37 protein-coding genes are annotated in these 47,487 nt (G+C 59.5%); 14 read left to right on the top strand and 23 right to left on the bottom strand.

Annotated elements, in window-relative coordinates:
• The coding region (locus GGD57_RS22140; RefSeq protein WP_246713715.1) for a DUF4082 domain-containing protein at positions 1-3,417 on the bottom strand (3,417 nt) is incomplete at its 3' end.
• 546 nt (positions 3,418-3,963) lie between these two features.
• Here GGD57_RS22140 and GGD57_RS22135 point away from each other — a divergent pair.
• Positions 3,964-5,289 carry a polysaccharide biosynthesis/export family protein gene (locus tag GGD57_RS22135; RefSeq protein WP_184472413.1) on the top strand — a complete coding sequence of 442 codons (1,326 nt, stop codon included), beginning with the start codon at positions 3,964-3,966 and terminating at the stop codon, positions 5,287-5,289.
• Positions 5,290-5,398: 109 nt separating this feature from the next.
• Entirely contained in the window at positions 5,399-6,907 is a 1,509-nt protein-coding gene (locus GGD57_RS22130; RefSeq protein ID WP_184472412.1) for an O-antigen translocase, read from the top strand.
• Positions 6,908-6,978: 71 nt separating this feature from the next.
• Here the strand turns inward: GGD57_RS22130 and GGD57_RS22125 are convergent, their stop codons facing one another.
• From GGD57_RS22125 to GGD57_RS22100, 6 genes are read right to left on the bottom strand one after another with little or no spacing between them, the layout of a single operon-like run.
• Positions 6,979-8,196 (bottom strand): DegT/DnrJ/EryC1/StrS family aminotransferase, encoded by a 1,218-nt coding sequence (locus GGD57_RS22125; RefSeq protein WP_184472411.1) that lies wholly within the window; start codon positions 8,194-8,196, stop codon positions 6,979-6,981.
• Positions 8,193-9,164, bottom strand: coding sequence for an NAD-dependent epimerase/dehydratase family protein (locus tag GGD57_RS22120; RefSeq protein WP_184472410.1), 972 nt, complete (start codon positions 9,162-9,164; stop codon positions 8,193-8,195). The genes GGD57_RS22125 and GGD57_RS22120 overlap by 4 nt, the downstream gene beginning before the upstream one ends.
• A complete protein-coding gene (locus tag GGD57_RS22115; RefSeq protein WP_184472409.1) occupies positions 9,161-9,877 on the bottom strand; it encodes an acyltransferase in 717 nt (238 codons plus the stop codon). The genes GGD57_RS22120 and GGD57_RS22115 overlap by 4 nt, the downstream gene beginning before the upstream one ends.
• Entirely contained in the window at positions 9,867-10,970 is a 1,104-nt protein-coding gene (locus GGD57_RS22110; RefSeq protein ID WP_184472408.1) for a DegT/DnrJ/EryC1/StrS family aminotransferase, read from the bottom strand. Before GGD57_RS22110 ends, GGD57_RS22115 begins: the two co-directional genes overlap by 11 nt.
• Positions 10,967-12,004, bottom strand: a complete 1,038-nt coding sequence (locus GGD57_RS22105; protein ID WP_085740194.1) for a Gfo/Idh/MocA family protein — start codon at positions 12,002-12,004, stop codon at positions 10,967-10,969. Before GGD57_RS22105 ends, GGD57_RS22110 begins: the two co-directional genes overlap by 4 nt.
• Entirely contained in the window at positions 12,001-12,507 is a 507-nt protein-coding gene (locus GGD57_RS22100) for an acyltransferase (RefSeq protein ID WP_184472407.1), read from the bottom strand. The genes GGD57_RS22105 and GGD57_RS22100 overlap by 4 nt, the downstream gene beginning before the upstream one ends.
• Before the next feature lie 610 nt (positions 12,508-13,117).
• Between GGD57_RS22100 and GGD57_RS22095 the strand changes: the two genes are divergently transcribed.
• Positions 13,118-13,834, top strand: coding sequence for a LuxR C-terminal-related transcriptional regulator (locus GGD57_RS22095; RefSeq protein WP_432443392.1), 717 nt, complete (start codon positions 13,118-13,120; stop codon positions 13,832-13,834).
• Between the two features lie 209 nt (positions 13,835-14,043).
• Here the strand turns inward: GGD57_RS22095 and GGD57_RS22090 are convergent, their stop codons facing one another.
• The 6 genes from GGD57_RS22090 to GGD57_RS22065 all read right to left on the bottom strand — a co-directional run bounded on the left by GGD57_RS22090 (position 14,044) and on the right by GGD57_RS22065 (position 23,271).
• Positions 14,044-15,870 carry a glycosyltransferase gene (locus GGD57_RS22090; protein WP_184472405.1) on the bottom strand — a complete coding sequence of 609 codons (1,827 nt, stop codon included), beginning with the start codon at positions 15,868-15,870 and terminating at the stop codon, positions 14,044-14,046.
• 4 nt (positions 15,871-15,874) lie between these two features.
• Positions 15,875-16,918 (bottom strand): UDP-glucuronic acid decarboxylase family protein, encoded by a 1,044-nt coding sequence (locus GGD57_RS22085; protein WP_184472404.1) that lies wholly within the window; start codon positions 16,916-16,918, stop codon positions 15,875-15,877.
• Positions 16,919-16,963: 45 nt separating this feature from the next.
• Positions 16,964-18,457 carry a sugar transferase gene (locus tag GGD57_RS22080; protein WP_184472403.1) on the bottom strand — a complete coding sequence of 498 codons (1,494 nt, stop codon included), beginning with the start codon at positions 18,455-18,457 and terminating at the stop codon, positions 16,964-16,966.
• 15 nt (positions 18,458-18,472) lie between these two features.
• On the bottom strand, positions 18,473-19,330 hold the full coding sequence (locus tag GGD57_RS22075; RefSeq protein WP_184472502.1) for a WecB/TagA/CpsF family glycosyltransferase: 858 nt from the start codon (positions 19,328-19,330) through the stop codon (positions 18,473-18,475).
• Positions 19,331-19,825: 495 nt separating this feature from the next.
• Positions 19,826-21,955 (bottom strand): right-handed parallel beta-helix repeat-containing protein, encoded by a 2,130-nt coding sequence (locus GGD57_RS22070; RefSeq protein ID WP_184472402.1) that lies wholly within the window; start codon positions 21,953-21,955, stop codon positions 19,826-19,828.
• Entirely contained in the window at positions 21,952-23,271 is a 1,320-nt protein-coding gene (locus GGD57_RS22065; RefSeq protein ID WP_184472401.1) for an O-antigen ligase family protein, read from the bottom strand. Before GGD57_RS22065 ends, GGD57_RS22070 begins: the two co-directional genes overlap by 4 nt.
• Positions 23,272-23,794: 523 nt before the next feature.
• Between GGD57_RS22065 and GGD57_RS22060 the strand changes: the two genes are divergently transcribed.
• The 6 genes from GGD57_RS22060 to GGD57_RS29415 are packed head-to-tail and all read left to right on the top strand — an operon-like array spanning position 23,795 to position 30,536.
• The gene (locus GGD57_RS22060; protein WP_184472400.1) at positions 23,795-24,745 is read left to right on the top strand and encodes a glycosyltransferase family 2 protein; all 951 of its coding nucleotides are present in this window, start codon (positions 23,795-23,797) and stop codon (positions 24,743-24,745) included.
• Positions 24,742-25,842, top strand: a complete 1,101-nt coding sequence (locus GGD57_RS22055; protein ID WP_184472399.1) for a glycosyltransferase family 4 protein — start codon at positions 24,742-24,744, stop codon at positions 25,840-25,842. The genes GGD57_RS22060 and GGD57_RS22055 overlap by 4 nt, the downstream gene beginning before the upstream one ends.
• Positions 25,836-26,978, top strand: a complete 1,143-nt coding sequence (locus GGD57_RS22050) for a glycosyltransferase family 4 protein (protein ID WP_184472398.1) — start codon at positions 25,836-25,838, stop codon at positions 26,976-26,978. The genes GGD57_RS22055 and GGD57_RS22050 overlap by 7 nt, the downstream gene beginning before the upstream one ends.
• Complete coding sequence (locus GGD57_RS22045) at positions 26,975-29,254, top strand: GumC family protein (RefSeq protein WP_184472397.1); 2,280 nt, start codon at positions 26,975-26,977, stop codon at positions 29,252-29,254. Before GGD57_RS22050 ends, GGD57_RS22045 begins: the two co-directional genes overlap by 4 nt.
• Positions 29,255-29,280: 26 nt before the next feature.
• Positions 29,281-30,351 carry a GDP-L-fucose synthase gene (fcl, locus tag GGD57_RS22040; protein ID WP_184472396.1) on the top strand — a complete coding sequence of 357 codons (1,071 nt, stop codon included), beginning with the start codon at positions 29,281-29,283 and terminating at the stop codon, positions 30,349-30,351.
• A 50-nt stretch (positions 30,352-30,401) separates the two neighbouring features.
• Positions 30,402-30,536 (top strand): hypothetical protein, encoded by a 135-nt coding sequence (locus GGD57_RS29415; protein ID WP_281423768.1) that lies wholly within the window; start codon positions 30,402-30,404, stop codon positions 30,534-30,536.
• Positions 30,537-30,696: 160 nt separating this feature from the next.
• On the opposite strand, the gene GGD57_RS22035 is transcribed toward GGD57_RS29415, so the two are convergent.
• The 3 genes from GGD57_RS22035 to GGD57_RS22025 form a co-directional block, all read right to left on the bottom strand.
• Positions 30,697-31,017 (bottom strand): hypothetical protein, encoded by a 321-nt coding sequence (locus GGD57_RS22035; RefSeq protein ID WP_184472395.1) that lies wholly within the window; start codon positions 31,015-31,017, stop codon positions 30,697-30,699.
• 184 nt (positions 31,018-31,201) lie between these two features.
• The gene (locus GGD57_RS22030) at positions 31,202-31,459 is read right to left on the bottom strand and encodes a hypothetical protein (protein WP_184472394.1); all 258 of its coding nucleotides are present in this window, start codon (positions 31,457-31,459) and stop codon (positions 31,202-31,204) included.
• A gap of 416 nt (positions 31,460-31,875) precedes the next feature.
• Positions 31,876-33,018: a helix-turn-helix transcriptional regulator gene (locus GGD57_RS22025; protein ID WP_184472501.1), complete on the bottom strand. Its 1,143-nt coding sequence runs from the start codon at positions 33,016-33,018 to the stop codon at positions 31,876-31,878.
• A gap of 607 nt (positions 33,019-33,625) precedes the next feature.
• Here GGD57_RS22025 and GGD57_RS22020 point away from each other — a divergent pair.
• Entirely contained in the window at positions 33,626-33,826 is a 201-nt protein-coding gene (locus GGD57_RS22020) for a hypothetical protein (RefSeq protein WP_184472393.1), read from the top strand.
• Positions 33,827-33,964: 138 nt separating this feature from the next.
• On the opposite strand, the gene GGD57_RS22015 is transcribed toward GGD57_RS22020, so the two are convergent.
• The 6 genes from GGD57_RS22015 to GGD57_RS21990 all read right to left on the bottom strand — a co-directional run bounded on the left by GGD57_RS22015 (position 33,965) and on the right by GGD57_RS21990 (position 40,879).
• On the bottom strand, positions 33,965-35,677 hold the full coding sequence (locus tag GGD57_RS22015) for a glycoside hydrolase family 32 protein (protein WP_184472392.1): 1,713 nt from the start codon (positions 35,675-35,677) through the stop codon (positions 33,965-33,967).
• A gap of 4 nt (positions 35,678-35,681) precedes the next feature.
• Complete coding sequence (locus tag GGD57_RS22010) at positions 35,682-36,575, bottom strand: carbohydrate ABC transporter permease (protein ID WP_184472391.1); 894 nt, start codon at positions 36,573-36,575, stop codon at positions 35,682-35,684.
• Positions 36,568-37,500, bottom strand: coding sequence for a carbohydrate ABC transporter permease (locus GGD57_RS22005; protein ID WP_184472390.1), 933 nt, complete (start codon positions 37,498-37,500; stop codon positions 36,568-36,570). Before GGD57_RS22005 ends, GGD57_RS22010 begins: the two co-directional genes overlap by 8 nt.
• A gap of 75 nt (positions 37,501-37,575) precedes the next feature.
• Entirely contained in the window at positions 37,576-38,868 is a 1,293-nt protein-coding gene (locus tag GGD57_RS22000) for an ABC transporter substrate-binding protein (RefSeq protein WP_184472389.1), read from the bottom strand.
• Positions 38,869-38,903: 35 nt separating this feature from the next.
• Entirely contained in the window at positions 38,904-39,908 is a 1,005-nt protein-coding gene (locus GGD57_RS21995; protein ID WP_184472388.1) for a LacI family DNA-binding transcriptional regulator, read from the bottom strand.
• Positions 39,909-40,183: 275 nt separating this feature from the next.
• Entirely contained in the window at positions 40,184-40,879 is a 696-nt protein-coding gene (locus GGD57_RS21990; protein WP_184472387.1) for an NUDIX hydrolase, read from the bottom strand.
• 128 nt (positions 40,880-41,007) lie between these two features.
• Here GGD57_RS21990 and GGD57_RS21985 point away from each other — a divergent pair, with 128 nt between their 5' ends.
• Complete coding sequence (locus GGD57_RS21985; protein ID WP_184472386.1) at positions 41,008-42,042, top strand: SPFH domain-containing protein; 1,035 nt, start codon at positions 41,008-41,010, stop codon at positions 42,040-42,042.
• Positions 42,029-42,967: a sugar kinase gene (locus tag GGD57_RS21980; RefSeq protein WP_184472385.1), complete on the top strand. Its 939-nt coding sequence runs from the start codon at positions 42,029-42,031 to the stop codon at positions 42,965-42,967. Before GGD57_RS21985 ends, GGD57_RS21980 begins: the two co-directional genes overlap by 14 nt.
• Positions 42,968-42,983: 16 nt before the next feature.
• On the opposite strand, the gene GGD57_RS21975 is transcribed toward GGD57_RS21980, so the two are convergent.
• Positions 42,984-44,426, bottom strand: coding sequence for an RtcB family protein (locus GGD57_RS21975; protein WP_184472384.1), 1,443 nt, complete (start codon positions 44,424-44,426; stop codon positions 42,984-42,986).
• A 196-nt stretch (positions 44,427-44,622) separates the two neighbouring features.
• Here GGD57_RS21975 and GGD57_RS21970 point away from each other — a divergent pair, with 196 nt between their 5' ends.
• Together GGD57_RS21970 and GGD57_RS21965 are read left to right on the top strand one after the other, a co-directional pair.
• Entirely contained in the window at positions 44,623-45,132 is a 510-nt protein-coding gene (locus tag GGD57_RS21970) for a GNAT family N-acetyltransferase (RefSeq protein ID WP_184472383.1), read from the top strand.
• A 291-nt stretch (positions 45,133-45,423) separates the two neighbouring features.
• Positions 45,424-46,317, top strand: coding sequence for a protein-L-isoaspartate O-methyltransferase family protein (locus tag GGD57_RS21965; RefSeq protein WP_184472382.1), 894 nt, complete (start codon positions 45,424-45,426; stop codon positions 46,315-46,317).
• Positions 46,318-47,487 lie beyond the last annotated feature (1,170 nt).

The following is a 47,487-nucleotide window of genomic DNA, read 5'->3' as shown; positions in this document are numbered from 1 at the left end:
GTTGCCGCTGGCGGCGATGCCGCCCGAACCATTGGCGACACCGCCTTTCTCGGTGGCGTCACCCGTATCGGCAACCGCCGTCGGCGTCGTGTTGTTCGCATTCGAGGGATTGAACATCACATCGACCCAATAGTTCGTCTGGTCGAAGCTGCTCGTCGGGAACGCGCTATTGCCATAGTTATAGACGCCGTTGCCGCTTGCCGGCGCCGTCAGCGGGCCACTCGTCACATTGGAGAGGAAGTAGTTGGCGGTCGTCGAATAGTTGCCGACATTCGTATGGTAGGATGCCGTATAGGTCTGTCCAGCTGTCAACGTCACCGGACTCGTGAAAGTCGCAGACTGCCAGCCGCTGGCAGTCTCATTGGTGAAGGTGAGGGTCGCAAGCCGCGTACCCGTGCTTGACCAGAGCGATCCCGTATGTGTGCCCGTATCCAGGCTGCTCTTGTAAAAACGGATGCCGCTGACCGTGCCCGCCACGGACGATTGGAATTTGACCCCGAGCTCGACGGCGGCAGAATCGTCGGTGTTGACGACCGCCGGCGTCGCGCCACCGAAGAGAGAGGTAAACGTCGGCCCGGTGACGGTGACGGTGCGCCCCGCCGAAGGTGTCTCGAGATTGATGCTGTCGTCCACCGCCCGCGACCGGATCGTATAGGTCCCTGCAATCGCCGGGGTCCATGAGTAGGTCCAGTTCTCGTCGCCCGTCGCCGGATGCCAGCTCGCACCATTGTCGGTCGAAACTTCGACGCTGGCGACGACCCCGCCGCCCGTATCGGCAGCGGTGCCTGAAATCGTCACGGTTGAATTAGCGGCCACCGTACCTGGCACCGTGATGACGGAGGTCGGAGCAACGGCATCGGTGGAACCGGTCGCGGCGGTAAGCCCGGATTGCAGCGTCCCCGGCTGAATGCCCATGTCGGCGAGCAGATTGACCATCGCCTGCTGGACGCGAGGATCGGTGGGGGTCGCCTCGTTATCGTGATTATCGCTCAGGCCCCATGTCCAATAGACCGTACCGGCGCCGAACACCAGCGCACCGCTGGGGGCGCGATAGAGCGTCAGATTGTGGGTCGCGTTCGCACTGCCGGTAGTGTTTCCGTAGTCGAGCAAGTAGGTGGTGACTGGCAGTGTCGTCGACGACAGCTTCACGAGCCCGGCCGGATCGAAGCCATTGTCAGGCGCTTCATCCCACTCGTAGCCAAGATAATTCTTGGTGAGCGTTGCGGTCTGGCCGGGCTGAAGGTTTGCGACGCTCGTATTGCGCCAGAAGCGCAGATTGGCGTCATCATAGCCAACCGTGATCGCGCCAAGATTGCCGCCCACGTCGTCGACCTTGAACAATTGGCCGGTCAGCGAATTCTCGGGATTGCCGCCGCCGATGGCCGGCGGGCTGAGACGCGGATCGCGGAAGGTGCCCGTCCATTCGTTGGAAGGATCGAGGCTGGTACCGGGAGGTCCCCATGTCTCCTTGTAGGAGATCAGGGTGCGGTAGGGTGTTCCGTCGGCACTATAGGCATTGCCCCAACGGGTACGCCAATAGACCTCGTTACCGCTCCAGAACATCAGGTTGACGCCCGCGTCGCGCGCGGCTTCGACATTGGTTCGCTGCTGTCCCGACCAATATTCGTCGTGCCCGGCATCGATGTAGGTCTTGTGATTGAGCAACAGGCTGCCATAGCGATCGACGTCGATGCCCGACATATAGGAAACGTCGTAACCGTTCTGTTCCAGCCAGTAGATGCCTGCATATTCCGCCCCGAACAGATAGTCCTGGGGGCCGGCATAAGTGCCGACCCCGTCGCGGGTCGCAATCGGCCTGTTGTAACTGAGCGCATAGGCGCGGCCTGCCCCCTGCCCTGTCGCCGGGCCGTTGCCGCCATAGAAGTTTGCGCCACCCCAGCCGTTGTAAGCTTGCCAGGTCTCGTCTGCGGTCTGGAAGACGACGTCGCTGTGACTGGCGTCGTCGCGCACGATGAACGGGATCTGATTTTCGCCGAAGGTGCCGTCCTGACGCACGAGCTTGGCGATATAGACGCCTGAGACGGCATCGCTAGGTACGGCCCAGGACGCCGAGACGGCCCAGTTGCCGGCGTCCACCGTGCCGGTCGCGGCATTGCGCAGCGGATTGGGCTGGGTCTGCAATCCGGTATGCTGTATGGTCGTGACCTTGCGGGCGCCCATGCCGCCATAATAGCCGAGCCGATAGATATCGATCCGATAGTTGGTGGAATTGGTATTGATCTTAAAGTTGATCGTGCTGCCGTTGTCGACGCTGATATCGGTCGCAAACCCTTCGATGTTGGTGCTGCCGGCGCCGCTCAGGCCCCACTCGCTCTCCGGATTGCCCTGCTTCTGGTTTTCCAGCACGATCGCATTGCTCGCCACCGCTGCGGCGGCGGCCAGATCTTGCGTTGCCAACGACCGCTGCGCAGAAATTTGAGGTGGCTTCGTCACCGAGCCGGAAAGAACGGCGATACCCTTGGTGCCGGTTCCCGTTCCCATCTCTCCGCCGCCGGGCAATGATCCGTTTGACATCGCCGAGTTCATCAGGTCTACGGTTGCGCGCCAGCCCGCGAACGAGGATACGTCGCGATCGAGAAGCGGATCGCTGACCGAGGCGCCGATGGCCTTCTTGATCGTCGACACATAGTCCGGCCCGTCGGTAAATTTGGTCCCCGGCAACTGACCGTCCTGCTGAAGCAGGCCGCTGCCATGGGCCCAATCGAGAATCCGCGTGGGGGAGGTATAGTAGCCGCATCCGCACACACCAAAGGGCATGCCAACCGCCAGCGCATTCGGCCCGGCATGATGCGCAGTCAATTGCGCTGACGGCGCCGATTCGAGGATGACGACCTTGCCCGAGTGTGTACGCTCAGCCCCCACGGCAGCAGAATCTTGCCCCGAAACTGTCGGTGCAGGGCTTTGCGGCAAATATGAAGCCAGAGGATCGTCGCCGATGGAGCTCATTCCGCCGTAGCTGCGCGCAAGAGACGATGCGGCTCCGAACGAAACCCTGTCCGCATCCGGCGCGAAATGTGCAAAACCCGGCATATGGCCGGACGGGACAGACACGGCTATATGACCGCTTGGCGCTTCCAATTCGCGGTTGGTTGTGAAAGCGTCAGGCAATGGCGGCGTTGCGACGCTGTTGTCGGCCCGACCGTCCGTGTCGCCGCTCACGCCCGCTGCCTGCCCAACATCATGCTCGTTGAGCGCCGCGTCCTTATCGGCACCGTCGACAAGGGTGCCCTGCTTGTTTCCGTCCGTGGTTGGCACCGCTGCCGCGAGTTGAGCACTATCCCCGTGCTTTTCGGCCGGCTTGCGCGGCCTTTCCTTTCCGCCGAAAGTCAACCATTGGGGAACCAACGAATCCACCAGGAGTGAGCGCGCAGTCCAGCGACGAGCGTTGCGATACATGGGAGGCACCTCTCGCGAGATTGTCAGGATCGAAGCTATGAGGATCGCTCAATATGGAGCACTGAAGTATAGTCCAAAAATAAGCGAGTATATCATACGCCTTTTGCTCTACTCGCGGCATCCTTTTGGAACGGCCTGCCGGATAGGCCCGGAGACGGGACAACCAGTCGCGCACGTGACGGTTCGGGCGACGGCACGGGCCATTGGGATGGCGGCATCTTCGATCCAGCAAGGGCCGATTTCCGCGCCGTGCCCGTTTGCCGTCCTTCGCGGCGAGCGCGCCTATTCCTGCGTGCATAGCCGTTGATTTTTCAGGATAATGCCTCTTTGCCGCGCAGGGATATATGCTTCCGGTCGACGTGGGGTGAAGCACTCGCCCCCACCTCATCAATAGTGATGAGGCAAAGCAAACGGCCTCCACCTTCCTCAAGGCTTCGCCAGACTGCACACTGGTGAGACGGGTTCGGACCTGGTCCGGCGTTCGAACAGCGTTCAAAGTATTGGACCAGCGTTGGGTTAAGGATGGTTTGCAGGCGAGATATGTACATGAATTCATCGCACCGCACGCTCCACCACTTCTTTCGTGCGACAGCTGTCATCGGCGCACTCCTCCTTCTTGCCGGAGCTGCGCCGCCGGCTCTCGCCGACAGCGCGCCCCCGGCTTCACAAACCTTGGCTCCACAGACGAAGATCCGCCTGACGATCGTCCAATGGATGCAGTCCAGGGGCCAATATGAACGATGGGATGCGCTTGGCGGCGAATACACGGTCTCGGATGACGGCACGGTCTTTCTACCGTTTCTTGGACCTCTTTCCGTCGGCAATCGAACAAACGCCGACCTCACAAACGAAATCGGCAAGCGTCTGCAGGAAAAGATCGGTTTGGTTCAGGCGCCGGCGGTCACGATCGAAATCCTCGAATACCCGCCGATCTACGTCGTGGGAGACGTTACCACGCCTGGGCAGTACGGTTTCCGCCCCGGATTGACCGTCCTGCAATCGCTGGCAATGAGCGGCGGGCCGCGTCGCGCCAGAGATGAGCAGCAAACGCATTCGATCCAAATCGTAGGAGAATTGCGTGAAATCGATCACTCGATCCTGCGCAGCACCGCGAGGCTCGCGCGGCTCCAGGCGGAGATGGATGAAGCCAACGAGATTACCTTCGATCAGGCGACCGGCGACGATCGGCAATTTGCTGCCGGAATATACAACGAGGAAAGGATTATCTTTCGGGCTCGCGCCAGTGCGTTGGAGAGGCAGTCGAGGGCGTTCACGGAATTACGCGATCTTTTGATCAAGGAAATGTCGACATTGGAAGAGAAGCTGACGGGTGCCGACGACAATATCAAATCGGTCGAGGACCAACTGGTCAGCGTCAAGTCCCTTGTCCAGAAAGGCCTGACGATCTCGTCCAGGCAGATGGATCTGGAACGTTTGCTGACGACTTACCGCTCCGACAAGCTCGACCTTGTCACCGCCATCATGCGGGGCCGGCAGGCGATCAGCGAGACGACGCGGAACCTCGAGGGACTTTACGACGCACGCCGGAGCGAAGTGGCGACCGAAGCTCAGTCCGAACGGGCAAGTCTCGATCAATACAAGCTAAAGCGCGAAACACTTCAGAAGCTGCTCATCGCAGATCTTGGGAGCAATGACGGCGTCAAGAACCTCGTCGAGGAACTCCCGCTTACCTTTAGCGTGACCCGTCGCAACGCAGGTCAAATCAACCAGTTTCAAGCCGCGGAGACGACGACCCTGGCCCCCGGCGATGTCGTGAGAGTCGTTCAGCCGCATATTTTGGACAATTCGCCTCAGGCCGACTCAAACCCATCTTTCGAGACCCAAGCGCTTGCAGATCGAGCCGGCCAGTGACCCGTGACATGCATGTGTTCTCAACAAAGTTGGAGCGGAGGTTCGGGCGCGGTCAAGGCGCTCACGCCGCCTGCCTCAAAGAATCTAACCTGGCAGCTGGGGTTGAGCGATGACCTTGCGCATGACCCCACCCAGCGGTCAGACTTATACCCAAATCCTCAAGTCGACGATGCTGATGGGCGGTTCTTCGCTGGTCAATGTCGCTCTGAGCATCGTTCGCAACAAGGCGCTCGCCGTTCTTCTCGGTCCTGAAGGCGTGGGGCTTCTCGGCCTTTACGGAGCAATCCTCGATATCGCGCAGGCGATTGCTGGTCTGGGCGTGAGCAGCAGCGGTGTGCGCCGGGTCGCCGAGGCGGCGGGCGCCGGCGACGACGAGAAGATCGCGCGATCGGCGACAGCGCTCAGACGCATATCGCTGGTGCTCGGGTTACTTGGCGGGGTTTTGCTTGCGGCGCTGGCGTTTCCGGTCTCGAAATTCACCTTCGGCGACTACCAGCACGCCGGCGGCATTGTGCTGCTCTCCCTGGCCGTATTCTTTCGGCTTATCGCTGCCGGGCAGGCTGCGTTGATCCAGGGCTTGCGGGGCATTGCAAATCTTGCCCGCATCAATGTGCTTTCAGGGCTGTTCGGCACGATCGTCAGCATCCCGCTGATCTATCTGTTCGGCGAAAAGGCGATCGCACCCTCGCTCGTGGCAATCGCGGCCGTCTCGTTCCTTCCCACCTGGTGGTACAGCAAACAAATATCCACGCGGCCGCCGGCGATGTCGCCGCGCCAGTTCGGCCTGGAAGCAAAAGCTCTGTTCCGGCTCGGTGTCGCTTTTATGGCCAGCGGACTTCTGACCTTCGGCGCGGCCTATGCCATCCGCATTATCGTGCTGAATCAAGGGGGTGTCATCGCGGCGGGATTGTATCAGGCAGCCTGGGCGCTTGGCGGTCTTTACGCCGGTTTCATCCTGCAGGCGATGGGAACGGACTTCTATCCGCGCTTGACCGCCATCGCAAACAACAAGGCCGAGTGCAACCGGCTGGTCAATGAACAGGCGGAAATCAGCATATTGCTGGCCGGCCCCGGTCTGATTGCCACCTTGACCCTGGCGCCACTCGTCATGAGTTTGTTCTATTCCGCGGAGTTTCACGGGGCTGTGGATCTTCTGCGTTGGATCTGCCTTGGGATGATGCTCAGGATCGTCGCTTGGCCGATGGGTTTCATCGTCCTGGCGAAGGGTGCGCAGACGATCTTCTTTTGGACGGAGGTCGCAGCGACGCTGGTGCATGTGGGGCTGGCGTGGCTCTTCGTATCAGAGTTCGGCACGTCAGGGGCCGGCATGGCGTTCTTCGGCCTCTACGTCTGGCACAGCATTCTGATTTACGTGATCGTGCGACGGCTCACCGGCTTTCGCTGGTCGCCTGCCAATCGCAGACACGCGCTTCTCTTCCTGCCTGCATCGGGATTGGTCGTCTCGGCCTTTTTCCTCTTACCGGCGTGGTCGGCGATGGTGATCGGCTGCCTCGCCGTGGTCGTGAGCGGGCTTTACTCGCTGCGCATGCTGGTCGAACTGCTTCCACCGGAGGCGCTGCCCGCAACCGTCAGAGGATGGATCGCGAAATCCGCATAAGGAAAGCGCGCATCAGATGATGCGCGCTTTCCTGATGTCTTATCCACATGCCGCGGTGTGCAGGCATCACTTCATGCAGGTACTGGGTCCTGCTCGGGCTGACGGATGACGCGGCCGGCGGTGGCCTCAGCAAGGGCCTGGCGCAAGGTCTCGACGACCCTGACGATATCAACCTCCGTCATCTGGGCATAAAGCGGCAGGATGATCGTTTGCTGCTGCGCAGATACGCTTCGCGTCAGACTGGTGGCGACGCGATGGCAGCTCTGATTGGCATAGGCGCCTTCCAGGTGAATGTTCATCACGCCGCGCCGCGTCGATATCCCTTGATCGAGCATCGTCTGCATGACTGCCCGCTGATCGATTCCATCGGACAATCTCACGCAGAAGCTCTGCCAGTTGCTGCGAGCCCAGCCAGGCTCGACCGGAATCGACAGACCCGGGATCCTGGACAGTCCCTCGCAATAGTGCGAGGCAAATCGCCGTCGCTGTGCAACCAGCTCCGGCAGCCGCCGCAGCTGGACCCGTCCGACGGCGGCCTGGAGGTCGGTCATACGGTAGTTGTAGCCGAGCTCATCATAGTCCTCGAAGATCACCTGCTTCGAGCCGTGGCGGACAGCGTCGGTGACGCTCATGCCATGCTGACGCCACAGCCGGAATTTTCGGTCATATTCCGGATTCACAGTCGTCAGCATGCCACCGTCACCCGTGGTGACGACCTTGCGGGGATGGAAGGAGAAGCAGGCAATATCACCATGCGGTTTGCCGATCTTTTCCCACCGCCCGTCCCAGAGGATTTCGCTTCCCGATGCACAGGCAGCATCCTCGATAACCGGTATCGAATGGCGCTTGCCGATCTCCACGATCGAACGGAGATCGCAAGGCATGCCGAGCTGATGAACGCACAGGATTGCCTTGGTGCGAGGCGTAATCGCCGTTTCGATTGAGCTGGGGTCGATATTGTAACCGTCAGGCTCGATGTCGACCAAGACGGGCACCGCATTGCAGTATCGAACGGCGTTCGCCGTTGCGATGAACGAATGGCTGACCGTGATGACTTCGTCACCGGAACCTACGCCGACCGCCATCAGGGCGAGGTGAAGCGCCGTCGTGCAGTTGGAGACGGCACAGGCGTGCTCGGAGCCGACGAAGGCCGCGAATTCCTTCTCAAAAGCTGCGACTTCCGGCCCCTGCGTCACCCACCCCGACAGGATGACACGGCGCGTGGCCTCGGCCTCTTCCTCCCCGAGAACGGGCTTGGCGACGGGAATTGTGGATTGAGGTGAACTCATGCTGCGGCCCCTCCCGCGACTGTCTGCTGCTGCCACCAGGCAACGAGATCGCGAAGCCCCTGTTCCATAGATATTTCCGCCTTGAAACCGAGGAGCCGTTCGGCCTTGCTGATATCGGCAAGACGGCGGGTTACGCCGTTGACGGTCCGGGCCTCTTTGTGCTGGGGCTCGAGTGAAACGCCCATGACGCTGCTCAGCATCTGAGCGAGTTCCAGGAGGCTTATTTCCTGGCCGCTCGCGACATTGAAGACTTCGTCCGTGACGTCGCTCTTGGCGGCGAGAATGTTTGCCCGCGCGATGTCGCGTGCATCGACGAAGTCCATCGTCTGGCTACCGTCTCCATAGATGAGCGGCGGCATTCCGGCCGCAAGGCGTTCCATCCAGCGGATCAGCACCTCCGTATAGGCGCCGTAAACGTCCATTCGCGGTCCGTAGACATTGAAATAGCGCAGCGCCACATAGCGCAGGCCGTACATTTCCGCGAAGCTGCGCAACAGCCCCTCGTTGAAGGTCTTGGCCGCGCCGTAGATCGTCCGGTTATTGTAGGGATGATGCTGTTCGGTCGTCGGGAAGCTTTCGGCGAGTCCGAGCACAGATGCAGAGGAAGCCGCGACGACCTTCGACACGCCTGCCTTGACGGCCGCTTCGAGAACATTGAACGTGCCTTCGGCCAGCACATCGAAAGCGAGCCGCGGGTCTTCCGCGCACTGCGTAATGCGGATCGCGGCCTGGTGAAAGACGATGTCGACGCCTTCGAAGGTTTTTGCCAGAAGCGCCCTGTCGCGGATATCGCCCTCGATGATGTTGACGGAGCCGCTTGATATTGCCGTGCTGAGATTATCCCGGCGCCCGCGCACGAAATTGTCGAGGATGATGATTTCACGCGGTTTTTCCAATGCGACGAGATCGGCAATATGCGACCCGATCAGACCGGCGCCGCCGGTAATGAGTACTCGTTGATTTCTCATGATCTTCCCTCACGCGATATGTTCGTCATCGGATCATTCTCCGAACGCCAACGTATGAATTTCGCCGGTACGCCCGCGGCGACCGAGAACGGCTCGACGTCGGAAACGACAACTGCCCCCGCTCCGACGATCGCCCCCTTCCCGATGGTCACGCCGGGAAGAATGGTCGCATTCGTTCCGATATCGGCCTCCGCACAGATGCGGACCGGCTTGATTTCGAGATCCGTGCGAATGATCGGCACGTCGACTGGCAATGCGGTGTGGGTCGAGCCAAGCACCTTGGCGCCCGGCCCCCACCCGACGGAATCCTCGATCACCAGATTGCGCGCGTCGAAATAGGCCATCGGCCCGATCCAGACATTGTCGCCGATCACGCAGGTGCCGTCGTAGCGCCCCTGGATATAGGCTTGAGCGCCGATGAACACGCCGTTGCCGATCTCGAACGTCTCCGGGTGTTTGAAGCCGGCGCCGCCTGCGACCTGCAATCCCGTGCCGCAGCTCCGCGTGATCGCTTGCCAGATGGCCTTGCGCATCATCGTGTCGACGACGCCGTCGCCTGTTGCGAAGCGACCATAGAGTTCGATCAGGCCGGCGCGCCCGTATGACAGCCTGAGTTCTTCGGCCAACCCGGCCTGGTAGGCGGGGTCTGCCGGTCTTTCATGGCGGCCGTGGACTGCCTGCACGACCCGGGCCTCGCCTGGATTAGCTGGCATAGGCGTATTCCAGCGCGGCGGCCACCTGATCGACGTGCCAGGCCGGCATCTCGGGATAGATCGGCAGTGAGAGAACCTCCCGTGCAGCGGCTTCCGAGATGGGGAAATCCCCGGCCTGGTAGCCAAGGTCGGCATGGGCCTTCTGCAGATGAACGGGGATCGGATAGTGCAGCCCCGACTGAATGCCCTCGGCGGTCAGTGCGCGCTGAAGCTCGTCGCGATCGCGGCTTCTGATGGCATAGACGTGATAGACGTGGCGCCGATCGAGGATTTCGACAGGCGTCCTCAAATTCGCCGAGCCGCCAAGCAGCTGCGAGTAGCGGCGTCCATGGGCGCGCCGCGCTTCGGTCCAGGCTTCGAGATGCCGCAGCTTGATGCGCAGGATCGCACCCTGAATGGCATCCATGCGGTAGTTGAAGCCCTTCAGCAGATGGTGATAGCGCTGTTCCTGGCCCCAGTCGCGCAGCATGCGCATCGTTTTGGCCTGATCGTCGCTGTTGGTGACGACGATACCCCCCTCGCCGCAGGCGCCGAGATTTTTGCCGGGATAGAAGCTGAAGCAGCCTGACGTGCCGATGCTGCCGGCGCGCGCGCCTTTGTATTGTGCCCCATGCGCCTGACAGGCATCCTCGATGATCGGTATCCGATAGTGGTCGGCAATCGCCTTGATCGCGTCCATATCGGCCATCTGCCCGTAGAGATGGACGGGAATGATGGCCTTGGTGCGGGGGGTGATCTTCGCCTCGAGTTGAGCCGGGTCCATCGTCAGCGTTACGGGTTCGACATCGACGAAAACAGGCCGCGCACCGGCGTAACAGATCGCCGATACGGTCGCGACGAAGGTAAATGGCACGGTGATGACTTCATCGCCCGGGCCGACGCCTGCCGCGAGAAGCGACAGATGCAGGGCACTCGTTCCGGTGTTGACCGCTATCGCATGTTTGACGTTGCAATACTCGGCGAATTCCTGCTGGAGGCGGGCAACCTCTTCGCCGAGTATATATTGCCCGGAGGCCAGGACGCCGAGCACGGCGGCGTCGATTTCGCTCTTGATCGATTGATATTGTGCTTTGAGGTCCAGGAACGGGATCATGCAATGCGCCTCGCCTCTTCGAGCTCGATGATGCGACCGCGCTGAGCGAGCGACCGGCTTGCGGCTTCAAGGATACGCACGACACGCAACCCGGCGTGGCCGTCTGCAATCGGGCGCGAATTCTGCTCGATGCACTCGACGAACTGATCCAGCTCCCGTTTCAGTGCCTCGGTCATATCGAGCTTGGGCGCCCACATGTCGCCGCTGCGGTAGCCGACCATCATCTGATGCACCTTCTCGCCATAGGCATCGGAATTCGGGCACATGGTGATGCCCTTGTCATAGACCTTGATCTTTTCGCTGGGCTCCAGATCGTCATAGACAATCATCTTGTTGCTGCAGCCGATCAGCGTGCGGCGGACCTTGACCGGTGCCAGCCAATTGACGTGGACGTGGGCGATAAGCTTGCTTTCGAAGAAGAGCGTGAGATAGGCGATGTTCTCCGGCTCGCCAAGCACATGGCTCATGCCCGTCGCTGAGACGGCCACCGGCCTTTCCTGCACGACATGGTCCAGGATGGAGAGATCATGCACCGCAAGGTCCCAGATGACGCTGACATCGTGCTGGAAGAGTCCCAGATTGACCCGGACGGAGTCGTAATAATACATGTCGCCCAAGCCGCTTTCGACCAGTTCGCGCATCTTGCGGACGGCGCCTGTGTGGACGAAGGTATGATCCACTGCCAGCACGAGGCGCCGGCGCGCGGCCTCTTCGACCATCCGCGCGGCTTCCTCCGTCGTCGATGCCATCGGCTTTTCGACGAAGACATGCTTGCCGGCCATCATCGCCTGCATTGCGAGCTTGAAATGGGTCGAGACGGGCGTTGCGATGGCAATCGCATCCACTCTCGGATCGCGCAGAACTTCCTCGAAATTGTCGGTGATCGTTATCGCGGGATACCGGCTTTTAACGGCCGCCAGTCGTTCGACATTCAAATCACAAACGGAAACCAGGTGCGCGCCGGCCGCTTCCGAGATGTTACGAACCAGGTTCGGGCCCCAATACCCATATCCGACAACTGCAATGCCGATCATCGCATTCCTCCCAACGCTTGCATGTTGACTGGCCGGTCATGAACGCGACCGGTAATTCTCGCCGGAACGCCGGCAACAATGGCGCCGTCAGGCACATCCTTGGTGACGACAGCGCCGGCGCCGACCTGTGCGGCCTCGCCGATGATCACGCCGGGCAGAATGGTGGCGTTGCTGCCGATCGACGCATGGCGCTTGACTACAGTGGGGATGACAACCCAGTCTGCCTCCGTCTGCAGACTGCCGTCCGCGTTGACGGCGCGCGGGTAAGTATCGTTGGTGAACATGACCCCGTGGCCGATGAAAACGCCGTCTTCCAGCGTCACGCCTTCGCAGAGGAAGGAATGACTGGATATTTTGCAGTCTTTTCCGACGAGGACGTTTTTCTGGATTTCAACGAAGGTGCCGATGCGCGTTCCTGCGCCGATCGTGCAGCCGTAGAGATTGACGAGATCTTGATGATGGATAACGCAGCCGTCACCCAGCTTGACGTTCGATGCAATCATTCCACCTCGCCCCCTACTCAACAGGCCCAGATCTGGCTGAAACCGTCGATCGCATGAAGGTGCTCAAGGTTTCATTTCATCAGGGCAACTATAACTCTCGCATCCAAAGTGAATTGTTTTCTCCATCTTAGTAAAGAAACAAAACGTTGAAGCTTATTCGCCAAAAGGCGTAGTTGCTTACTATGATCGGATGATGCTTGCCCTGGATCGCCCATGGCGATCGATCGGCGGCGGCTGCAGGTCGCGCAATGATCGATCCTGGTCCTCTCCATAGAGGACGGGCATAGTTTCCACGGGTTTAGCGAATTAAATTGAATACAGACAGAAAATCCGGGCAGTGTTGTGAAAATGACTTAGAAATAGACTTGTCATTTATGAAATTTAACCATTTTCACCTTTTCACGGAACTTATGTGCTGCGAGGTAACCACTATTAATTAGTGTTACTGCACCGAAACTGTGGTATTAAATTAGCACTTTTGCTGATTAAGCTCCCGTATTTATAGGGGAGTTCAATAATCGACTTTTGGGTAAGACGTGTACCAGTTTGGGAGGATGGGGCTTTGGATTCAATAAACCACAGGCGGGAAGACGTGTCTCTTCCCCTGGAGATGGAAGACGGTGAGACGGCGATTGCGCGACCGTCGCGTTCAAAGCAGTCGCTTGTCATTCTCGACAAGCGGGAACTTGATCGGCACTGCCTTGCGCAATGTATGGCCGCCCACACGAAAGATTTCCTCATTCTGGCGTTTGGATCGATTGAGGAGTGGAAGCAAAAGCGCGACGAATATCCTCCGCTGTCGGCGATCCTCTTGAACGTCGGTGGCAAGATGGTCGACGACCCTGCCGTTTCGGAGCAGATCAAGAGCCTGTCGTCGGAATTCGTGTCGACACCGGTCATCATATTGTCTGACAGTGACGATTTCGCGCAAATCGTAAAGGCGATCGATTGCGGAGCCAAGGGTTACATACCTGCCACCGTCAGCATCAGCGTCTGCATGGAACTGATCGCGCTATCGGTAGCAGGAGGACTTTTCGTACCCGCAAGCGCCCTGTTCGCCATGCGTCACCTGCTGCAGTCGAGCAATTCGACAACGCATCCGTTGGCCGGGATTTTCACGGATCGTCAGGCCGAAGTCGTGGCGGCACTGCGGCGCGGAAAGGCGAACAAGATCATTGCCTACGAGCTCAATCTGCGGGAAAGCACCGTCAAGGTGCATGTTCGCAACATCATGAAAAAGGTCAAAGCGACCAACAGAACGGAAGTTGTGTTCAAGCTCAACGATCTTTTTCAGAATAATCTTCCGGGCGGTTTGGTGGCGAACTGACGATGCTGTTGCTGGCAGCGGTTCATTACTTCAGTCACGAACACATTCTGCGCTAAAATCCTCGGTGGCGCACGGCAAATGCGCCACCGAGTCAGTCACGCGACGGGCATCGAGACCTCGTGACCTATCTTCAGCCTCACCCAGGGAGCTTGCTATGCGCGCCTCTCCAGGTGAGGCTGCGCACTTATGCCCCGAGCCCTTGCTGCTGGTTACACAGGAGGCCCCAGAAGCGCCGTTCGGATCCTGCGCAACGCGCCTCTTTGCGACTCGGGGACGAACGCCCGCACCAGGTTCCGGAGATATCGGAACTCCGGCAGCGGCGGTACATTCGGGCGCAAACTATTCAGGCGCAGTTTCACCATCAGGCCATCGACGCCTGAATATAATCGCAGGCGCCAGCCAGCATCACGCTTGAAGTATGGCGCGGCTGTTTTCTCGCTCGTCCCGCTTCCGCCAATAGGAGCGTGACCAAGAAGATTTGCCAGATCCGGCTGCCGGCACTGTTCAAGGATATTGGCGAACCATACGAGCCATTCGGAATCGCTTCGGGCGGGAAGCTGGTGAATGCTTTTTCGATCCCTGCCATACCGTCCCGGGACGACCCCACCCGAGCGACCGAGTTGCGCGATGACGAGGCGCGCCCGCCTGAATTCGTCGTGAGATAAGGATGGATAAAAATCCTGCAGCCTCCGCGCCCGCTCAAGTTTGCCTTTGCAGATCAAAGCGAGCAAGAAATACGCCCACTCGACCGGATCCGGATCAACCGCCCCGTATTCGATCATGGTCACCTTGACCAGGTCCACCAGAAGGTCATAGGAGCGATCGGCATCGCCCTCCTGCAATGCACAGATGGCAAGGCGGAATTTAGCTTCGGGCAGGTAGGACACATAGTCCAGGCAGCGTGCGTAACAGTGCTTCGCCTCCACCACCTTGCCTTGCTCGAGAAGCAGGTCGCCCTGCTTCAGGAGCGCGCGATCACTCGCTTCCCCCACGACATGGACGCTCTCGTGCTTTGCAACCCGCTTTACCTTTACCAGATCGCCGAAGGGGCCGGATTGGATGATCTTTTCGCCGAACTGCAAGCCTTTGTTCAGCGTGAACCACTGATATATTTGCGGTCTGTGGTGCAGCGTATGACGCGAATGGATCAAACTGTAACCGGCTGTCGTGATCCGCTGTAGTTCGTCGGGATGGGCAAAAAGGTAATCCAGTCGCTCGACCACGTTGTGGCCGTCAACAAAGACGCAGTTCTCCATATCGACAAAGCCGGCGGCCTCCACGGCTGCCGTACGTTCCGTCACCAGACAGGCTTTCGCCCCGGGAATTTCGAAGTGCTTGCGTACGACCTCGCCGCCCATCGTGCCGCAGGTGGGAACGACGAGGCTTGCGTTGAGCGCGCGCGCATAGGCCTCTCCAGACAGGAACTGAGAGGCCAGCTTGCTCTCATAGGCGTGTTGCGGGGAGACCAGGCAGGGGTAACGGTCGCGGATCATCGGAAAGACCGTCTGTCGCCAGGGATAAAGACCATAGACCTGGCCGGTAAGCGTGACCGGGACGACCTTTTGCTGTCCATAGTCGCGGTAGACTTCCGGATCGATGAAATTGGGCCAGACGAACAGGTTCTCCTTCACCGCCGGCATATATTCCGGAGCCATCGTGGCGATCGCGAAATATGCCTCAATGCCCCATTGCTCCATATCCGAGAGGAAGCCGGCGCGTCGATCGCACCACGCATCGGCGTTATGAAGGCCAAGCTTCGGGACGGCGACATGGGTGTTGGTATTGGTGATTTTTATCCGACGTGAGCCATGCGAGCGATAACCGCTTTCAAACAACGTCAGATCCGGCTCGTATCTGTCGCATATCTCAGCATAATCGCAGTCGCGGTTAATGATGACGACATCGAAATGTGTTGCGAGGCATTTGGCCTGCTGCTGCATGTGCAGCAGCAGGTAACCGGCCGCGTTCGCATTGGGCTGATGGTCCCATTGAAAAAAAACGAGTCGCGGTTTTCGATGGTGAACGTTGCTATTCATGTCTCTATCGAGCGGCTTCCGGAGCAGTGAGTCCGACGCTCGCAGCCGCCAGATGCCGATAAGCTTCGGACGGGCTGCGGACGCCGAACTTGTTCTTTACTCCGCCGGAAAGCTTCCACTCGAAATAGGCGATCGTTTTCTCAAGCCCCTCCCGAAGGTTTACCTTCGGCTGCCAGCCCAGTTGCTGCGTTGCGCGGCTGATATCGGGCTTGCGCTGTGTCGGGTCGTCGATCGGTAGTGCCTTGAAGACGATGTCGGACTTCGATCCCGTCATTTCGACCACCATTTCCGCCAATTCACGGACCTGGAATTCTCCGGGATTGCCGAGATTGATGGGGCCTGTCACGCCGGCTGGCGCCGCCATCAAGCGGATAAAGCCGTCGATCAGGTCATCCACGTAGCAAAATGACCGTGTTTGCTTGCCGTCGCCGAAAATGGTGATCGGTTCGTTCTGAAGTGCCTGGACAATGAAATTGGAGACGACGCGGCCGTCATTGGTCTGCATTCGCGGCCCGTAGGTATTGAAGATCCGCGCCACCCGAATTTCCACGCCATATTGACGATGATAGTCGAAGAACAGCGTCTCGGCGCAGCGCTTGCCTTCGTCATAGCATGCCCGCGGGCCTATCGGATTAACGCTGCCTCGATACTCCTCGGGTTGAGGGTGGACTGCCGGATCGCCATATACTTCGCTCGTGGATGCCTGAAAGATCTTCGCCTTGGTGCGTTTGGCCAGGCCGAGCATATTGATGGCCCCGTGCACATTGGTCTTCACGGTCTGCACCGGGTCGTGCTGATAGTGGACCGGCGATGCGGGACAGGCGAGGTTGTAGATCTCGTCGACCTCCACATAGAGCGGGAAGGTAATGTCATGGCGGAGCATCTCAAAGCGAGGGTCGTCAAGAAGATGCAGCACATTGTCGCGCAAACCGGTGTAGTAATTGTCGACGCAAAGGACGTCATTGCCCTCTCGTAAAAGTCTTTCGCACAAGAATGATCCCAGAAATCCGGTGCCGCCGGTTACCATAATCCGCTTTTGTCCGTGCATTGGTGTGCTCCGTTGTTGATGATTGCCAAATGGAAGCGAGGATGGTCAGCAGGCTCCCTTGCCCTTTAAGACCGCAGGAATTGTGCTGAGAATGATGTGCAGGTCGAACCACAGGGACCGGTTGTCGATGTAGAACTCGTCGAGTTGCTGTTGCAGCTCGATATCAGCATTGCTTCTTTCAGATATCTGCCAGAGACCCGTCAGCCCCGGTGTGACCGAACGCCGCTTGTCACGAAATTCGCTATCCATCGCCGAAAGGTGATATTCCGGAAACGGTCGTGGTCCGACGAAGTCCATCTCCCCTGCAATGATATTCACCAGTTGCGGGAGCTCGTCGATGCTCGAAGAGCGCAGCATATGTCCTACGATTGGAAGGATGCGTGGATCTTCCTTGAGCTTGAAGTGGCTCAACCACTCCGCACGCATGGCAGGGTTGTCTCGGAAGAGTGCTTCAAGGCGCTGTTCTGCATCTTGGTACATGGTTCTCAGTTTCAGGACACGCACCGGCTTGCCGGACAGCCCTTCCCTGGCTTGCCGGAAGAAGACGGGGCCTGGATCGATGGCATAGATTGCAGCTGCTGCTATCGCGATAAACGGCGCGACCACGATCGTTGCAGGGATGGCGATTGCGAGATTGAGGATCCGGCGAACCAGTTCCGAGTTGACCGAACTGCGACCGGCGGCGAGGCGAATACCGATCTCTCCGCCGACATCGGCAGGTCGCAATCCGCTGACCTTAAGGCTCGGCGTGTCGGACAGCAGAATGACTTCGGTGAACTTCCGACGCATCGCTGCCAGGTCGGGTGCAAACGAGCCTGTATCGCCGGCAATCACGGCAATGAATGGCCCGCCATCCGGCAATGCTTCCAAACTATCGGGGGAAAAGGGCTCCGGCCTGATGCCATACTGCCAATGGTCCTTGAAATGTGCCACGAGCGCGGGAGCAAGGTTCCTCCCCCCTATGACAACCGCGCGCTCCCCCCAGAACCCCAGTCTCCGGCACAGGCTTCGTGCAAGCCAATGCACAAGGGGCTGTACAATCAGCGCGAGACCGAGGAACCCGATAGTGGCAAGCAGCAATCCTCCCCCTTCGGGCAGGATAAATGCTGCGAATGCCGCCAGGACGGCCACCTTGACGGCAGCGATGGTGCGCCGCCGCAGATGTTCATGGTCATGCAGCCGATATCCAGGATAGAGGCCGGCCGATGCGTAAAGAATGATCGCTGCCAGGGCTGCGATCGTGAACGCACGCTCTATGAGCATGCCCTCCCAACCATCGGGAAGGAAAGACAGGAGGATAAAATAGGCAATCAGATAACTTGCAATATCGCCGGCGACCAGGAAGCACGAGGTCGCAAGCCGAGGAAATTGGCGCCCCAGTGCGGCGGGCCTGTTCAGCCCTGCCCGTATAAAGGTTTCGGCGGTCTTGGCTGCTATGGGCGGCACGGAACCTGCCGGAATCGCTCGCGCCGTCACGTCGTTTGACGTGGATGCCTTCGACGGACCCGGTGTCATCGTAGACGGCGCAAATGAGAACATGATGCTTCGACTCCTTTACTGCATTTGTCCCGACGCACCCGATCCGGAAACGGCGTCTTCGATCGGAAACTTCCGAAGTCCCAGTTTCTGGATCGCTGTCAGTGAGATGAAGGTCGGCACGACGAGCGCATAGCGCCGCCACAGCCGTCGCGGCTCGCATAGAAGACGGAACGCCCATTCGAAGCCGCTTCTTTGAATGATCCTTGGAGCCTGCCGCTTGAGGCCGGCGTGGAAATCGAATGCGGCTCCGACGCCGATGAGCATCGACGCGTCCAGACGATCGCGCATCCGCGCCATCCAGAGTTCCTGTTTGGGGCTGCTCAGCCCGACCCAGATGATATCGGCACCCGACCGATTGAGCATCGCGGCAATATCCGTTTCCTCAGGCGTCGACAGGCTGCGAAAGGGCGGCGCGTAGGAGCCGACGATCCGTGCATGCGGAAATTTTGCCAGAAGGCGCGCCTGCAGCTGTTCGAGCGTTTCGGCCGTTGCGCCATAAAGGAAGTGGCGCAAGCCCCTGGAGCTGCCGGCATCGAAAACGGACAACATGAGATCCGGTCCATAGACCCTGTCGCTGTCCACATGACCCGCATGCTTCAGTGCCCATACCAGCGGCATGCCATCGGGGGTCACGAGGAACGCACGGTTATGGATCGACCGGAGCTCGGGATCGTCTTGACAACGAACGACGCCGTGCGCGTCACGAACGCACACATATTCCTTCCTGCCGTCTTCGATGGCTTTTTGAATAAATCCGGTCGCGCTTTTGAGATTGACTGCCGAGATGCGAACTCCAAGAACATTCGTCCATTTCAAGGAGCCCTTTGGATGAAGAGCTGAAATTTGGCTGCTGTCTGCTGGTTGTTCTCTCATGACCTGCGCTTTCGCGACCGAAACTGTCATCAGAATATCCCGGCAGGCCGGTTGCCTCCATACTTGCGGCTCCAGCTATTGGACGTAGACGAGACTTCGTATTTACGTCTTACGCTGGGATGACATACAATATTCGAAGTAAGTCTATGTACCCCGCAGCCTTCCACGTTGCTCCTTTTGATGGCCGCTGCCGCGGAACAGCGGTTTTAACCATCCCCGAGTTGCGGATGATATTCGCTTTCGCGCGAACGTGGCGGGTGAGGTTTGAGCACGACCGCCGAGGAGAGATGAAGGCTGCGGCATATTCTAGCGTTATGCCCTGTCTGCCGCCGCAGACGTCGCCAGATCCGACGCTCAAAAGGCGTTCACCTTGACGCGATCGATCGCGCCAGCAGCGGCTATCGGCTGCGCGTGTACGCATGACTGAAGGCTGTAAAACTCGCCATGGCTGCAGACTTTATCGGCAGAGAACCCTGCTCGTCGCGGCGGCTTTTGCTACTCGGACGGAGCGATTACGCTTCCGGTATCCACCCCGGCCTTCTGAAGATCCCTCAGACCGCCAAATTCTCCCGAAGGCATGATCCCCGGGTCTAATCGGAAGCTCTGGTTGTTCAAGTTGCCGCTGTAGCGGTTGCGTGCGAACTGTGCGTAACCAGGCCCGTGGTCAGGAGCGTTGACATAGGCGACAGGGCCGCTGTCACTGTCAACCGATACGACATTCTCCTCGATACGATTAGGGCGTGCCCATGGCGGACGCCAACCCCTGCCGGTGCCGTCATCAACGCGAAAAGCCGCGCCCGAACCATGGGTGATGACGTTTCCCGTCACCAGATTGCTCCAGCCGCCGTTGATACCGATCGCCGTGACATTGCCCGAGAGCGTATTTCCCTCGATACGCACCCCGCTTGCCTTCCCGTCCGTATAGATCGCCCAGCTGATAGGAGATGGCCATTCGCTGGTATTCTCATATCCCGGAGGCCAGAACGTCCCATCCGCCCTGTTCATCAGATGACCGGTCCCGGTCACGAGATTGGAGCGGATGGTGCTGTTGAGAGGGTCGCCCTGCTCGCCCATCATCTTGATGGCACCGCCGTCTGCCGTCTGCTGATTGGCGTTATGGACTACGTTGTGCTCGATGACGGCGTTATAGACGGCGTCGTTGGAACCCCACAGCGAGCCGCCGGCGATTCCGAACTGCGCTGTGTTTTCGATCAGGTTGTCGGCAATCCTGACATTGTCGGCCGCCTGGAACCATATTCCGGCGGTTTCAATGTAAACCTTTCCGATATCATGCATATGGTTTGAAAGGATCCTGGCGCCGTTCGACTTCAGGAACGTGCCATAGTTCGTGCCGACGTAAATCCCGTTGCCAGCCACATCCGCAATCACATTGGCGGCGATCAGCGCATCCTTGCTCTCCGTCACATGGACCCCGACGCCGACATTTTCGATGCTGTTGCCGAGGATCTTGACGCCATCCGCGTGTTCGATCCGTATGGCGCCAAATCCCCTGGTTTCCGTATCGAACTTGCCGCTGCCTTCAGGCGCTCCATCTCTCAACTCGAGCGCTGAAATAACCATCCCATTGGCTCCGTCCAACTTGAAGAATGTTGGCAGAATGCCGGCCACAGCGACGGAATCGGATAACGCCTGATCGACAGGGATGTAATAAAGCTGGCCCGCTGCAAGGTCGTACCACCACTCTCCGGGCGCATCGAGCAGGGCCTTGGCTCCGGTCAGGAAATAGCGGCTTCCTTCTGCGGTAAAGAAATAGTCTGTGCCTTTCGTAGTAACGGTCCGGCTTGCGCTATCGATGGATACGACTGGTAGCGTGTCATTGCCCCACTGGCTTCCGGGTTGAAACCCGCCAACGATGTCCACGATCAGTCTACTTGTATCATCCACTGCCGGAAGGTCGCCGGCATGGAAACAAAAGCTCGTGTTTCCTTTGCCCATGTCGATGGCGGGATTGCACTTCGCGGCAAACAACCATCCCTTGCGGGGATCGCCATCTGCAGGAGCGTTGGGAAATCGAGCCGGAGTTTGGCGTATCCCATTGACGAAAAGGTCGCCGACGCCTTCACCCGGCGGCAATTTCAGCGGTGCCGTCCAGCGACCATCGGCCTGCTGCACCCAGTTGCCTGCGCGTAGCCCCCCATGCAAAATCGGCGTTTCATTGCATCTTGCCGTGAGGATCAGCCCCGCATCGCGGGAGTCGAAGACAATTGGCTGAGTAAGGTAGTAGTCGCCTTTACCAAGCGCGATGGTGTTGGCGCCGCCCTTCGCACGGGCAGCATCACGCGCTCTTTCAATGCTGGCGAAAGGGCCGTCGCCCACCTGCTGATTTGCAGTCGGAAGGAGGCCGCTCCAACTGTCTTTGCCCTCCGGAGAAACGTAAAATATTGTCCGCGGTTCGGCGCTGCCGTCCAATACTCCGCTTAAAGAAGTCTCATTCAACTTGGCTGACGAGGTCGCGGGAGCTTCCGCGCAAGTCGCCTCCCTGACAAGCATCTGAAAGCGCTCCGGCGCAACTATCTCTGCTCCGGCTGAAGCCGGATTGCCGGACTGCGGAAAGATCAGCACAGGCAAAAGGCCCAGGAGCACTCTAAAACGCCGCCGCCTCATGATATCTGCAACCCGTTCGCAAGGTCTCGCGAGGGCGCCTGCCAAGGTGGCGAAGGGCTGATCGAAACGACGGGCGCATATAGTGAAAACATAATGATGGCTGCCGTAAACAGGATGAAGATAGTGTCATTCTGAACCAGAAAAAAACTCTCGGTCAGATTCATCACCAGGATCATGATCGTAAGGACATTGAGCCACAGCCACCCGTACTGCGGGTCATGACATTGAAGAACCGCGCCCTGGTGGATTGCGTGGAGAAGCATCAGAGCAAATGGGATCATTCCCATGATTCCAAAGCTCAACAAGATATCGCGGTATCCGTTGTGGGCGTGGGGCGCTGCCCATCCCAACTTGAACCATATCTGCGTCGCTTCGCGATTCTCAGTTGTCCAGAAAGCTTGATAACCATAGCCAAGCATCCAGCGATCGGATATTTCGCGATCAACCAGCTCCCACAATGGCACCCGGCCCGTCAAAGTCGCGTCCTTGCCGAGCGCTTCAAGGGCCGGAACCAGGAACTCGTGCAGCGAAATCAGTATGCCGATAGCCAGTTGAACGAAAAGCAGGACGACGACGACACGGCCGATGCTGCTGCTTCTTTGCAGGAGGGAATAAAAGCCGATCAGGCAAAACGCCGCTGACGTTGCAATGATAGCGGTCATCGATCCAGAGCTTGCAAGGCAGATGATACCCGCGCCCAACAAGACGAACGCGGTTCGCCGCAGGCCGAGCGTCCCGTCCATCAGCACCGCCGTCGCCACCAGGATCATCAAACACGCGTACCAGCCCAGGACGTTCTTGTGAATGAAGACGCCTCGCATGGCGCCATCCGGCATGGTGGCGAGGCTTGGTGACACTACGGACATAATCACGCTGAGGAAGATACAGCTTCCGAAGGTCACGAATAACAGGAACAGCAACTGCCTTGGCGTGAAACGTATCGCCAGGACATAGGAAAGAAGCAGGCAAAACAAAAGGCCGATTGCACGCCGCAAGCTTGTTGTAGGATCGATTGACCACAGCGTAGACAGAAATGGCATGATGAGGATCAGAGGAATAATAAAATTTCGCCTGATTGCCAGTAGAAATTGCGAAAAATTTCGCACCAGAATAATAATTGTAAATAAATACACCGGAAGGCAAGGAATTCTCAGTATAGATCTGGCGGATTCGCTGAGGGCTCCGTCGGCATCGGCAAGGATAAGCGGCAGAAAGGCGCCTGCCTGAAGAAACAGGGATATTCCGGCGCCCCAGCATTCTATGGCCCGCCAACTAATCGTTGGTCCGCTGGCAGTGGTGAGGCTATCTACTCTCATTATCCGTCCCGACTGAATTGAACAACCTGGCGGCTGTTGATCGCGGCAGATCAAAAAACAGGTCTCGGCCTTCGTGGTTTCGCTGCTCTCAAGCAATCATCCAGCCACATCGGCAGTCAATCTATCCTGGGGAAGGACGGGCTACGCCTAATGCACCCTGGCTCCCCCTAAAGACGATATTGCGCCTAAGCTTCCGGCCGGCATTTACCCAAAAGACGGGTCTTCATTCCGCGGGATTGCCCTTAAGAGCAGATGTTGTGCTTGTCCGTTCACCGCTACCGTGCCGAGGAACGTCTCGTGGAGCGTGGTGGGTAAACCGCGGTTCCATTGGAATGGGGCAACAATTCTGACAGAGGCGATCTCTGCAGTCGAAGCCTGGAAGGTTAGGATTTCTATGTTTCTGCGTCATGATCCTAGTTCTCTATGCAACACGACGGGCGCTCTTCTCGTGAAGGTCGACCTCTTGAGCAACCTTGCACTGCCGTACAGCGGTGCATCGCGGCAAACTGCCTGAGCGCGCGTCATGGAGCGGCCGGCCCTCAGTGTCCTCATCAATAATTACAACTACGCGCGCTTCGTCGGGCGGGCGATAGACAGCGTGTTGAGCCAAGACGCCGGCAATATCGAGATCATCGTCGTCGATGACGGTTCCACCGACCAGTCGCGGTCAGTTCTGGAAACCTATGACAGCCGAGTGAAGGTGATCTTTCAGGAGAACGCAGGACAGGCCGCTGCGATCAATACGGCTGTGGCATCAAGCACCGGCGAGATCCTCTGTTTTCTGGATGCCGACGACTGGTGGGCGCCGGGTAAGCTATCGGCGACGGCTGCAGCGTTCCGCGGAAACCCCCAAGCATCGCTGGTCTATCACCGACTGCGGCCAACGCTTGTCGATGGCACGCCGACGTCCAAGCCGATCCCTCGAACCCTGTGTTCGGGCGCTTTGTCGCCGCTGCTGACCAGATCGGCAGGCTGGTGGCCTTTTCCGATGACGTCAGCCGTCGCGGTACGACGCAGCGCATGGGATTTTGCCGGCAGCATTCCCGAACAGTTCCGCATATCGGCCGACGCTTGGCTCGTGGGGATCTATCCGTTTCTGGGGGACGTCATTGCCATGCCGGATCCGCTTGGGTTCTACCGCATCCACAACAATAACTGGTATCGCTCGACTGAGGATGCTGCGACGCTCAGGAGGCGGATGACTCACTGGCAACATACCGTTGAAGCAACGAACCAATTTCTCTCAGCCCACGCGCTGCCGGCAAGACTCCATCTGGCAGATCACTATCCCTATCGCATCGCGTCGGCAAAGTTGCAGGGAGCCGACGCACGCACCCGGTTCAAGCTTGCCGTCGAAGGCCTTTTCTTTGCCGGCGAGCCTAACCTGTTCAGGCGGACGCGCGATAGTTTGCGCTCGGCGCGCGGCCTGTCACGGCTCGCCCTCGACGTCGGCTTGTCGGAGGCAGCGAAATGAAGGCGCTTTTACTGGTTTCCGAACTGGAAGACTATACCATCTCCTTCGCCAGTGGCGTTGCCCAACATCTAAACGTTGTGCTTGCTGTGCCGCGCCGGCGCTATGCACATCTCGCCTCTTCCATCGATCCCGCTGTCGACCTGCACCTTCTGGACTGGCCGAGACACCGTTCTCTCTCCAATCCCTGGTTTCTCTACCAGCTTACGCGTCTGATCCGGCGGGAGCAGCCCAACCTTATTCATCTCCTCAGCAATTCGACACTTTGGCTGAACCTGGCCGTGCCGTTCTGGCGCCCGATCCCGCTCGTGACGACCGTTCATGATGTGGAAATCCACCCCGGCGATTCCGATACGCGTACGCTGCCCGTCTGGGCTCCCGAATTGATGGTGAAGCAATCCGGACATCTCGTCGTTCATGGCGAGGGGCTGAAGCGGCTGGTCCTCGATCGATACTCAAAAGCGCCGGACTGTGTGCATGTCCTGTCGCATCCTTCCATCCTTCGCTATGCGGAACTCGCCCGGCGGCAGAATATGGCGCCGCGCCAAGCGGATGGAACCATACGCGTCCTGCTCTTCGGGCGGATTTTTGCCTATAAGGGCCTCGAACATCTGGTCCGGGCCGAGGCGATGCTCAAGGATGTGCTTCCCAACCTGCGCATCACGGTCGCGGGCCGTGGCGACAATCCGCTGGTCTTCCAGTCGCTTATGGGGGATGCCGGCCGTTACGATATTCGCAATCGTTTTATCGAGGATGCGGAAGTCGCCCAGCTTTTCCTGGATACCGATATCGTCGTGCTTCCCTATACCGAAGCATCGCAAAGCGGTGTGCTCAACCTTGCTGCCGCCTTTGGCAAACCGGTCATCGTCACGGATGTCGGCGAGTTGCGAAGCACCGTTGAGCCCAACGGGCTGGGAATGGTGGTCCCTCCCGGCGATGTCAAAGAGCTCGCGGCAGCGATCAGGACATTGGCGGACAATGGCGGGCTTAGAAGCAATTTCGGTGACAATGCGCTCGCATGGGCCAAAGGACCGAATTCGCCTGAACGCGTCGGCGCCCAAGCCGCGGCCGTTTATCGGGAGGTGGTCGGATCATGCTGATGGAGGTACTCACGGACGGACGTCGAATGACTGCACGGAGCGTAGCGAGCGTCCGCCACTATGTTCCGGGCGGCTGCGAGAACGGCGGCGGCATCGGCAGGCTGGTCGGCTATATAACAGAGACAGCGAAAGAGACCGGCACGAAACATTTCGTCACCGATACCAGAGGGGTTCGATGGTCCAAGCTGAGCTCACCCCTCCGCCTGCTCGGCGCCATCCTGACGATGGCAAGGGACCGGATCGTTGCGCCCGCCCGCATCCACCATATTCATATCGCCGGCCGTGGCAGCACCTCCCGAAAACTGATCCTGACGGCTGCTGCCCGCTTGTTCGGGTGCTGCCATATACTGCACCTGCACGACTACGACTACGCCGGCGACTTTGCGCAACGCTCGCCGCGCCAACAGCGACTCATTCGCCGGATGTTTCAGAACGCCGATTGCGTTGTGGCACTGGGCCAGCGCGACCGCGCGACGCTGACGACACTGTTGGGTGTCGACGAGCGCCGCACGGTCGTTGCCCATAATTGCGTCCCCGATCCCGGGGCACACGATATTCGCGGCGGCCAGACGCCGTTGATCGTATTCCTCGGCCGGTTGAGCGAGCGCAAGGGCGTCACGGAGCTTCTGCAGGCACTGAGCCACCCGGTCATGAGAGGACTCCAGTGGCGAGCTGTGCTAGCAGGCGACGGACCCGTCGAGGAATATCGTCGTCAGGCTGACGCCATGGCGCTTTCAGGTCTGGTCGAGATGCCGGGCTGGCTTGACGCCGCTGAGGCCCGAGCCCTGTGTGCGCGTGCCGATATACTGGTCTTGCCTTCGCACGCCGAAGGTCTGGCAATGGCCGTGCTCGAAGGGCTGTCCCATGGGCTTGCCGTCGTCACCACGCGTGTCGGGGCGCATGACGAAGTCATTACCGACGGTGAAACCGGGATATTCGTCCCGGTCGGAGACCAGGATGCCCTGGCTGCAGCACTGGTGAAGCTGGTGTCCGATCCGGAAATCTGCATCCGCCTCTCGGTCCAGGGGCGCGCACATTATCTCAACCATTTCAGTATGAGGGCCTATATGCGGTCGCTTGAGAGCCTTTACGAAACCGTTTCCGCGAAACCTCAAGCAATGGTTGGCGCACGATGACGATTTCCACTCTTCCGCCGGACCGCAATCTTCCGATCTCGCCGATGCGCTATGATCCTCGCTTTCAGGCTGAGACGAAGGCGGATCATTTCGATCTGGCATCCGCCATCGGTCTCGTCAGGCGAAGAATGGTCCTGATCATTGTGATAACCGTGCTGCTAATGGTGCCCGCGGCGAATGCGATCTCCGGGTTGAAGCCCACCTATCAGGCCTGGGCCCGATTGATTGTCCACCAGCCTCTGGCGACAGCACTTGGTGCGGACGATACCAGCCGTGGTGATCTGCTTGACGTGAAATCGGAAACTGAGCGGCTTCTGTCCAGAAGCATTGCAGAGCGAGTTGTCCGCGAAATGCGGCTTAACGCGTTGCAGGAATTCAATCCAGCGCTGCGGAAGGTCTCGTTTATCAACAGGATCCGGGCAAAGTTGCGCGGCCTGTTCGACACGAAAAAATCCGCTTTGCCGGTAGGAGACGGCATCGAAGCCACCATCCCGGAATATTATCAAGCGCTCGGCGTGTGGCACGAAGACAAGAGCGAAGTTATCCAGATCAGCTTCACTGCGAGTGATGCCGAACTCGCAGCCGCGGTTCCCAACCGGCTCGTCAGTATTTACCTCGATGAGCGGAGGGAGAGTGTCCGTGGCCGCCTGGATGCAGCGGCAGAATGGATCCGACAGCGCATCACCGAACAACAGGCTCGCTCGGATATCGCTCGCGACGCTGCCCGCAACTACCAGGAATCGATGGACATCGTCTCGAAAGAGGATGCTCAGGATGAACGTATCAAAACACTGCTGGAACTCACTGGTCGCGAAGGGAAGATCGAGGAAAGCCGGATTGAGGTAAAGGCGACGATATCCGCACTGGAAGCAACGGATAACGCTTCGGTCGCGGTACAGAATATCATTGTCCCGGACAGCATTACCGCAAAGCAGCGCGATCTTCACGCGCAGGAGCAGGATCTCGCCCGTTTCCTCGAGACCTATGACGGGAATGCCGAGGCCGTGGTGGATTTACGCAGGAAGATCGAACAATCCCGCATCGATCTCGACATTGCGACCAAACAATATCTCCTTGCGATGCGCGCCAAGCTCGCCGCACTTGATCATGAAGCCAACGCGGTGCAATCCATCCTGGCTGGTGCTCAGGAAAGACGCACGCGGGATGCCCTGGCACAGACGGAATTGACGCGCCTGCAGCGTATCGCCGAAAAGGAGCAAGCGACTCTCGACAAGCTCGAAGACCAGCGCCGAGACCTTGCCGCCAAGGCCAGGCTGCCGGGGGCGGAGTTGGAGGTTTTCTCACCGGCCTCAGTGCCGCTCGTATCACAAGGACGTGGACGACTTTTCTATCTGGTGGGCGCCCTCGTGGCTGCAATCTCGGCCGCCGTAACGGCTGCTTTCGTGATCGAAATGTGGGACCGGACCGTTCGGAGTTTCGACCAAATCGCGCGAATAGCACGCACCATACCGGCTGGACTTATCCCGCGTCTGGCGCGGAGGGAAAATTCGAAAACGATGTTCGAACATATGCCGGTCCCGATGTTCGACGAAGCAATCCGTACCGTGGTCCTTTCACTCAAACAGTCCAACGGCGGCAAGTTGCCGAACAGTATCGTCGTTACGTCGGCTCACAGCGGAGAAGGCAAGTCGCTTGTCGCGAGATCGCTGGCTATTGAACTTGCCGCCGCCGCAATTCCGGTGCTCCTGGTTGACGGCGATCTTCGACGGGGAAAGCTCGATTCGTTTTTCCGGTCGGAGCTAACGCACGGATTGAATGAATTCCTGAATGGTCAGGCGGATATCCACGACATTGTTTATCGCCATCCAAGCGGTATCCACTTCATTCCATCTGGCAAACCCAGTCTCCAGCGGCGCATCCGTTCGAACGGCCTGGCAGAAATCCTCGAGATGGCAGGCGCGGCCGGCCAGATTGTCATCTTCGATAGCGCGCCTGTGCTCGTCTCGACAGATACCGTGCATTTGACTGCCCTGACGGAGAGAACACTGGCAGTTGTTAAATGGGGAAGGACGAGCCGCCGCGCGTTCGAATTCAGCCTCCAGCAAATGAAAAGCTCGCGAAATTCGGAAATCCTTGTCGCGATCAACAATGTAAATCCCAAAAATCACGCGTTGTATAACTTCAGTGACTCCGAGCTTTTTTCGAAATCTCTGATGAAATATTACGATCCAAAGCCTGAATACATCACGACCCATGGTAATCGCTCAATTCTCGAAATTGTCCGAACCATGAAGCATCACTTTCTTCTGCATTAGTATTCGAGTTGGAGGGGGATTTGCCTATGCCTGAGGTGATCTACAGCCTTGCCGGAAAGAGGGTCTATGTCGCGGGGCACCGTGGCATGGTGGGCTCTGCGATCGTGCGGCGTCTTGCTTCCGAGGGCTGCGAGATTTTGACGGCCACCCGCGCCGAGGTCGATCTCAGACGGCAGGAGCAGGTGGAAGCCTGGATGAGCAGAAATCGTCCTGACGCTGTCTTCCTGGCGGCTGCGCGGGTCGGCGGTATTCTCGCGAACGCGAGCTATCCGGCCGACTTCCTTTACGACAACTTGATTCTCCAAGCGAACGTCATCCACGCGGCCCATAGGGCTGGCGTTGAAAAGCTGATGTTTCTGGGCTCGTCCTGCATCTATCCGAAATTCGCCGATCAGCCGATCGTCGAGGACTCGCTGCTCAGTGGATCGCTCGAGCCCACGAATGAATGGTATGCAATCGCCAAAATTGCCGGATTGAAGCTCTGCCAAGCCTATCGCAAACAGCACGGCAGGGATTTCATCTCGGCCATGCCCACCAATCTTTATGGTCCAGAGGACAATTTTGACCTCGGGTCAAGCCATGTCATGCCGGCCCTGATCCGCAAGGCGCATGAGGCCAAGATCAACCGGCAGCAAGAGATATGCATCTGGGGTACCGGCACGCCGCGGCGCGAATTCCTGCATGTAAACGATTGTGCCGACGCCTGCCTCCATCTCATGAAGACCTATTCTGCGGAAAGTCATGTGAACGTAGGGTCTGGCGAAGACATTACCATCCTCGAACTGATACGCCTTGTCTCCGAGGTCGTCGGTTTCGAAGGCGAGATCACGCACGACCTCACCAAGCCAGACGGCACACCACGCAAACTCTTGAGCGTCGATAAGCTGCGCGCTCTCGGCTGGTCTCCCAAGATAGATCTGCGGGAGGGTATCGCAGACGCCTACCGCTCCTTCCTCGATGGGCACTATCTCGAACGCAGCAACAAGGCCGTGTCCGGCGACTTGATCGGTCAAAGCGACATCAGTTTCGAGAGACCCAAGGCCTCGGCGCTGCGCGCGCCTACGCTCTCTGCAGCCGCACAACATCCCTCGCCATAGCGAATTCGCGCGAGGGATAAAGAAGGCTTTGTCTCGGGGGGGGGACGCATATGCTGGGGCCAGTCGAAATCAGGATCGCAGCGCTCATTTTCGTCATAGCCGTGTGGGTGATCATTATCGGCACGGCAATGAATTTATTCGCGGTGGAGATGCCGACATCGCTTGTCGCGCTGCTCGGCAGGTAATCCACATTGATTGGCTCTGCGGGTTGGACCATCGGACACAATCGCCGCGGTGAAGTCGTGCGAACTGCGGGCTACCCTTCCTGAAGTACAAGTTCAGTTTCTCCTCGCAGAACGCGATCCGCAAAAAACCCCGCCGGAGCGGGGTTTTGCTGGAGGCCGATCAGTTGTTGTGAGCTGCGCAGGCCTCATCCATCGGCGTGGCGTTGCTGGTGCCGCCCTGCGTCTGGAGGTTGGCGGAATTGTTGACCGGATTGGGGCACTTGGTCTTATCCATTTTCATCGTGCCGCTGGTGGTCGAGCCGGTCGTCGTGGTGTCCATGGTCATCGGCTTCTTGGCTTTCGTGTCGCTGCTCGCGCCACCGCCTTGGTCGGCCTGGTTCTTGTCGATCGTGGCGCCGGCCGGCGCCGGATTGGATTGAGCGAAGGCTGACGTGGCCATGCCGATGGCGAAAAGTGAAGCGGCTACGAGTTTCATACGCATCTGGGTGTCCTCCTTGGGATCTTTGCGTGCTTGGCCTATCCACAACCTCGCCGGCAGATCATTGTTCCGCTGCTGCCTCCAAATGCGCTCCACTGCTCGGAAGCGGCAGGGCGACGATATTGTCCCTCATGGTCGCTGCGGCCTCCGCATAGACCCGAGTGTCCGCCGAGCGCCAGATTGGCCGCTAAAGTGTATTCCTGATCGGAAACATGTCTTCGCCGTAATGGTGAAGCCGCGTGTGGTGCCTTCGGCATAACCACCGTACCTTTAAAGGTTCGTCATATCGATCATGATGAGCATCGACCGCTTCGCCCCCGCAGACTTCGCAGGTTTGCTTTTCCAGTTCGCCTGCCTTGATTGCCCGCTGTACGGCTAGGTGAGCATCATATTTGCCTGGATTGGCACGACGCCAATTCGCTTGGCGGGTATCGGTTTTCAGCATCGCTGCATCCTGCCTCATGTCAGTCTGTGCTCTCGTCGGAGAGATACCTGTATCACGATTTAGGGGGCTTGGCTTCTGGGAGGGCGTCGAGGTCAATCCCCGCCTCATCCGCGTGCTGTGCGGTTACCTGGTCACGGGTGCTCTAGAATTCCAGGTCCTCGCGCTTCAGGAAGGCCGTGATCAAATCGTCCTTTGTGCCGCAATGGCGGCAAAGGCTGATTTTGACGACACCGGATTTCAACCGCTGACGCCTGGTGCCGATGCCGCCTCGCATGCCGCTGACAATGACATCGCCCGAACTCCCGGCGCGCTAAACTGGAGCAATATTCGATCTGCCGTGCGATGTCGAAAATCATCTGAGCGAAGTGTATCCTTGGGTGGATATCAGGCTGAGTTGAGGAAAGCTTGGCCCGGCATCAACGTGCGCGCGTTAGCCAATCGCCGATCGTTGTCCCAAAGCGCTGCAGGGAACGTGTCGCGGGGGTGGCGGGGTGCTCAGTTGCTATGGTCTTTCTAACTTCACGCGGACTGAGCCCGAATTCATGGCTGAACGCGCGCGTAAAATTGGCTGCAACGTCGAAGCCGGCGGCCTCGGCAATCTCCGAGATCGGCCTGTTGTCCGTGGGGTTGGTAAGATCTGCATATGCCTGCAGCAATCGACGTTTGCGAATGTAGTTGAAGACGCCCCCGCTCGTTTCGAACAATTGGTAGAGCCGCGTCCGCGAGATGCCCAGCGCACGACACATGACGTCAGGCGTCAAGCTATCTGAATGAAGATTGAGATGAATATAGCGATGCGCCCGCTCCATCAGCCCCATATTGGTCTGTTCCTGACCGCGATCCGAACTTGCGGACGATGCAGCGCATGCAACGACCATATCGCCGATAGTCCGTATGATCCGCGGTACCTCCGCCACCGTCAAATTGCCCAGGTTCGCTTCCAGACCGTCGATATAGCTGACGAGCAATTCGGCGAGGCCACCGGAGATGGCGATGTTGTGGGCGTTCTGCAAAAGACTCGCATCACGGGTCAACAGTTCATAGGGCAAGAAGACGAGCACCTCGGCTGAATCGGTCATCCGCCCACGGTACGGATAACCTAGAGACCTGAAAAATATCTCACCCGGGCCGGTCTCCGTTACATGGCGATTGGCCTCGGTCCAGGCTCGGCCGCTACGAACTACGCCGATGTTCCAGTGATCGATTGGGCTCGATCGCAGCATGGCCTGATCGCGAATATAGCTGCATGCCTGCGCGCGTTGCTGGACGATGAGGATATCGCCGAGATGCCAGCCGGTCTGTTCCGCGAGAAAGCCGTCGTCCTCTGCTTGTCCATCCGGCAGATAAACATCCACAAGCGGCGCCATATGTGATCGCCAGGACTGGAATTGTTCTTTCGGCTGCAGGTCTCGCGTCGAAAATCGCAAGGGCGCCAAAGCAGGCGGAACGTCCACCCGATGTTCTTTCTGAGGGGACGGTTCGCGCGGCCAGCGCCGCCGCTCCAGGTGGGCCGGCCATTCCCGCCCAGCAGCGGGGTCATCTCCAGACTCCGTAACCATCCAATTCCCCAGCGCATAAGCCGATCCGAGCTGTCGAAACAGCAAAATCATTCTTGCGGCTGAAATGCCCGCGCATCCCACCCGATAAAACAGAATCGACTGAAGTCCTACGTGCATAAGTTATTTATCATATTCCTTTGCGAGCAGAAATGGACGGACCGATAATTTTCGGGATGCGGCGATAACGACAATTACGTCCTGTTCCTGTATCTAAATGAGCAAGGGTTCATTCCGAAGGACGTTCGAAAAGCCCGAATACTCACTTGCCGGTGCAATGCAATTTCAAAGCACTCTCAACGTGAAACGACAATAATTCACAACAAAATATGCAAGCAGAGGAAGATAGGTCGTGAACTATCGGGGCGATATTCGTGCGCGCTTTGCGCGAGCATCGGTTCACGACAGGAATTCGGCGGGTTTCCTCTGCTCACCTTCATGCGAGACGCTCCTGAGGCCGACATCGGCATATGAGGACGCGAAGGGGTTGCGCGCAGGCCGAGGCCGTCTGTGTCGATGCGTAATAAGGCCGAGGCTTGCACGCAACCCTTACCATATCCACCCATTGGCGAATTTGACGCTGCCCATTTGTGGCAGAACGGAGGCTAAGATGACCACCGCATGTGATGAAAAACATATCGAATTGAAGCCGATTTCGAGCTGCAGACGGGAGGTCGAAGTCGCGATGGTGGAAATGCTCGTCAGTTTGCAGAAACGGGGATGGTCGGCTGCGGAATTGGCATTGGAGCTCGCAGATGCGTCCGAAGATCTCGTCATGCTGATCGCGACCAAACAGCTCCGACCGCATTAGAAAAAGATCGCGTGGAATTATGCTGTCTCTGCTGAATGAGATGGCAGCCCTGTCGGGCGCCGCCACATCTCGCGCATGTGGGCTTCGGCGACTCGACGACGATGGTGGGCCGGCATGCCGTCCGCCATCCTCCAGAGATTAAAGACCGAGCTGCCAGATTTCGGCGGTGAGCACATTGCCCTCGGGTGCGGTCAAACGCACCGAGCTTACGCCCTTGAAGCCGGGCAGCCGTTTGGTTCCAGTCCAGCGGCCATCGTCGGCGAAGACCTCGATCGAACCTGCATCGAGGAATATCCGGATGGCCGAGGGGCGCGCGCCGGCGGCGATGTAGCGAGGTGATGTCTTGGCATTCGCCAGCGAAAAGGGAATGCTCAAGCCATCATCGTTCAACAGGACCTCGACCGCCGCCTCGGCATGGTCGAATGTCAGGCGGAACGCCTTGCCCGGCTCCTTGAGGGTGAGCAGGATTTCGACCGCGCCGTTGGCGAGATCGACGTCACTGCCGTCCAGAAGGCCAGCGGCATCCAGCCGGCGCTGCCGCAGGCTTTCCACACCGGCGACCGGCGGCGTGATCAGCGCCCCCTCGTACAATGCCATCAGGCGTGGCAGCGTCATTGCTGTGGCAATGTCGATCTCCTTGGAGACATCGGTCCAGTTCGCGAGCCATGCGATGCCGACCGGGCCGCTACTATCGACGAAGGCCTGGAAGGCGTAGGCGTCGGTGCCGAAATCCAGCTCCTGTTCGAATTCTACAGAGAAGCTGCGGCCATCGAAACGGCCGACGGTCGCAATCGTCATATTGCGCCGGCCCGTTGCCGGGTCGCGGCTGGTGAGAAGACCGAAGATCAGCGCCCAGCGCGTTGACGGGTCGTTCGCGGGGCCGTCGAGCGGCACCAGGCAGGGGCACTCCGCCGCCGTCATGCCGAAGCGGTTCTCGCGGTGAAGCATGCCGAGGAAGGTCCACCTTGTCGCCGCCGCCGGATCGTCCGTTTCGTAGAGCAGGATGACGCCGCCCTCGCGATCCCGCGTGCCGAGCAGCATCTTCCATTTGTCGTCCGGCCCCCTGAAGACATAGGGATCGCGGAAGTCGGTCGTCAGGCCGAGCCCCTCGGGCCGCGCCGGCAGGATCAGACTTGCCGGTTCGACGTTGACGAGATCGTCGCTGGTAGCCGTGAACTGAACCTGCTCTTCCGGCTGCCGGTCCTTCATATGCTCGGTGAAAAAGATGCGAATTCCGGCGTCATTGAGGGGAATCGCCGAGCCGGAAAATGCGCCGCCGCGCCCATCCGCCCGCGCGGCGAGAGCATCCGAAGGCGGAAGAAAGACCGGGAGGTGCGTCCAGCGAAGATAATCGTCCGAGACCGCATGTCCCCAATGCATATTGTTCCACCGGAGACTGTGGGGATAGTGCTGGTAGAAGAGATGCGCCCTGCCGCCGAATCGTCCGAACCCGTTGGGATCGTTCATCCAGCCGAAAGGCGGGCGGAAATGATAGCTGCTGGCAATCTCGGGCGCGGCATTGGAAGGCCTGACATGCAGCAGCCGGACGCCCTCATCGAGAACGCGGGACTGACGGAAGGCATAGAGAACCGAGACGTTGGTTGTCACGGGATCGTAGGAGAAGGCAGTTTCTCCGCCGCTTGCCAGCGTCAGCAGCCGAAACTCGAATTCATGGGGATTTGACGTTTCGACAGCACCGGCCGGATCGCCGTCGACATGGACGGTCAGTCTTCCCGGCGCGCCGCCATGCGAAGCCTTGATCCACGCGTGGACCGTGGTTCCCGCCGGCAGGACGGCGCTGATCGTCTCCAGCCCGCCTTCATCGGACGGAGACATCGCTTGGCTTGTCATCAATTCAACCTTTCACGGCAGAGCCGATAAAGGAACTCACGAACCAGCGCTGGAATGCGAGGTAGAGCCCCAGGATCGGGATCATCATCAAAACGGAGGCGGCCATCGCACGATCCCAATAGATGCTGTCCTGTCCGAAGAAGGTCGCGATGGCGACGGCGATCGGCCGGGCATAATCGGTCTGCGTCACCAGGATCGGCCAGAGATACTGGTTCCAGGTCTCGATGCCCATTAGGATCGAGACGGTTGCGAGTGCGGGCAGGCTGAGCGGCAGGAAAATGGAGCGATAGGCCCGGAAGAAGGAGGCGCCGTCAATCTCGGCGGCTTCCAGCAGTTCCTTCGGCAGTTGCGTGAAGAACTGGTAGAACAGGAAGATATAGAGAGGGCTCGCGACCCAGGGCACGATCTGCACCGCGAAGGTGTCGGACATTCCCGCCCTGGAAACCATGATCACGAGGGGCATGATGATGCTTTCCTGCGGGATCACATAGAGCGCGATCACCACCGACAGGATGACCGCCCGGCCCCGGAGCGAGCCCCAGGCCAGGACGAAGCCGGCCATCGAATTGACGATCAGGCCGGAGCAGACAGTCGTGACCAGGATGATCAGCGAGTTGATGAGGTAACGGCCGAAGGCAAGTTCGCCCGAGAGGTGGCCGACCTCCGCATAGTTGGAGAGCGTCGGGTTCGAAACCCAGAAGGCGCGGAAGCTGCCCATGTCGGCCAGGATCTGGAACCGGTCGTCCTTGAGGCTCGCCACGACGAGGAGCAGCAATGGGGAGACGATCACCAGGGCGATGATGAAGATAGAGACCGTCTGGATGGTGCGCAGAATCCTTGCGGCGGAGCGCGGCCGCGCTGCGCGAGCCTCTGGGATCGAGAGAGCGATATCAGACATCGAAGCGCCTCAGGAGCTGGCGCTGGATCAGCGCGATGATGAGAACGATCACGAACAGGATGACCGAGACGGCGGAGGCATAACCCATCTTCTGCTCCTCGAAGCCGGCGCGGACCATGTAATGCACCACCGTCTCGGTGCTGCTCTTCGGCCCGCCCTGAGTCAGGATGGCGACCTGGGTATAGAGCTTGAACGCCTGGATGGTGGTGATCACGAGCACGAAGACATGGGTCGGCCGAAGGCCCGGCATCGTCACATGCCAGAAGCGCCGGAAAGCATTCGCGCCGTCGATCTTGGCGGCATCGTAGAGTTCGTCCGGAATGCCCTGAAGGCCGGCGAGATAGACGATCATCTGGAAGCCATAGGCCTGCCAGGCCGAGAGCAGGACGATGGAAAACATCGCCCATTCGGGATCGCCGAGCCAATCGATCGGCTGGATCGCGCCCCCGGAAATGAAGCCGAGGATCTGGTTGAACGGCCCCGTGGGATATTGGAAAAGGGTGCCCCAGATGACGCAGACCACGACCATCGAGGTGATCGCCGGCAGGAAGAACATGCCGCGCAGCAGATTGCGGAACGGCAGCTTCTGATGCAGCAGCAGGGCCGTTGCAAAAGCCAGGCCGCATTGGGCTGGAATGATCCAGAAGGTGAAGCGCGAGACGTTCCAGAGCGCGGTCCAGAAAAGATCGTCCTGGAAGATGCGGATGAAATTGTTGAACCAGACGAACCGGATGGGTGTCGGCCGCGGCACGAGAGGCTGGTTGGTCATCGCGGTCCAGAAGGACAGCAGAAATGGCACGATCAGAAAGACGGTCAACAGGATCACGGCCGGCGCAAGCATGGCCGCTTCCTGGCTCAGCCGTCCCTTGTCATGTCGGCGCGTCTTTCCGACCGACGTCGATGATGTCGGTTGTTGCGTGACCATGCAGTTCCTCCTCTCCAAGCCTGCCGCTTCCACCCTGCGAGGTCTGGCGAAGACCTCGCAGGGCAGCGATAGCGGTTATTGTTCGCCACCGAACGGCGGATATCCGTCGTTGTCCTCGATATCCTCGTCGATCTTCTTGGCGGCGGATGTCAGCGCCTCCTTGGGATCGCCGCCATTGAACACCTCGTCGACGGCCTGCATGAAGGCCGAGGTGATGGTGGGATAGGCGGGATGCGGCGGGCGCGCGACGGCCGTCTTCGACGCCTGCTCGAAGGCGATCGCCATCGGGCCGCCGTTTGCATAGAGCGGAGATTCTGCGGCGAAACTCTTCAAGCCGGGATAACCGGACTGGCTTGCGACATAGGCCCGGAACTCCTTGTCTTTCAGTAGGAAGCTGATGAACTTGGCCGCGATATCGGGATGTTTCGACGTCTTGGTGATCGCCCAGATCCAGGTGCCGTTCGGGCTTGCGCCCTTTGCACCGAACTTCGGAAGCGGCAGAACGACGATGTTGTCCTTCATGGTCGCTGCGGCTTCCGCATAGACCCAGTGTCCGCCGAGCGCGAGGGCCGCCGGATTGCCTTCGGCGAAGAACTGGTTGGTGCCGGCCGACTGCGGCACGACCCAGCCGTTCTTGACCCATTTCTGCATCATGGCGAGCGCATCGACGCAGGCGTCGCTGTCGAGCGTGCCCTCGGATTTCCAGGCCTTGCGGTTGATCAGGTCGCAGCCTGCCGATTGCAGGATCGGCCCATAGGCATAGGTGATCCATTCGGTCTTGATGCCGTAGCCGCGGAAGGTGTCGATCGGCCATTTCACGCCATCGAGCTTGGAAAGCTTTTCGAGGTAGCTTTCGAACTCCTCCCGCGTCCAGGCATCGTCGACGGATTTCGGGATGCGGGCGCCGATCGCTTCGAGATATTTCTTGTTGCCGTAGAGAACGACTGAGGAATCGGTCAGGCCGATGGCATAGAGATCCTTGTCGATCGGGTATGTGCCCTGAGCGATGTTGGACGCCGTCATGTCGTCGAGGAGATCCTTGTCGATCAGCGGCTTGATCGGCTGCAGATATCCCGACCAGACGTAGTTGGCGAGGAAGGGCGCATCGAGCTCCATGACGTCGGGCAGTTGCTTGGCCATCACGGCCGCGCTGAACTTTTCGTTATAGGCATCGTGCGGCGCATAGATGAACTGGATATCGACATCGGGATTGGCGGCCTCGAAGCGCTCGGCCACCTTGCCATAGGCGGCGACGAAACCGGGATCGCCCTGATGCATGACCTGGATCGCGGTCTTTTCGGCTGCGTCAGCCCATGTGGCGGTCAGTGCAGAAGATAGGACCAGAGATAGAAGTAAACGATTACCCATTAGAATTCCTCCTCAATTGAATGGGTCTGCTCAAATTATACGGATGCCCGCTCCACCAGCTGGAACGGCAGTTTCTGCACTCCGACCGGGGGCCGGTCTTCGGCAAGCAGGATATGCGCGGCCTGGCGGCCCATGGCGCGATGCGGAAGCGCCATGGTCGTCAGCGGCGGATCGAGACGCGAGGCGATCTCGACCTGATTGTCGAAGCTCGCGACGGCGACGTCATCGGGAATAACAGCGCCCGAGCGGCGCAGGGCGGCATAGACCTCCATCGCCACGCGATCGTTGCCACACAGAATGGCATCGGGACGTCGCGGACCCGTCATGAGATCATGCACATGCTGAGGGACAAGGCTGTGTGCCCGGTCGCTGTAGATGGCCTTGCTGACGGCGGGCAAGACGATGGCCCCTGCCCCGTCGATGCCGGCTTGATCGAGCGCCTGCCGGAAACCGAGTTCGCGGAGTTCACCGGCGAGCAATCCCGGCAGATTGATGAAGGCAATATTGCGACGGCCCGCGTCAATGAGATAGTTGGTAATCTCGATCGCTGCGCCCGTTTCATCAGGCACCAGGGATGTCACGCGATCGTTGGCGTCCCGGCAATTGATCATGACCCCAACCGTATCGGCAAATTCACGCGGCAGGTCGATGCTCTTGTGATACATGGCGGCATAGGCAATCGCGCGCGGCCGAAACCGCCGCATCTCGTCAAGGATCGACGCCACGCTGCGATGTCCTCCGAGCGTCATGGCGAACACGGCCATATCGGCCGTGCGCACGGCGCCGTCGAGCCCCCTGATGATCTCGGTTGCGAAAGGTGACGTGATCAGGTCGTCGGCGACGAGGCCGACGAGCGGCATCCAGCCCTGCCGCATGCTGCGGGCGGCGAAGTTGGTAACATAACCAAGCTCCTCGGCGATCTCCTTGATCCGCTGCCGGGTTTCCTCCGACATACGTGCCGAGCCGCCATGCAGCGCACCTGACACCGTCTTGACGGAAACACCTGCGCGGGCGGCTATATCATTGAGTGAAGCGGTCATGGGTTCGCTTGGGTTATCGATTACCCAAACTCATATCAATCGTCTTTCGGCGAGTCAAGGAGAGACCGGCGGAGGCGAGCCTGCAGATGGTTGCCAAGGTGGACGAGCCGGCGGGATGGGAAATTCATGTCACCGTGTAAGTCGAAGGCAGGAATTGACATGGGGGTGCGTAAAAGTGTCGAACTCGTTCCGGAAACGGCGGGTGAGGCTTTCTTTCCAAGCGTCAGAGGCTCACTTTTGGGACCCAGCCAGCGCAATAGGGTCTCAACGCTTGATTAAATTCTCCGGTCGAAAAGCACCAGGGACTGGGCGTCCTTCAAGCGAAACATCTGGGCGGGCCGATTGCTCGCCCGGCGCATTTCGCCTTCGACCGGCTCCAGGAAATCGGCTTCCGCCATGCGCTTTCGAAAGGCCGATTTGTCGAGCTTGCGGCCGAGAAGGCTTTCGTAGACCGATTGCAGTTCGCTCAATGTAAAGCGGGCCGGCAGCAGATGACCGGGCAGGTTTGTATATTCGACCTTGCTCCGGATGCGGCCGAGCGCTTCCCTGAGCAGGGATGCGTGGTCGAAAGCAAGGGACAAGCCGACGCCCTCGCCCTCGATGGCGCGCCATTCGGCCTGCCCGGCCATCGCGTCTTGCCGCTGCGCGACATCATCGGCCGAAAGCAGCGCGATATAGACGATGCTGATGCTCCAGCCCCTCGGGTCCCGGCCAGCGCTTCCCGTCGTTTGCAGCTGTTCGAGATAGGGCGTTTCGACGCCGGTCTTTTCCTTCAGCACTCGGCGAGCCGCGGCCTGCAGATCCGCATCCTCGTCAATATGGATCCAGCCGCCGGGCAGCGCCCAGTCACCGGAAAAGGGAGCGCCTGCCCGCCGGACCAGAAGCACGGCGAGTCCTTCCGGCGACAGTGAGAAGATGGCGAGATCGACCGTTGCGATCGGTTTGTAGGCGTCGTTGTCGTGTGTGGTCATGATGGGAAGATACCACGCGCCAGTCTTAGTGTAAATCTTCAACTAAGTTAGTTGACATTTATCACTAAGTCGTGTCATCTGCCTTTCAACACGAGCGAGGGGCTCGCGCCAGCAACAGGAAAGCGGACATGTTCGGACTGCGCTTCATCAAGACGGAACCCACGCAATACGTCATCCAATATCAAAACGGCAATGCCGTGCGCGAGGGCGCCGGCCTTGCCTTCTGGCATTTTTCGCCTTCGAGTTCCCTCGTGCTGGTGCCGACGGCGAGCGTCAACGATCCTTTCATTTTTCCCCTGGTGACATCCGACTTCCAGGAAGTGACGGTGCAGGGCCAGATCACTTACCGCATCGCCGAACCGCGCCGCACGGCGGCACTCTTGAATTTCACGCTCGACCGCAAGGGCCACTATGTCTCGGAAGATCCGCAGAAGCTTTCGACCCGGGTGATCGACCGCGTCCAGGTGGCGATGCGGGCCGAGGTGCAGACGCTGTCGCTCAAGCAGGTCCTTGCTTCAGGCGAGGCGCTTGTCGCCGGTGTCGCGGAGGCGCTGAAGAAGCATCCGACGATCGAAGCGCTCGGCCTCGAAATCCTCGGCCTGTCGCTGCTCGCCGTCATGCCGAAGGCCGAGACATCAAAGGCGCTGGAAGCGCATGCCCGCGAAGCGCTGCTGCGCCAGGCCGACGAAGCCATCTACAGCCGCCGCAATGCCGCGATCGAACAGGAGCGGACGATCAAGGAAAACGAGATCGCCACCGAGATCACCCTTGAGAACAAGAGGCGGCAGGTGCGCGAAGCCCAGATGGAGGCCGAACGCGCCGTACAGGAACGGCAGCTGCAGATCCGCCGCGAAGAAATGGCCGGCAAGATCGCGCTCGAAGAGCAGAACCGCGACCTGGTGATGCTGGCGGCGACCAATGCGCGGGCCGAGGCCGACGCCCAGGCCTATGCGATGACGGCGATGATGAAATCCTTCGAAGAGGCCGATCCGAAAGTGCTGCAGGCGCTTGCCTCGGTCGGCATGCAGCCGGGCCAGCTCATGGCGCTCGCCTTCCGCGACCTCGCCGACAATGCGACGAAGATCGGCCAGCTGAACGTCTCGCCCGATCTTCTCAGGGAGATCTTGCAGCCGCAGGAGGGCAAGGACCGTGCCGGCCACTGACGAACGCAAGGTCATCCTGGTCGTCAGGCCGACCCGGCTCGACGAACTCATCGCCCGCTACAACACGGTGCAGCAGGCGCAGTTCTATGTCGAGCATCTCGGCGCCGACTTCAGCGACTACCTCGCCGAGAAGAAGCGATACGAAACTGTTATCATCGAGGTGGAAGCAAGCCTGCGTGCCGTCGCCCGCGTCCAGCGTCTCGACCGCCGCTACCTCGCGAGCTTCGTCTTCGGCCCCGACGATGTCGTCGTCGTGCTCGGCCAGGACGGGCTGGTCGCCAATACGCTCAAATATCTCGACGGGCAGCCGGTTCTCGGCGTCAACCCCGATCCCAAACGCTGGGACGGACTGCTGCTGCCCTTCGACCCGAAGAGCCTTCCGAGAGTGATCGGCGAGGCGCTGAAAAACAAACGGCCGATCAAACATGTCAGCATGGCCAAGGCGACGCTCAACACCGGCGCCGTCATTCACGCGGTCAACGACCTCTTCATCGGCCCGAAAAGCCATGTTTCGGCTCGCTATATCCTGCAGGCCGAAGAGCGCGAGGAGCGCCAGTCCTCGAGCGGCATCATCGTCTCGACGGGCATGGGCTCGACCGGCTGGCTGAAGAGCCTCTATTCCGGCTGGCTCGGAGCCGCAAGCGCGCTCGGCCTCGAACCCGCCGACAGGACGATCGACATGTCCTTCGCCTGGGACGCGGATTATCTGCGCTACTTCGTGCGCGAACCCTTCCCGAGCCGCACCACCGGCACCACCATCGTCGCCGGTCTGGTCTCAGAGGACCAGCCGCTCACCATCGTCTCCGAAATGCCGGAACACGGCGTGATCTTCAGCGACGGCATCGAGGCGGATTTCCTGGAGTTCAACGCCGGGACACGGGCGGAGGTGACGCTGGCCGAGCGGCAGGGGATGTTGGTGGTGTGAGGATGCGGTTTATCCATCACCCCTTCACCGTCACCAGCGACGTGATCTTCGCAACCTTGGTGACCATGGCGGCGTCGACCATGGGCTCAACGACACTATCGATGGGCTTATAGGCGGTCGGCGCTTCCTCCTTGAGACGCGCATGAATCTCGGCCAGGATATCCTGCCGCCCCTGCAATGAAGGACTTTGCGGATCGACCGGGCCGATGACGCGCAGCGCATTGGCGATGTTCCCTCGCGAGCGTGCCTCCTGCCGCGAGAGCTTACGCCCCGCCCCGTGTGCGGACGACTCCAGAAAATCGGTCGATCCGCATCCGGCGAGCAGCCATGTGCCGTCACCCATCGATCCAGGCAGGATGACCGGTTCGCCCAACCAGTGGTAGGGTCCGGCACCAAGGGCGCCGACACCTCTCGCCGGACAGGCGCCTTTTCGATGGCGCACGACGTTTCCACTCTCCCAAACCGTGTTGTGCGGAGCGTCATAGACGAGGTGGTGTTCAATCTCTTGTCCAAGCGTTCTGGCCACAGCCTCGATGGCTGCCAGTCCGATGAAGAAACGGTTGGCGAATGCCGCGTTCACCGCGTTCGCATGACCGTTCATGTATCTCTTGTAGAGATCCGGTCGCATCTCCCTGGAGAGCACCCGCCAATCCTCACCGGGTTTGAAGTCAGATTTCAGTCTGTCTCTGGTTGCCGTGCCCACCCGCTGTCCAAAATCAAGGGAACCGGAGTGGACGACAAGGACGACAGAGCCCGGCTTCAGGCCCGCGGCTCTCGCGAAGGTGCCATCTGCGACTTCATCGACATGACCGAGTTCGACGAAGTGATTTCCGCCGCCGATCGTACCGAGAATCGCATCACGACGGTGATCGCTATCGATTTGAGCATAATCCGCAAAATCGACATCAATATCGTCACAGGCGAAAACACCGCTGTCCGAATGGCGTTCAAGATCGGCCCATGCGCGCGAAAGATCCAGCTTGGAAAGCAGGCCGGCGCTCTTCCGTTGCAGGCTGTCAAAGAGACCAGGCAGCCCCTCGCGCAGGATCGCATGCCGATCCAATCCCGTCAGCGCAATGTCGCGGCCGCCTTGGAAGAACACATGGCGAAGATGACGATCGAGCACCGGCGTCGACAATTGCTCGGATGTGACATTGTCGAGGACGATCATGCGCATCCCGCAGCCGATGTCAGATCCGATCATGTGCGGAAGAACCGCGCCTTCGACGTCTGCGACGACGCCGACGGGAACCGGTTTGCCGGGATGAAAGTCAGGGGTCGTTGCGATAGCCCGAAGCGAGGCCTTCTTCTCAGCCATTGCCTCCGGCGTCGGCAAAGCGTTCGCAAGATCCGCAAGTGAGTGCGTATAACTCTGTTCCGGCTCGTCGCGGGCTACGACTGATCTGATGGCATGCCCCGCAATGTTGCTGGTGCGACCGACAAATGATGGCGCGTTCATGTTGTTCTCCGTGAGTGCCTGGGTTCAGCAGCCGCGGCAATACGGAGTGCCCGCGCGTATGACATGGAGCGGCGGAAAATTCAATGCCGGAGTGCGAAGTTGCGGCGGGTAAAGATGGACAGTGGCTACCCAGTGGCCGACTTGTATTCTCCGAATCTCGCCGATAGGTTGTTGGTGAAGATGAGGTAGCCAAGATATGCATATCCGAAAAGCCGTTTCCTCCGACGCCGGGGAGCTGAGCGCTCTGCTGAACGAGATCATCCGAGCCGGCGGAACGACAGCTCTCGAGACCCTACTTTCGGCCGCCGAGTTTGCCGATTGGTTCATCGATGGCGAGTTTCCTCTCGTCTGCCATGTTGCCGAGCACGGTCAGTCGCTGGTCGGCTTTCAATCGCTGAGCCTATACGGCGACCCGCCAAAAGGTGTCGCCGACATTGCGACCTTCGCCCGAGTGAATCCGAAGACCGCAGGTGTCGGCAGCGCGCTTTTTCCTGCGACAAGGGCGGCGGCGACGGAGCTTGGGCTCGAATTCATCAATGCGACCATCCGCGCCGACAATGTCAGCGGACTTGGTTACTACGCGAAGATGGGCTTTGAGACCTATGACAGGCTGCTCCAGGTTCCGCTCCAGGACGGGACGCCGGTCGACAGGATCAAGAAACGTTTCAGCCTGAACGGCCGGCATCACGCGACGCCTCACGCCTGAGGCGCTGACGGCGTTAGCGGAGGATATTGACGCGGCGGTCGCGTGCCGCCTGCTCGCGGTCAGCGATATGCCGTGACGGGTTCGTTTTGTAGCTCTCGCTATATTAAGCCTATGACGCAAAAGCGTAGTTTTCTGCAATGGAAGAGAAATCGTCCTTAACTTCCGCCACGGGTTCCGTCCGTCTGAGGCCATTGTCCATGCCGATTGATCGTCATCTGGTGTCGATTGATGGTTCCGCAGACGCAAAGGCGCAGGAAACGGCGCAGATCGAAGCCATATCCGGAGATAGCCATGCCCGATGTTATGTTCACCGCCGAGGAACTTGCGTTGATCCGCCGCGCTTACGCCCATCAGGTGGCGGCAATCGCGGCAACGACGAACCCGCGGATCGAAGCTGCCTTTGCCGTCGTCGCCCGCGAAAAATTCCTCGGCGCGCCGCCATGGCAGATCGCCAGTCCGGGCAGCGGATATCGCCCCCTGCTCTCCACCGATCCGGTTCTGGCCTATCAGGATGTGCTGTTTGCCTTGCAGCCCGACAAGGGCGTCAACAATGGCAGTCCGTCGCTGCACGCCCGCCTTCTGACGGAACTGGACGTACAGATCGGCGATCGCATTGCCCATATCGGCGCCGGCACCGGCTATTATAGCGCCATTCTTGCGGAGCTGGTCGGCGCCGCCGGTCATGTCTATGCCGTCGAGATGGATCCGGATCTGGCCGGCCACGCTCAAGCAGCGCTTGCCGACCGAGCCAATGTCAGCGTCATCGCCGCCGACGGCAATCAATGGCCGCAGCAAGAGGTGGATGCGATCTACGTGAATTTCGCCGTCGGGCGTCCGGCGGCGCCGTGGATCGAAAGGCTGCGCCCCGGAGGTCGCCTGGTGTTGCCGCTCGGCGTGCCGCGGCAGGGCCGGCCATCGAATGGCGGTCGTCATGCGTCCCATGGTGCGGCCCTTCGTATCGAGCGCGGCGCGACCGGATTCGCGGCGCGTTGGATCGGCAATGCTTATTTCGTCTGCGCCGAAGGCGGATTGGCGATCGACGAGAACGAGGTGGAGAAGCTGACGGCCGCGTTCAAGCGCGGCGGTATCGAGTTCGTCAAAAGCCTGCTCTGGAAGGCGGAGCCGCGGATCGGGCGTTGCTGGTATATCGGCGACCAGTGGGCGCTCTGCTACGACGACGCCTGAACACTGACCAGGCGGGTGATCGCTCCATCTCGAGGGGAGCGAGAGCGATGCAGCGCTACGCCATCGATCGCTATGCCTCCTGCCCTTCGGTCGGCACAATCAGTTGGTCACAGGTCAGCGGGTGACGGCGTCGCTAAAGATCCATGCAGGCGGCATGGCGAAGACGCTCAGCATGTCGATCCCGGTCCGGCGTTATCGAGAGAGCATCGCCCGTTTCGGGATGATGGCGGCTCCCCGAAATAACGAAAGCCCGGCGCGGGAGAGGAGCGCCGGGCTTCGATAGTGACCGACAGCCTGGGAGGAGGATGCTGTCCGTCGGACCGAGGCGGCTTGGAGGGGTTAAGCGCTTCGGTCCGTCATCAGGTAGTGCTGCAATGCGGCAAATTCAAGCTCGGCGGTTTGGCCGCATGCGGGCGATGCTGAAGAGGGGCGGACAAGAGCCTCGACTATTGCTCGCAACCGAGCTCGGCGCGGCGTTGTCCGCGGACAACCTGCGCTGCGCTGCCGCTCATTCCTAAAGCGAGCTGGCCACGCCTTTGCCATGGCCAACCTCTGGCTCGCCGCTTCGCCCCGGAGGCTCCCTTTGGGGGTGGCCTCGACATCGATGGTCGAAGCATAACCTGTAGCATTGGGCGTCGAGGTTCAGACTCCCGACGCTCTTATCGAGGGGCGTGATTCTCTGAGGCTTCCTATTGAAAGCGGCATCCTCCACATCTCCTGAGGTGCGCAAGCCGAAGGCCGGAGCCTCGAAGGACGCGCTCCAACGTTGCACCTTGCGCCATGCGGCGCCAGCGCGCCCGCCTCGTCCTTCGAGGCCCCTGCGGGGCGCCTCAGGATGAGGCTCTCTTGAGGGCGGTCAGGGGATCCCGGACGAGTTGTCCGCGGACAATCGGCTGGCCAACCTCCTGGACGCCAGCGTCTCGCTTGTCCTAATTTGGGCCGGCATCCTCCAACGTCCGTGATCATGCGGTGCGCAGGTCGAAGGCCGGAGCCTCGAAGGACGCGCTCCAACGTTGCGCCTTGCGTCATGCGGCCCCAGCGCGCCCGCCTCGTCCTTCGAGCCCCCTGTGGGGCGCCTCAGCAACCGTGTTGTTGGGGCTCGTTCCATGGCGTTTGTCTTTTGAGAATAGTGTTGATCATGATGATTAGCTTTCGCATGGCGGCGACGAG

Source organism: Rhizobium esperanzae (assembly GCF_014197615.1).
GTDB classification, from domain to species: domain Bacteria; phylum Pseudomonadota; class Alphaproteobacteria; order Rhizobiales; family Rhizobiaceae; genus Rhizobium; species Rhizobium esperanzae_A.
The sequence above is the reverse complement of the archived record's forward strand: the minus strand, read 5'-3'. Positions and strand labels throughout refer to the sequence as shown.

Excerpts from the sequence above, each read along its gene's own strand:
- GGD57_RS21965 (WP_184472382.1), top strand. The coding sequence starts at position 45,424 with ATGCCCGATGTTATGTTCACCGCCGAGGAACTTGCGTTGATCCGCCGC.
- GGD57_RS21975 (WP_184472384.1), bottom strand. The coding sequence starts at position 44,426 with ATGAACGCGCCATCATTTGTCGGTCGCACCAGCAACATTGCGGGGCAT.
- GGD57_RS22015 (WP_184472392.1), bottom strand. The coding sequence starts at position 35,677 with ATGACAAGCCAAGCGATGTCTCCGTCCGATGAAGGCGGGCTGGAGACG.
- GGD57_RS22115 (WP_184472409.1), bottom strand. The coding sequence starts at position 9,877 with ATGCCAGCTAATCCAGGCGAGGCCCGGGTCGTGCAGGCAGTCCACGGC.
- GGD57_RS22020 (WP_184472393.1), top strand. The coding sequence starts at position 33,626 with ATGACCACCGCATGTGATGAAAAACATATCGAATTGAAGCCGATTTCG.
- GGD57_RS22090 (WP_184472405.1), bottom strand. The coding sequence starts at position 15,870 with ATGAATAGCAACGTTCACCATCGAAAACCGCGACTCGTTTTTTTTCAA.
- GGD57_RS22125 (WP_184472411.1), bottom strand. The coding sequence starts at position 8,196 with ATGAGTTCACCTCAATCCACAATTCCCGTCGCCAAGCCCGTTCTCGGG.
- GGD57_RS22085 (WP_184472404.1), bottom strand. The coding sequence starts at position 16,918 with ATGCACGGACAAAAGCGGATTATGGTAACCGGCGGCACCGGATTTCTG.
- GGD57_RS22000 (WP_184472389.1), bottom strand. The coding sequence starts at position 38,868 with ATGGGTAATCGTTTACTTCTATCTCTGGTCCTATCTTCTGCACTGACC.
- GGD57_RS21985 (WP_184472386.1), top strand. The coding sequence starts at position 41,008 with ATGTTCGGACTGCGCTTCATCAAGACGGAACCCACGCAATACGTCATC.
- GGD57_RS22025 (WP_184472501.1), bottom strand. The coding sequence starts at position 33,018 with ATGGTTACGGAGTCTGGAGATGACCCCGCTGCTGGGCGGGAATGGCCG.
- GGD57_RS21990 (WP_184472387.1), bottom strand. The coding sequence starts at position 40,879 with ATGACCACACACGACAACGACGCCTACAAACCGATCGCAACGGTCGAT.
- GGD57_RS22075 (WP_184472502.1), bottom strand. The coding sequence starts at position 19,330 with ATGAGAGAACAACCAGCAGACAGCAGCCAAATTTCAGCTCTTCATCCA.
- GGD57_RS21995 (WP_184472388.1), bottom strand. The coding sequence starts at position 39,908 with ATGACCGCTTCACTCAATGATATAGCCGCCCGCGCAGGTGTTTCCGTC.
- GGD57_RS22135 (WP_184472413.1), top strand. The coding sequence starts at position 3,964 with ATGAATTCATCGCACCGCACGCTCCACCACTTCTTTCGTGCGACAGCT.
- GGD57_RS22045 (WP_184472397.1), top strand. The coding sequence starts at position 26,975 with ATGACGATTTCCACTCTTCCGCCGGACCGCAATCTTCCGATCTCGCCG.
- GGD57_RS22110 (WP_184472408.1), bottom strand. The coding sequence starts at position 10,970 with ATGATCCCGTTCCTGGACCTCAAAGCACAATATCAATCGATCAAGAGC.
- GGD57_RS22100 (WP_184472407.1), bottom strand. The coding sequence starts at position 12,507 with ATGATTGCATCGAACGTCAAGCTGGGTGACGGCTGCGTTATCCATCAT.
- GGD57_RS22095 (WP_432443392.1), top strand. The coding sequence starts at position 13,118 with ATGGAAGACGGTGAGACGGCGATTGCGCGACCGTCGCGTTCAAAGCAG.
- GGD57_RS22065 (WP_184472401.1), bottom strand. The coding sequence starts at position 23,271 with ATGAGAGTAGATAGCCTCACCACTGCCAGCGGACCAACGATTAGTTGG.
- GGD57_RS22030 (WP_184472394.1), bottom strand. The coding sequence starts at position 31,459 with ATGCTGAAAACCGATACCCGCCAAGCGAATTGGCGTCGTGCCAATCCA.
- GGD57_RS22035 (WP_184472395.1), bottom strand. The coding sequence starts at position 31,017 with ATGCGTATGAAACTCGTAGCCGCTTCACTTTTCGCCATCGGCATGGCC.
- GGD57_RS22105 (WP_085740194.1), bottom strand. The coding sequence starts at position 12,004 with ATGATCGGCATTGCAGTTGTCGGATATGGGTATTGGGGCCCGAACCTG.
- GGD57_RS22060 (WP_184472400.1), top strand. The coding sequence starts at position 23,795 with ATGGAGCGGCCGGCCCTCAGTGTCCTCATCAATAATTACAACTACGCG.
- GGD57_RS21970 (WP_184472383.1), top strand. The coding sequence starts at position 44,623 with ATGCATATCCGAAAAGCCGTTTCCTCCGACGCCGGGGAGCTGAGCGCT.
- GGD57_RS22080 (WP_184472403.1), bottom strand. The coding sequence starts at position 18,457 with ATGTTCTCATTTGCGCCGTCTACGATGACACCGGGTCCGTCGAAGGCA.
- GGD57_RS22055 (WP_184472399.1), top strand. The coding sequence starts at position 24,742 with ATGAAGGCGCTTTTACTGGTTTCCGAACTGGAAGACTATACCATCTCC.
- GGD57_RS22070 (WP_184472402.1), bottom strand. The coding sequence starts at position 21,955 with ATGAGGCGGCGGCGTTTTAGAGTGCTCCTGGGCCTTTTGCCTGTGCTG.
- GGD57_RS22005 (WP_184472390.1), bottom strand. The coding sequence starts at position 37,500 with ATGGTCACGCAACAACCGACATCATCGACGTCGGTCGGAAAGACGCGC.
- GGD57_RS22120 (WP_184472410.1), bottom strand. The coding sequence starts at position 9,164 with ATGAGAAATCAACGAGTACTCATTACCGGCGGCGCCGGTCTGATCGGG.
- fcl (WP_184472396.1), top strand. The coding sequence starts at position 29,281 with ATGCCTGAGGTGATCTACAGCCTTGCCGGAAAGAGGGTCTATGTCGCG.
- GGD57_RS22010 (WP_184472391.1), bottom strand. The coding sequence starts at position 36,575 with ATGTCTGATATCGCTCTCTCGATCCCAGAGGCTCGCGCAGCGCGGCCG.
- GGD57_RS22130 (WP_184472412.1), top strand. The coding sequence starts at position 5,399 with ATGACCTTGCGCATGACCCCACCCAGCGGTCAGACTTATACCCAAATC.
- GGD57_RS29415 (WP_281423768.1), top strand. The coding sequence starts at position 30,402 with ATGCTGGGGCCAGTCGAAATCAGGATCGCAGCGCTCATTTTCGTCATA.
- GGD57_RS22050 (WP_184472398.1), top strand. The coding sequence starts at position 25,836 with ATGCTGATGGAGGTACTCACGGACGGACGTCGAATGACTGCACGGAGC.